The organism is Rhodospirillaceae bacterium (genome assembly GCA_018662005.1).
GTDB lineage: Bacteria > Pseudomonadota > Alphaproteobacteria > Rhodospirillales > JABHCV01 > JACNJU01.
On the sequence record JABJHA010000032.1, the window covers coordinates 115,344 to 169,855 of the forward strand.

Annotated in this window: 51 protein-coding genes, 1 tRNA gene and 1 other RNA gene (1 of these 53 only partly in view); 37 read left to right on the forward strand and 16 right to left on the reverse strand. The window is 54.3% G+C overall.

Annotated features, from left to right (window positions below; genetic code table 11):
* Positions 1 to 2,382, forward strand: the 3' portion of a protein-coding gene (locus HOL66_13260; protein MBT5245200.1) for an AsmA family protein. The gene continues 1,215 nt to the left of window position 1, outside the view; the window shows 2,382 of its 3,597 coding nt (coding positions 1,216-3,597); the start codon falls outside the window, past its left edge; its stop codon occupies positions 2,380 to 2,382.
* Here the strand turns inward: HOL66_13260 and HOL66_13265 are convergent.
* On the reverse strand, positions 2,351 to 2,584 hold the full coding sequence (locus HOL66_13265; GenBank protein MBT5245201.1) for a ribbon-helix-helix domain-containing protein: 234 nt from the start codon (positions 2,582 to 2,584) through the stop codon (positions 2,351 to 2,353). The two genes, HOL66_13260 and HOL66_13265, sit on opposite strands and share 32 nt — an antisense overlap.
* On the reverse strand, positions 2,581 to 3,204 hold the full coding sequence (locus tag HOL66_13270; protein MBT5245202.1) for an alpha/beta fold hydrolase: 624 nt from the start codon (positions 3,202 to 3,204) through the stop codon (positions 2,581 to 2,583). Before HOL66_13270 ends, HOL66_13265 begins: the two co-directional genes overlap by 4 nt.
* 144 nt (positions 3,205 to 3,348) lie before the next feature.
* Between HOL66_13270 and HOL66_13275 the strand changes: the two genes are divergently transcribed.
* Positions 3,349 to 4,830 (forward strand): PAS domain-containing sensor histidine kinase, encoded by a 1,482-nt coding sequence (locus HOL66_13275; GenBank protein ID MBT5245203.1) that lies wholly within the window; start codon positions 3,349 to 3,351, stop codon positions 4,828 to 4,830.
* An 8-nt stretch (positions 4,831 to 4,838) separates the two neighbouring features.
* Here the strand turns inward: HOL66_13275 and HOL66_13280 are convergent, their stop codons facing one another.
* From HOL66_13280 to ssrA, 3 genes are all read right to left on the reverse strand, one after another.
* Positions 4,839 to 6,452 (reverse strand): fumarate hydratase, encoded by a 1,614-nt coding sequence (locus HOL66_13280; GenBank protein ID MBT5245204.1) that lies wholly within the window; start codon positions 6,450 to 6,452, stop codon positions 4,839 to 4,841.
* A 17-nt stretch (positions 6,453 to 6,469) separates the two neighbouring features.
* On the reverse strand, positions 6,470 to 7,021 hold the full coding sequence (locus HOL66_13285) for a hypothetical protein (GenBank protein MBT5245205.1): 552 nt from the start codon (positions 7,019 to 7,021) through the stop codon (positions 6,470 to 6,472).
* A gap of 41 nt (positions 7,022 to 7,062) precedes the next feature.
* Positions 7,063 to 7,388: a transfer-messenger RNA gene (ssrA, locus tag HOL66_13290) on the reverse strand.
* Positions 7,389 to 7,437: 49 nt separating this feature from the next.
* On the opposite strand from ssrA, the gene HOL66_13295 reads away from it, so the two are divergent.
* Positions 7,438 to 8,232 (forward strand): thymidylate synthase, encoded by a 795-nt coding sequence (locus tag HOL66_13295; protein ID MBT5245206.1) that lies wholly within the window; start codon positions 7,438 to 7,440, stop codon positions 8,230 to 8,232.
* Positions 8,232 to 8,720, forward strand: a complete 489-nt coding sequence (locus HOL66_13300) for a dihydrofolate reductase (protein ID MBT5245207.1) — start codon at positions 8,232 to 8,234, stop codon at positions 8,718 to 8,720. The genes HOL66_13295 and HOL66_13300 overlap by 1 nt, the downstream gene beginning before the upstream one ends.
* Here the strand turns inward: HOL66_13300 and HOL66_13305 are convergent.
* Positions 8,717 to 11,047 carry a cadherin-like domain-containing protein gene (locus HOL66_13305; protein ID MBT5245208.1) on the reverse strand — a complete coding sequence of 777 codons (2,331 nt, stop codon included), beginning with the start codon at positions 11,045 to 11,047 and terminating at the stop codon, positions 8,717 to 8,719. The genes HOL66_13300 and HOL66_13305 overlap by 4 nt on opposite strands.
* A gap of 201 nt (positions 11,048 to 11,248) precedes the next feature.
* Here HOL66_13305 and HOL66_13310 point away from each other — a divergent pair, with 201 nt between their 5' ends.
* The 3 genes from HOL66_13310 to HOL66_13320 all read left to right on the forward strand — a co-directional run bounded on the left by HOL66_13310 (position 11,249) and on the right by HOL66_13320 (position 12,922).
* Positions 11,249 to 11,500 carry a hypothetical protein gene (locus HOL66_13310; protein MBT5245209.1) on the forward strand — a complete coding sequence of 84 codons (252 nt, stop codon included), beginning with the start codon at positions 11,249 to 11,251 and terminating at the stop codon, positions 11,498 to 11,500.
* A 94-nt stretch (positions 11,501 to 11,594) separates the two neighbouring features.
* Entirely contained in the window at positions 11,595 to 12,311 is a 717-nt protein-coding gene (locus tag HOL66_13315; GenBank protein ID MBT5245210.1) for a hypothetical protein, read from the forward strand.
* 92 nt (positions 12,312 to 12,403) lie between these two features.
* The gene (locus HOL66_13320; GenBank protein MBT5245211.1) at positions 12,404 to 12,922 is read left to right on the forward strand and encodes a response regulator; all 519 of its coding nucleotides are present in this window, start codon (positions 12,404 to 12,406) and stop codon (positions 12,920 to 12,922) included.
* A 60-nt stretch (positions 12,923 to 12,982) separates the two neighbouring features.
* Here the strand turns inward: HOL66_13320 and apbC are convergent, their stop codons facing one another.
* Entirely contained in the window at positions 12,983 to 14,119 is a 1,137-nt protein-coding gene (gene apbC / locus HOL66_13325; protein MBT5245212.1) for an iron-sulfur cluster carrier protein ApbC, read from the reverse strand.
* 170 nt (positions 14,120 to 14,289) lie between these two features.
* Here apbC and hflK point away from each other — a divergent pair, with 170 nt between their 5' ends.
* From hflK to ilvC, 15 genes are all read left to right on the forward strand, one after another.
* Positions 14,290 to 15,366 (forward strand): FtsH protease activity modulator HflK, encoded by a 1,077-nt coding sequence (hflK, locus tag HOL66_13330; protein ID MBT5245213.1) that lies wholly within the window; start codon positions 14,290 to 14,292, stop codon positions 15,364 to 15,366.
* Positions 15,366 to 16,241 carry a protease modulator HflC gene (locus tag HOL66_13335; protein ID MBT5245214.1) on the forward strand — a complete coding sequence of 292 codons (876 nt, stop codon included), beginning with the start codon at positions 15,366 to 15,368 and terminating at the stop codon, positions 16,239 to 16,241. The genes hflK and HOL66_13335 overlap by 1 nt, the downstream gene beginning before the upstream one ends.
* 47 nt (positions 16,242 to 16,288) lie before the next feature.
* Positions 16,289 to 16,480 carry a DUF2065 domain-containing protein gene (locus HOL66_13340; GenBank protein ID MBT5245215.1) on the forward strand — a complete coding sequence of 64 codons (192 nt, stop codon included), beginning with the start codon at positions 16,289 to 16,291 and terminating at the stop codon, positions 16,478 to 16,480.
* Between the two features lie 52 nt (positions 16,481 to 16,532).
* Positions 16,533 to 18,101, forward strand: a complete 1,569-nt coding sequence (locus HOL66_13345; protein ID MBT5245216.1) for a DegQ family serine endoprotease — start codon at positions 16,533 to 16,535, stop codon at positions 18,099 to 18,101.
* 76 nt (positions 18,102 to 18,177) lie between these two features.
* Entirely contained in the window at positions 18,178 to 19,767 is a 1,590-nt protein-coding gene (locus tag HOL66_13350; protein ID MBT5245217.1) for a peptidase U32, read from the forward strand.
* Between the two features lie 81 nt (positions 19,768 to 19,848).
* Positions 19,849 to 21,093, forward strand: a complete 1,245-nt coding sequence (locus HOL66_13355) for an MFS transporter (protein MBT5245218.1) — start codon at positions 19,849 to 19,851, stop codon at positions 21,091 to 21,093.
* Between the two features lie 13 nt (positions 21,094 to 21,106).
* A complete protein-coding gene (locus tag HOL66_13360) occupies positions 21,107 to 22,048 on the forward strand; it encodes an aldo/keto reductase (protein ID MBT5245219.1) in 942 nt (313 codons plus the stop codon).
* An 89-nt stretch (positions 22,049 to 22,137) separates the two neighbouring features.
* Positions 22,138 to 23,502, forward strand: a complete 1,365-nt coding sequence (locus HOL66_13365) for a TrpB-like pyridoxal phosphate-dependent enzyme (protein MBT5245220.1) — start codon at positions 22,138 to 22,140, stop codon at positions 23,500 to 23,502.
* 92 nt (positions 23,503 to 23,594) lie between these two features.
* Positions 23,595 to 24,770, forward strand: a complete 1,176-nt coding sequence (locus tag HOL66_13370; protein ID MBT5245221.1) for an MFS transporter — start codon at positions 23,595 to 23,597, stop codon at positions 24,768 to 24,770.
* Positions 24,771 to 24,883: 113 nt separating this feature from the next.
* Positions 24,884 to 25,477: a TetR family transcriptional regulator gene (locus HOL66_13375; protein MBT5245222.1), complete on the forward strand. Its 594-nt coding sequence runs from the start codon at positions 24,884 to 24,886 to the stop codon at positions 25,475 to 25,477.
* Between the two features lie 4 nt (positions 25,478 to 25,481).
* On the forward strand, positions 25,482 to 26,636 hold the full coding sequence (locus HOL66_13380) for a twin-arginine translocation pathway signal protein (protein ID MBT5245223.1): 1,155 nt from the start codon (positions 25,482 to 25,484) through the stop codon (positions 26,634 to 26,636).
* A 147-nt stretch (positions 26,637 to 26,783) separates the two neighbouring features.
* Complete coding sequence (miaA, locus tag HOL66_13385) at positions 26,784 to 27,728, forward strand: tRNA (adenosine(37)-N6)-dimethylallyltransferase MiaA (GenBank protein MBT5245224.1); 945 nt, start codon at positions 26,784 to 26,786, stop codon at positions 27,726 to 27,728.
* 122 nt (positions 27,729 to 27,850) lie between these two features.
* Positions 27,851 to 29,614: an acetolactate synthase 3 large subunit gene (locus tag HOL66_13390; protein ID MBT5245225.1), complete on the forward strand. Its 1,764-nt coding sequence runs from the start codon at positions 27,851 to 27,853 to the stop codon at positions 29,612 to 29,614.
* Between the two features lie 68 nt (positions 29,615 to 29,682).
* Positions 29,683 to 30,171 (forward strand): acetolactate synthase small subunit, encoded by a 489-nt coding sequence (gene ilvN / locus HOL66_13395; GenBank protein ID MBT5245226.1) that lies wholly within the window; start codon positions 29,683 to 29,685, stop codon positions 30,169 to 30,171.
* A gap of 140 nt (positions 30,172 to 30,311) precedes the next feature.
* A complete protein-coding gene (gene ilvC / locus HOL66_13400; protein ID MBT5245227.1) occupies positions 30,312 to 31,331 on the forward strand; it encodes a ketol-acid reductoisomerase in 1,020 nt (339 codons plus the stop codon).
* Between the two features lie 101 nt (positions 31,332 to 31,432).
* Here the strand turns inward: ilvC and HOL66_13405 are convergent, their stop codons facing one another.
* Entirely contained in the window at positions 31,433 to 32,443 is a 1,011-nt protein-coding gene (locus HOL66_13405; protein MBT5245228.1) for a hypothetical protein, read from the reverse strand.
* Positions 32,444 to 32,478: 35 nt separating this feature from the next.
* Positions 32,479 to 32,673 (reverse strand): hypothetical protein, encoded by a 195-nt coding sequence (locus HOL66_13410; protein MBT5245229.1) that lies wholly within the window; start codon positions 32,671 to 32,673, stop codon positions 32,479 to 32,481.
* A gap of 197 nt (positions 32,674 to 32,870) precedes the next feature.
* Here HOL66_13410 and HOL66_13415 point away from each other — a divergent pair, with 197 nt between their 5' ends.
* The 3 genes from HOL66_13415 to HOL66_13425 all read left to right on the forward strand — a co-directional run bounded on the left by HOL66_13415 (position 32,871) and on the right by HOL66_13425 (position 34,002).
* The gene (locus HOL66_13415; GenBank protein MBT5245230.1) at positions 32,871 to 33,089 is read left to right on the forward strand and encodes a hypothetical protein; all 219 of its coding nucleotides are present in this window, start codon (positions 32,871 to 32,873) and stop codon (positions 33,087 to 33,089) included.
* Positions 33,090 to 33,305: 216 nt separating this feature from the next.
* Positions 33,306 to 33,653 (forward strand): addiction module toxin RelE, encoded by a 348-nt coding sequence (locus tag HOL66_13420; GenBank protein MBT5245231.1) that lies wholly within the window; start codon positions 33,306 to 33,308, stop codon positions 33,651 to 33,653.
* Between the two features lie 16 nt (positions 33,654 to 33,669).
* Complete coding sequence (locus HOL66_13425) at positions 33,670 to 34,002, forward strand: helix-turn-helix transcriptional regulator (GenBank protein ID MBT5245232.1); 333 nt, start codon at positions 33,670 to 33,672, stop codon at positions 34,000 to 34,002.
* 12 nt (positions 34,003 to 34,014) lie between these two features.
* On the opposite strand, the gene HOL66_13430 is transcribed toward HOL66_13425, so the two are convergent.
* Positions 34,015 to 34,215 carry a hypothetical protein gene (locus HOL66_13430; protein ID MBT5245233.1) on the reverse strand — a complete coding sequence of 67 codons (201 nt, stop codon included), beginning with the start codon at positions 34,213 to 34,215 and terminating at the stop codon, positions 34,015 to 34,017.
* A 274-nt stretch (positions 34,216 to 34,489) separates the two neighbouring features.
* Between HOL66_13430 and HOL66_13435 the strand changes: the two genes are divergently transcribed.
* The 8 genes from HOL66_13435 to rodA all read left to right on the forward strand — a co-directional run bounded on the left by HOL66_13435 (position 34,490) and on the right by rodA (position 44,000).
* Positions 34,490 to 34,981 (forward strand): hypothetical protein, encoded by a 492-nt coding sequence (locus HOL66_13435; GenBank protein ID MBT5245234.1) that lies wholly within the window; start codon positions 34,490 to 34,492, stop codon positions 34,979 to 34,981.
* Between the two features lie 6 nt (positions 34,982 to 34,987).
* Positions 34,988 to 35,737 carry a YkgJ family cysteine cluster protein gene (locus HOL66_13440; protein MBT5245235.1) on the forward strand — a complete coding sequence of 250 codons (750 nt, stop codon included), beginning with the start codon at positions 34,988 to 34,990 and terminating at the stop codon, positions 35,735 to 35,737.
* 638 nt (positions 35,738 to 36,375) lie between these two features.
* A complete protein-coding gene (locus HOL66_13445) occupies positions 36,376 to 37,929 on the forward strand; it encodes a 2-isopropylmalate synthase (protein ID MBT5245236.1) in 1,554 nt (517 codons plus the stop codon).
* Between the two features lie 309 nt (positions 37,930 to 38,238).
* The gene (locus HOL66_13450; GenBank protein MBT5245237.1) at positions 38,239 to 39,279 is read left to right on the forward strand and encodes a rod shape-determining protein; all 1,041 of its coding nucleotides are present in this window, start codon (positions 38,239 to 38,241) and stop codon (positions 39,277 to 39,279) included.
* A gap of 258 nt (positions 39,280 to 39,537) precedes the next feature.
* Entirely contained in the window at positions 39,538 to 40,431 is an 894-nt protein-coding gene (gene mreC / locus HOL66_13455) for a rod shape-determining protein MreC (protein ID MBT5245238.1), read from the forward strand.
* A complete protein-coding gene (gene mreD / locus HOL66_13460) occupies positions 40,428 to 40,943 on the forward strand; it encodes a rod shape-determining protein MreD (protein ID MBT5245239.1) in 516 nt (171 codons plus the stop codon). The genes mreC and mreD overlap by 4 nt, the downstream gene beginning before the upstream one ends.
* A 10-nt stretch (positions 40,944 to 40,953) precedes the next feature.
* Positions 40,954 to 42,855: a penicillin-binding protein 2 gene (gene mrdA, locus HOL66_13465; GenBank protein MBT5245240.1), complete on the forward strand. Its 1,902-nt coding sequence runs from the start codon at positions 40,954 to 40,956 to the stop codon at positions 42,853 to 42,855.
* A complete protein-coding gene (gene rodA, locus HOL66_13470; GenBank protein ID MBT5245241.1) occupies positions 42,852 to 44,000 on the forward strand; it encodes a rod shape-determining protein RodA in 1,149 nt (382 codons plus the stop codon). The genes mrdA and rodA overlap by 4 nt, the downstream gene beginning before the upstream one ends.
* 13 nt (positions 44,001 to 44,013) lie before the next feature.
* Here rodA and HOL66_13475 read toward each other — a convergent pair whose 3' ends face one another.
* The 6 genes from HOL66_13475 to ugpB form a co-directional block, all read right to left on the reverse strand.
* Positions 44,014 to 44,850, reverse strand: coding sequence for a phosphodiesterase (locus tag HOL66_13475; protein ID MBT5245242.1), 837 nt, complete (start codon positions 44,848 to 44,850; stop codon positions 44,014 to 44,016).
* Positions 44,851 to 44,871: 21 nt separating this feature from the next.
* Positions 44,872 to 45,864: a glycerophosphodiester phosphodiesterase gene (locus tag HOL66_13480; protein ID MBT5245243.1), complete on the reverse strand. Its 993-nt coding sequence runs from the start codon at positions 45,862 to 45,864 to the stop codon at positions 44,872 to 44,874.
* A gap of 26 nt (positions 45,865 to 45,890) precedes the next feature.
* Positions 45,891 to 46,967, reverse strand: a complete 1,077-nt coding sequence (locus HOL66_13485) for a sn-glycerol-3-phosphate import ATP-binding protein UgpC (protein ID MBT5245244.1) — start codon at positions 46,965 to 46,967, stop codon at positions 45,891 to 45,893.
* 21 nt (positions 46,968 to 46,988) lie between these two features.
* Positions 46,989 to 47,837 carry a sn-glycerol-3-phosphate ABC transporter permease UgpE gene (ugpE, locus tag HOL66_13490; GenBank protein MBT5245245.1) on the reverse strand — a complete coding sequence of 283 codons (849 nt, stop codon included), beginning with the start codon at positions 47,835 to 47,837 and terminating at the stop codon, positions 46,989 to 46,991.
* Complete coding sequence (ugpA, locus tag HOL66_13495; protein MBT5245246.1) at positions 47,837 to 48,718, reverse strand: sn-glycerol-3-phosphate ABC transporter permease UgpA; 882 nt, start codon at positions 48,716 to 48,718, stop codon at positions 47,837 to 47,839. The genes ugpE and ugpA overlap by 1 nt, the downstream gene beginning before the upstream one ends.
* A gap of 81 nt (positions 48,719 to 48,799) precedes the next feature.
* Positions 48,800 to 50,113, reverse strand: a complete 1,314-nt coding sequence (gene ugpB / locus HOL66_13500; GenBank protein ID MBT5245247.1) for a sn-glycerol-3-phosphate ABC transporter substrate-binding protein UgpB — start codon at positions 50,111 to 50,113, stop codon at positions 48,800 to 48,802.
* A gap of 236 nt (positions 50,114 to 50,349) precedes the next feature.
* Here ugpB and HOL66_13505 point away from each other — a divergent pair, with 236 nt between their 5' ends.
* The 4 genes from HOL66_13505 to HOL66_13520 all read left to right on the forward strand — a co-directional run bounded on the left by HOL66_13505 (position 50,350) and on the right by HOL66_13520 (position 54,324).
* Complete coding sequence (locus tag HOL66_13505) at positions 50,350 to 51,243, forward strand: LysR family transcriptional regulator (GenBank protein ID MBT5245248.1); 894 nt, start codon at positions 50,350 to 50,352, stop codon at positions 51,241 to 51,243.
* Positions 51,244 to 51,252: 9 nt separating this feature from the next.
* On the forward strand, positions 51,253 to 52,791 hold the full coding sequence (glpD, locus tag HOL66_13510; GenBank protein MBT5245249.1) for a glycerol-3-phosphate dehydrogenase: 1,539 nt from the start codon (positions 51,253 to 51,255) through the stop codon (positions 52,789 to 52,791).
* The gene (locus HOL66_13515) at positions 52,778 to 54,181 is read left to right on the forward strand and encodes an amidase (GenBank protein ID MBT5245250.1); all 1,404 of its coding nucleotides are present in this window, start codon (positions 52,778 to 52,780) and stop codon (positions 54,179 to 54,181) included. The genes glpD and HOL66_13515 overlap by 14 nt, the downstream gene beginning before the upstream one ends.
* A gap of 67 nt (positions 54,182 to 54,248) precedes the next feature.
* A tRNA-Lys gene (locus HOL66_13520) sits at positions 54,249 to 54,324 on the forward strand.
* Positions 54,325 to 54,512: the final 188 nt, after the last annotated feature.

The window sequence follows — 54,512 nt, forward strand, 5'->3', positions numbered from 1 at the left end:
AATGCTGACTCCCTGACCCTAAAAGGGGGTCTGATAAGACAAGCCCGTCTTAGCGCCGAACTCAGCGGTGGCGAGATCGTCATTAACCAGATTTCCGCCCTGCTTCCGGGTAGCGCCGATGTTGCGTTGTTCGGTTTTGTCGTTGCAGATGAAGGCCAACCCCGCTTTGAAGGCGACCTTGAAGTGTCAGTCGGCGACTTGCGCGGGGTAACGGGATGGCTTGGCGCGCCGCCGCCGCCGGTGCCTTCTGACCGCCTTCGTAAAATGACTCTGGCTGCAAAACTGACGGCCAATGCAAAGGCCATTACGGCAAGCGATCTTGATGTTTTATTTGACAGTTCGCGTTTGACGGGCAAGGCGGTCATTCGTTTGGGCCAGCGCATGGGGATTGATACGGACCTGACTCTCGATCGCATCAATTTGGATGCCTACCTGGTTCCGGGCGCAGCGATAAGCACCCCGCCGCCACCGCCGAAAATTCCCGAAACGCCGACAGCGACAGCGGAAGCGAAAGCCAAAAAAGCCGAATCCATGGGCGGGATTGCAGCCATCAGCGCCTTAAATGAATTTGACGCTAACCTGAAAGGCCGTATCCAAACCCTTGTTTACGAAGGTGCCCAAATCAAGAATGTCAAACTGGACGGCTCGGTTCAGAACGGTGCGATCAATGTACGCAATATCAGTATCGACAAGCTGGCAGGTTCGACATTCAAGGCCAGCGGTCTGATCAAAAATCTCGATGGTATCCCGCAATTGGACAATGTTCGCCTTGATGCCAAGGCCGCCGACGTTTCGCGTCTGCTGCGTCTGGCCGGTATCGAATCACCGCTTGATTCCAGAAAACTGGGAATGCTGACATTCGCCGGGCAGGTCGACGGATCGGCACTGAACCCGGATATGGGTTTTAGCCTGAAAGGCGCCGGAACCAGCATTGCTCTGGTTGGCAAGGCGTCGTTTCTGCCTGTCGTCGGTGGTTTTGAAGGCAAGTTGAAAGTTGTCCACGGAAATATCGTCCAGATGTTACGCTCTTTGGGCGTCGATTACCGGCCGGGGGGAAAGCTCGGCGGATTGAATCTGGAAAGCCAAATTAAGGCTGATCTTTCGGGACTGACCTTAAATGAATTGGCTGGACAGGTGGGGCCGGTAAAGATGAACGGGGCCGCCAAGGTATCGATAAGCGGGCCGAGAACAAAAATTTCTGCCGATCTCAATACCGACAGGATCGTCGCGGATGTGTTTTTACCAGCCTCGAAAGGGGCCTTTCGGATTGACCCGGCCGGGCCCGTTGCTGCCGCCTTTATCGGTCCTCGCGCCCCTGCCGGCAAATCTGCTTTCAAACGGCTTGTCGCCTTTGCCACAAGCCGTTGGCCAACCGATCCCATAGATCTTTCGGTTTTGAAAAGTTTTGATGCTGACATCAAGGTCAAATCCAGGGCGCTGGTTTTTGGTAACTATCAACTCGATAACGCGGATGTGGCGGCAACGGTCGATGATGGCGTGTTGCAGTTGGAAAAGCTGAACGGTGGCCTGTTTGGCGGTGCTATCGCCGCCACCGCAAACATTCGCGCTGCTTCCCCGTCAACCGTTGAAACCGCCATTTCATTGAAAAATCTGGATGTGGCCAGGGGTCTGATGGCTGTTATCGGCGAAACTCCCGCCGGTGGCAGGGCCGGAATGGATGTCAATTTGAAGACAAGCGGCTTCACGGTTGCCGATCTGGTTGCGGCCCTTGGTGGCAGGGGGGCAATCGCCTTGAAGGGGCTGGACGTGGCCAAGACAGGGAAGGGCACGGCGCTTTCTTCCGTGCTTGGTCTGGTCGCCGGACTGAATAATCTTGGCGGTGTACTTTCAGGCAAAAAAGCCGGTGCAGGGTTGGCTGATGTCACGGGCTCTTTCAATATTAACAAGGGAATTGCAACATCGAACGATCTGGCGTTGCTGTCTTCCATGGGTACCGGACAGGCCAGGGGAAGCGTTGATCTGTCGCGTTGGCTGATTGATGTCGCAGGCCAGGTCGAAATGTCACAAAATTTTCTTGGCCTGATCCTTAACCAGGGACAAGCGACGCCGTCGCTGTTGCCGTTTTCCATCAAGGGCAATCTGGACGCCCCCAATGTCAAGCTGGATACCTCGAAATTGCAGGGGGCGGGGCTTCCCATTCCGGGACTGGACAAGGTGCTGAAGAAAAAGGGTCTTGGAAATATCCTGCAACAGATCATTCCGGGATTGGGTGGGTCAACCGGCAGTCAGCCAACGTCACCACCGCCGTCCACATCAACAGGCAACACCCCGCCACCGCCTCCGCCACCACCGTCATCGGAGCCACAGAAACTGAAACCCCAGGACTTGCTTAAGGGTCTGTTGAAGGGGCTGGGCGGTTAGCCAGGACATAAAGCCGGATGGCGCTGGACAGGTTGCCATCGCGGCCACCGTCGACCTGGGCGACAAGGTCGTTGATGGAAAGGCCCTTGTCTCGGGCGATCCGGCAAAAAGCATCCCAGAATGCATTCTCCAGCGACACGCTGGTTTGATGTCCGGCGATCAACACCGAATGCTTGCGGATGGCTGCGGGTTCGCTGCTCATTTCAGCGCCGTGACGAAACTGGCGAAAGCATCGATCGCCTGATCCCAGTTCTGTTGTTCGGTGCGTCCGGATTTCTTGCGGGGCTTGAAACCGTGTTCGCCATCTTCAAGCCAGGATACCTTGATCGCCGGTGACAGTGGATAGCTCGCGACATCCTGCTTGTTGCCAAGGCTGTCCCGCTCCCCTTGCAGGAAGAGGGCCGGGGTCGTCAATTCTTGCAGGTGATCAATGCGCAATTTGTCGGGCTTTCCTGGCGGGTGAAAAGGATATCCCAGGCATACCAGCCCTTTGACGTGCGATTGGTCGGCGACCATTGAGGCAATCCGCCCGCCCATGGATTTGCCACCGATAACAAGGTTTTTCGGGCCCAAATCCGCGATCACCGCCTCCCAGGTTTCAAGCAGCACCCTGGCCGGATTTGGCGGGCGTTTTTTGCCGTTCTCACGGCGTTCAACCATGTAGGGGAATTCAAAGCGCACGACCCTGAACCCGTGATTTCCCAGACCAACGGCAAAGGTTTCCATGAACGCCGTATCCATCGGCGCCCCGGCGCCGTGGGCGATGGCGATGGTGGTGTCGGCCTTTTCAGGACCATCAAACAAAAAATCTGTTTTAGGCATCGTCAGTTTTCACAGTTGATGAACATCAATTAACTTTCTCATTCTTATATATACGATCCACCGTATGATGCGAGCCTCAAGGATGGAGCAGCGCTGTATGTTGGCGAAATAATATCTTGAACAATGGGGGGAGTAGAATTTCAAGTGTCGCATAAAGTCATAAACACCTTGGCACAAAAAAATGAAAAGATTCTGCCGCCGGGCCTGGCTGTCGGCATTGCGGCCATGGGTCTGGTTTTTGATTTGAACATGCCCCTCGGTGTGGCCGGCGGCATTCCTTATGTCGCCTTGGTGATGCTGGGACTGTGGGCATCCCGGCGCGAGCAGGTCCTTTATCTTGCCATTTTCGCCACTATTCTGACCTTTGTCGGTTATTATTTGTCACCGCCCGGTGGTGTGGCGTGGGTTGTCTTCACCAATCGGATGTTGGCTTTGTTCGCCATCTGGGCAACGGCGATGGTGATCTATAATTACGCCAAGTTAATGGACAATCAACGCAAGATGGCAAGTGCAGTCGAGCAGAGTTCCGTCGGCATTATTATCACCGATACCAATGGGGTAATTGAATACGCCAACCCAAAAGTTTCCCACATATCAGGCTATTCACAAGCCGAAGTGGTCGGTCAGGGCCCGCGCATTTTCAAATCCGATCTGACGGCCGACGAAACGTACGAAAACCTGTGGGAAACGGTTCTTGCGGGTGATGAGTGGCAAGGCGAACTCATTAATAAAAATAAAGATGGCGACTATTACTGGGAAGAACTGCAGGTCTTTCCAATCAGGGGCAGGACCGGGCGAGTCAAAAACTTTGTCGCTATCATGGAGGATATCTCCGAACGCAAGAAAAACGAGGAGAAATTGATTGCGGCCATCCAGGTGGCCGAAAACGCCAATGAGGCGAAATCAAGTTTCCTGGCCAATATGAGCCATGAGTTCAGAACCCCTTTGAATGCTATTCTGGGCTTTTCTGAAACCATAAAAATGCAAATCCTTGGGCCTATGGGAAACGATAAATATACCCAATACATTGACCATATTCATGGGTCGGCGGTGCACCTGGGCAAACTGGTGGAGGAAATTCTCGACCTGTCCAAGATTGAGGCCGGTATACAGGAAATTGACGAGAAAGAAATTATTGTTACCGAACTGCTGCAAAGTTGTTTGGCGTTGGTCAATGAGCAGTCCAGAAGTGCGAAAATCAGGATCAATACCCATGTTGATCCGGCGCTACCGCTGCTCTTTGCCGATGAGCGCATGATCAAGCAAGTGATCTTAAATTTGCTGTCCAACGCCATCAAATTTTCAAAAAAAGGGAACGAGGTCATTTTGAAGAGCTTTTTATCCGAAGGCGGTCAGTTGATGATTGAGGTCAGCGATACCGGGATTGGCATTTCCAGGGATGATTACGAAAAAGTATTCGCCATTTTTGGTCAGGCTGAAAATATTTTTACCCGCTCACATGATGGCGCTGGCCTGGGTCTGCCCATTAGCCGCCGACTGGTCGAGTTGCATAGCGGTACGCTGGAACTCGAAAGTGAGTTCGGAGAGGGAACGACAGTTACCCTTGCCTTCCCGCCAGATCGAGCGGTCACCACTTCCCGGGAAGGTTTGCAGTCTGAGGGCTGAACTCGTCGTTAGAAAAATTCGGCGAAGAAATCGTTGCCTTTGTCATCGACGACGATGAAGGCGGGGAAGTTTTCGACCTCGATACGCCAGATCGCTTCCATGCCCAGTTCTTCGTATTCCTGGACTTCGACTTTTTTGATGCAGTCCAGTGCCAGCCGCGCCGCCGGCCCGCCGATAGAACCAAGGTAGAACCCGCCGTGAGCCTTGCAGGCATCTGTCACCTGTTTGGAGCGGTTGCCCTTGGCCAGCATGACCATGGAGCCGCCGGCGGCCTGGAAGGGTTCGATATAGGAATCCATGCGGCCCGCCGTGGTCGGCCCGAAGGATCCCGATGCGTAGCCTTCGGGCGTTTTGGCGGGGCCCGCATAATAGACGGGATGGTCCTTGAAGTATTGGGGCAGTTCTTGGCCTTTGTCGAGACGCTCTTTCAGTTCGGCGTGGGCGATATCGCGGGCGACAATAAGCGTGCCGCTTAGGGAAAGGCGGGTCTTGACCGGGTGTTTGGATAATTCCGCCCTGACCTGATCCATGGGTTGGTTCAAGTCGATGTTGACGACGGCGTCCGAAAGTTGGCCTTCGGAAACCTCTGGCAGGTACTTGGCCGGGTCACGTTCCAGGGCTTCGATGAAAACGCCTTCCGCAGTTATTTTGCCAAGACATTGGCGGTCGGCCGAGCATGAAACACCAATTCCAACCGGGCATGAGGCACCATGACGGGGCAGCCGGATGACGCGCACGTCGTGGCAAAAATACTTGCCGCCAAATTGCGCGCCGATGCCCATGCTCTGGGTCATTTTGTGAACCGCTGCTTCCATTTCCAGATCACGGAAAGCCTGGCCGTGCTCGTTGCCAGTGGTGGGCAGGGTATCAAGATAGCGGGTCGAGGCCAGCTTGACGGTTTTCAAATTGGCCTCCGCCGAAGTGCCGCCAATAACCACAGCCAGATGATACGGCGGGCAGGCCGCCGTTCCCAGGGTGCGGATTTTCTCGTCCAGAAACGTCATCAGGCTTTCCGGGTTGAGCAGCGCCTTGGTTTGTTGAAAAAGAAACGTCTTGTTGGCCGACCCACCACCCTTGGCCATGAACAGGAATTTGTATTCCTTGCCCTCGCTGGCGTAGATGTCGATCTGGGCAGGCAGATTGTTGCCGGTATTGGTTTCAGTAAACATGTCCAGCGGCGCTACCTGGGAATAGCGCAAGTTGCTTTCGGTGAAGGTTTTCAGAACCCCTTCGCTCAATGCGGCTTCGTCACCGCCACCGGTCCATACCTGCTGGCCCTTGTAGGCCATGACAATGGCGGTGCCGGTGTCCTGGCACATGGGCAGGATACCGCCTGCCGAAATGTTGGCGTTTTTCAACAGGTCGAGGGCAACGAAACGGTCATTGTCCGATGCCTCATCGTCATCCAGGATAGTGCGCAGTTGTTGCAGATGTCCGGGCCTGAGCAGATGGGAAATATCGACCATTGCTGCCGCGCACAAAATTTTCAGGGCTTCGGTGTCAACTTTTAGAACTTGCGTTCCTTCAAAGTCGGCCAGGCTGACATGATCCGTGGTTAAAAGACGCCACGGCGTTTCGGCCTGGGCAAGCGGGAACATGGTGTGATGGTCGTAGGCGCTCATTACTTTTTCCGAGCTCATTACTTTTTCCGAAATGTGTCGAGCGCGATGACTTCGCCCATCTTGTCGTCCTCATCTTCCTCTCGGACGTCGGGGGTCTCGTCATTGTCGTCCTCGCCTGTCGGACCAGGCTGGAATGGTGTTGTCTCGGCAACGGCAAGCGCTTCAGCCGCTGCGGGTGCAGGGCTGTCTTTTGTCTCTGCGTTGTCTTCGGGCATTGCCGTTTTCAATTGCAGGACAAAATTAACAGCCGGGTCGGCAAAGGCGGTGATCGCCGAAAACGGGATGGAAAGGAAGCAGGACCGCCCGCTAAAGCTCAGGTTGACGCTGAAACCATCATCGGTAACGGTCAGGTTCTGGAATTGATGTTGCAGGACGATGGTCATTTCTTCGGGATGTTCAAGGCGCAGGTGGGTCGGAATATCGACATCGTCGCGAGCGGTTAGGAAAGTAATGAAGAAATGATGATCGCCGGGAAGCCCCTCGACGACAGTTTGCTCAAGGGCGCGTTTGATAACGTTGCGCAGGGCTTCTTCGACCCACTTCTCGTAACTGAAAAATTCGTTGTCCATTTTTAAAGTGCCGTTTGCCCGGTTGATTTTTAACCTAATCGAGTGGGGGGCTTCTGTTGCCAGGTGCCCCCCGAACCCCGTAGTAAGAGCCGTTAGGCTGCTACTGCAAATGCCTCATTATCGTTGGCATTTCTCTGATTGGCCCGATAACGGTGGGTACCATGCCGAACGAAAGCCATGCCTTTACCACGTACGTCGATCCTGTTTCGCCCCCATTGCAAACCCTTGACCCAAGGGCTTGAAAAATTTGGTGGAGGCGCCGGGCACTGCCCCCGGGTCCGCAACGATTATTCCGCATAGTGTTTATCGTTATAGTCGGTTACCCGACCCACCATATATAAGCCTAATGAAAGGCTATTGGAAGAGCCGCAGATGAGGTATTTTGGGGCAATAGAATCGGCTTGGGGAATAACCCTGTGAAACAGTATCTCGACCTGATGGCTAAAATCCGTCATCACGGAACGCTAAAGGAAGATCGCACCGGCACCGGCACCCGTAGTCTTTTCGGGGCCCAGATGCGTTTTGACCTGGCCGACGGTTTCCCGGTCCTGACCACCAAGAAACTGCACCTGAAGTCGATTATCCATGAATTGTTGTGGTTTTTAAGCGGCGACACCAACATCGCCTACCTGCAGGAAAACGGTGTTAAAATCTGGGATGAATGGGCCGACGGCGATGGTAATCTGGGCCCGGTATACGGCTATCAGTGGCGCTCGTGGCCAACCCCGGATGGCCGTATCATTGATCAGATTTCAAATCTGCTTGACCAGATCAGAAGCAATCCGGACAGTCGTCGTCTCATTGTCAGCGCCTGGAATGTTGCCGATATTGAAAACATGGCCCTGCCGCCATGCCATTGTCTGTTTCAGTTCTACGTCGCCGATGGGAAACTGTCGTGCCAGCTTTATCAGCGCAGCGCCGATTTCTTTCTGGGCGTCCCCTTCAATATCGCCTCCTACGCCTTGCTAACCATGATGATGGCCCAGGTGACGGGCCTGAAAGCGGGTGACTTCGTTCATACCTTCGGCGATGTGCATCTGTATTCCAACCACATGGAGCAGACCGATTTGCAATTGAGCCGCGAGCCTAAGGCCCTGCCGACCATGCAAATCAACCCTGACGTGACGGATATTTTTTCCTTCACCTTTGATGATTTTGATCTTCTGGGGTACGAGAGCCATCCCCATATTGCGGCCCCGGTTTCTGTCTGATGATCGTCGCCCTGGTTGCAGCACTGGGTGAAAACCGTGTTATCGGCAAAGATGGCGGGCTGCCCTGGCATATTCCCGGTGATCTTAAACTGTTCAAACAAACGACCATGGGCAAACCGATCATCATGGGCCGCAAAACCTGGGAATCCCTGGGCCGACCGCTTCCGGGGCGAACCAACATCGTGATTACCCGCAAGCCCGCTTACCGGGCCGACGGGGCCGAAGTTGCCGGAGATCTTGCTCAGGCCCTGGCCGTCGCCGGTCAACAGGAAGGCGAAGAGGTGATGGTCATTGGTGGTGCTGAAATTTACCGCCTGGCGTTGCCGAAAGCCGACCGCCTGTACCTGACGGAAGTTGCGCTCAGCCCCCAGGGGGATGCCTTTTTCCCCGATTTTGATCAGGCCGACTGGCGCGAAATATCACGCCAGCCTTTCCCGGTCGAAGAAGAAATACCGGCCTACACCCTGGTTATTTACGAGCGGACCTAATCGACTTCGCCAAAGACCACAACAACGGCGTCGGGTTCCTGAGTGACGGTGTAGCTCATTTCGCTCAGGTCCATGTTGCTGAGGGTCACTTCAACATCATGGTTGCCGAAGGTGACAACAGCATGGTCACCGTCAGGGGCGACGCTAATGTCATTTTCGGAGAATTCGTTTCCTTCGAAACGTAACGTCTCGCCCTTATGGTAATCGACGATGGTGTCCGACCCCGAATCGGTGTTGAAGACGAAAGTATCGTCGCCGCCTTCACCTTTAAGGATGTCGTCGCCGGCGCCGCCGACCAGGAAGTCCTCGCCACCGCCGCCCCTCAGTTCATCGTCACCGGCGCCGCCGAACAGCACGTCTTCGCCGCCTTCACCTTTAAGGGTATCTGCACCGGCGCCGCCGTAAAGGGTATCCTCCCCGCCGCCGCCCTTGAGGCTGTCATCGCCGCCGCCGCCATAAAGGGTATCTTCGCCGGATCCGCCTTTAAGGGTGTCGTCACCGGCTTCGGAGCCACTATAGGTGACATTGATGGTCGCCGCTGTGCTGGCGGTATCCTCGGCAGCGGACTCGGTGGCCGTCGCCTGAACATCAAGCTGGAAGCTCTCGTCGTAGCCTTTGGGCAGGTTCATGCTCAGGTCATCAAGATCGTCGCTTTGCAGTGTCCAGACACCGTCGGTTTCCATTCCAGCCGACAGGCTCGCGCCCTCTGGCAGGCCGCTGAGTGTGATCGACAGGGATTCAGAGGTGTCCGTATCAGTCAGGGCTGCAGCAATATCAAGGGCAACCGTCGCTTCGCCGGTCGCGAAACCATCACCGTAAAGGATGTCGTCACCAGCCTTGCCATCGATGGTGTCGTTGCCACCGCCGCCATACAGGACATCGTCATCTTTTGTGCCTTTGATCTTGTCGTCACCGGGCAGGATGTCGGTTCCGAACGAGACATCGGCGACTTCAAGCGTCGGCTGGTCTGCGAGCGGTGTCACATTCAGCGTTACCGTGGCGGCGTCGACGCCGCCGCGACCATCGGAAACCGTGTAGGTGAAGGTGTCGGTACCGCTAAAGTTTTGATCCGGGACATAGGTGTAGGTGCCGCTGGCGTCCAGAACGACAAAACCATGTTCGGGTGCGCCATCCGGATCGAGGGTGAACGTCAGTTCGTCCTGATCGACATCGGTCGCTGACAATTGCCCGCTCAGGGTATTGTCCTCGCCGGTTGTGCCGGTCTCGTCAAAGGCGACGGGTTCCGTGTTGATTGGCTCCGGCTCGGACTCCGGTTCCGGCTCGAGTGCTGGTTGCGTTTCTGCGACAACCGGTTCGTCACGGCGCGTTTCTGTCGGGGCTGCCGGGATGGTGGGTGTTGTGGTCGTTTCACTTGCCGCAGGCGGGACAACACTTACGGCGGGGATTGCGGTCTCGCCCGTGGCGTAATCCTCCGCCACGACCTTGATGGTCTTGTCAGGGGTTTCTGCTTCGGGTTCACCCGCGGCCGTTTCGAAATCCGCAAGGGTTTCGGCCTCGTCTATCTCACTTTCTTCGGCTGCCGGCGTCTCCCCAACCATGACGTCTTCTTCCTGAATGTCTTCGGCAAAGGTCCCTTCGGCTAATTCTTCTTCGGCCAGTTCTTCTTCGGCAAAGGCCTCGACGGCGCTTGCCTCGACGCCATAAGGGTTGGCGTCGCCAATGTCGGGGAGGTATCCCAAAGTGGCGCCGAATTGATTGAGAATTTGTCCGGTCTCAAGGATGTAAACGGCACCAGGGGCGGCATTCAACCCGGCGACCACTGTTCCCTGATGAGCAGCGTTGAGAACCTGAACGCCGTGGCCATTGCGAATAACGGCCTCGCCGACAAATCCACCTTCCTCTTCCATCATCACCACGTTAAGGGTTTCACCGTCGGCGATATCAACACCCAACTGGGTGCCGCGAATGCCGATGGTGGCGACAGGGGTGTCGATAACCATCGCCTCGGGATCGGTCTTGGCGATCTCGCCGCTGATGAAGGTAAAGATGCCTTCACCAACTGAAAGGGCAATCGACCCTTCCTGGGATGCCGGTTCGTAGACCATTTCATCCAGGGTGATACGACCGTTTTCGGCCATGGAAAATGCCGTCTGATCTGCTAACACAAGGCCAACGGCACTGTCGGAGGCCGTCATGATTTCATCTCCCTGGAAGACCGGATGTCCGACTTCCAGTTCAACGGACATGCCATCAGCCCGGAAGACGCTAACGCTGCCCTCCAGCGTATCGACGTAGCCGATCGGTTCCATACCAAAAGCGGGTGTCTGGTTATGTAAGAATTCAGTGACAGGTGCTGTGTTCGCCATTTTCTTTACCCCCGTGGCTGGTGGTTGATCTGGGGAAAAGGCCAAGGAATGTCATTTCCTCTTGCTAACCTGTATTATACACTAAATTGCCGTAAAAAGGGGGTTTTTCGTGAAACCGGTCCCATTTTTGCCGGTTAGGGAAACGCTAACCTTTGGCATGGCTTAATAAGCAGTGGATTCGCGCAATTGGAGGGCATTGCGATGAAGAGAGAAAAACTGCAGGTTGCCCAATCGGTGGAGCTGGGGCCCAAGGATGTCGCCCTTGTTTGGAGCGATGAAGGGCTGATCAATGCCTATGTTTCCGATCAGGGTTTAAGCGAGGCCCCGCCTCAGCATGTGCTGCTGGCGCTGGCGGTGATGATGTCCATGGATGACAGCGAAATTGTCGGGCGTATGTGGGATACTTTTGAAAAAATGATGGACGATGACATACAGCGACAATCAAATGCCTGAAGGGGCCGGATATTGACCTGCCGGTGGCTAGCCTTTAAATGGTTGTATCGCGCATAGATAAAGCGTCAAAAAAATCACCTGGGGGGGTGGCAGCTTGAGTGGTCCTGTAAAATATCTTTTTTCTGCAGAACGCAAAATGATGGAACTGCGCGGCGAGGTCGTTCCTGAAAATTCCCCGCTTGCGACGGCCCCTGCTGCGTCCGCTGATCTTTCCCAGTTGCTGGCTGAAATCAGGGAACTGAAGGGCTTGATGAATGGCGGCGCAGCCAAGCACGAAGCCCAGGGCGAGCAGCCTGAAATCGCGGTGCTTCGTGAGCATCTGGTAGATCTTCGCAATCATATTGATGATACGAAAAAGGAAATCGCCTCGATCCGCCAGCCCGGTCAGGACGACGACCGCCTGACCAGCGCCGCCACGGAACTGGACGCCATTGTCGCGGAGACAGAAAAGGCGACCAACGAGATTCTCAATGCTTCCGAAGAAATTGGCGATCTTCTTGATAAACTGAAAGAACGCTCCGATGATCTGGGCGCCCATTCCATGATTGATGACGCCATGGGTAAAACCATTAACATCATGGAAGCCTGCAATTTTCAGGATCTCAGCGGTCAGCGCACGACGAAAGTCGTTAAAACCATTCAATATCTGGAAGAACGCATCCTCTCGATGATCGATATCTGGGGCGAAGAAGGCTTCAATGGTATCGAGGTCGATAATGAAGCCCTCGAAGGTGACGCCGCTCTGCTTAATGGCCCGCAAGATCAAGAAACCGCCATTGATCAGTCCGATATCGATGCTTTATTTGATTAAAATATAGCGTTCACAGTCAGTCAGCAAAAAAAGAGAATTTTTTTGCAACTTTTTATTGTAATTTTTTAGCCGCAACACCACGTGTAGTGACGATGGGGCAGAAAATACTAATTGTTGATGATGATATCGCGTTGCGCCAATACACGGCGCAACTCTTGATTGGGTGCGGCTATACAGTCAGCCAGCTGGGCGACGCCGACAATCTTGTCAACGAGGCGCGTCGGGAAGAGGTCGATTTAATCCTGCTCGATTTTCATCTTCCTGGTGTCGACGGGTTGATGGCGCTTCGTCAACTCAGAAGCAAACTGCTGACATTGCCGGTTATCGTGATGACTGCCGATACCAATCCGCAAGTGATTTTGCAGTGTTTTCGCGCTGGTGCTGATGACTTTATCGGCAAGCCCTTTGACGAAGTTTATCTTTCCGTTATTGTCGAGCGCACCCTTGATAGGGCCTCACTCAGCCTTAAAAATTCCGTCTTCCGCCTGTTGAAGTACGCAAGGCACATAGACGAATGCGAACAAAGCCCGGCAAAAGAGTGCATTTGCGGCCTGGAGGAAACCATCTGGGAGGCAACCCAGGCTACCCGCAGAGAAAAAGACATTAAATAAAAAACGACAACCCCGGAATTCAGGGTTGCCGCCTTTTTGAAACGCTTTTGGGCTCAGTCTTTACTGAACAACGATGCGTGGTGCTTCCGCTTCACCTTTTTCCAGCGCTTTGACGGTTTTACTCCAGACGTCCGCGGCAATGGCCCGGTACGCCTTGGCGTGTTCGCTGTCGGGTTGGGAAATGACAATCGGGTTACCGCTGTCCGATGTTTCACGGATATCGATGGCCAGGGGTATTTCGCCAAGGAAATCAGTGCTCAGTATTTCGGCTTCCGCCCTGGCTCCGCCATGGCTGAAAATGTCAGAACGCTCGCCACAGTGCGGGCAGGCGAAGTAGCTCATGTTTTCGATCACGCCGAAGACCGGAACATCGACTTTGCGAAACATGTTCAGGCCGCGTCTGGCGTCGGCAAGGGCAATATCCTGCGGGGTTGAAACGATAACCGCGCCGGTCAACGGAACCTGCTGGGCCATGGTCAACTGCACATCACCGGTGCCCGGCGGCATATCGACGACGAGAATATCAAGATCGCCCCAGTTGATGTCACGCATCATCTGTTGCAACGCCGTCTGGGCCATCGGTCCGCGCCAGATAACCGGGGTTTCTTCTTCAATCAAAAAGCCCATGGACATACATTTGATGCCGTGACCTTGCATGGGGTCGAGAGTTTTGCCATCGCTCGATGACGGCTCGCCCTGAACGCCCAGCATACGGGGGATTGAAGGACCGTAGATATCGGCGTCCAGAATGCCAACACTGTGGCCATCGGCGGCAAGCGCCAGCGCCAGATTGACTGATGTCGTCGATTTGCCGACCCCGCCCTTGCCCGAAGCAACGGCGACGATGGCTTTGACGCCGGGCATCATGATGGCGTCAGGACCGGTGCCAGCCGGATGGTGTTCGTGCGGGGCTTGCGGTTGCGGTTGGGGCTGGGTATTTCCGCCACCTTGTCCCGCTTCGGCGGTCAGGACGACAGTCGCCGACAGCACCCCGTCAAGGGCGTGAACAATCTTCTCGGCCTCCTTGCGCAGGGGCTCCATCTGGGCGCCCCGGGCCGGATCAACTTCAATGGCGAAAGCGACGTGACCGTCCTTGATTTGCAACCCACTAACCATTTTTTGGCTGACAATATCATTCTCGCCATCCTTGACCGCCCCCAGGGCGTCGAGAATAAGTTCTTCATTAATCGCCGACATACTTGAAATCTCCAAAATTTAAACCGATATCCTTCTCGTGCGCTGTCGCTGCAACGTTGCGCCGCCGCACTGGCTGTCCTATAAGGCAGTCAATAATTGCACTAGAAGTAACATTAGAATTACAAAATACAAGTCTGGCTTCGGACTTATTTTAAAAGGACCCTAGATTAATGGCATGGAATCAACAAGGCGGCGGCGGCGGTGGACAAGGCCCTTGGGGTCGTGGCCCCGGAACGCCCCCTCCCGACATTGAAGAACTGTTGCGCCGTTCACAAGACAAGTTCAAGAATCTCATTCCGGGTGGTTTCGGTTCATCGCGTGGTTTTATCCTGATTTTGCTGGGTGTGATCGCGATTTGGCTGTTCAGCGGTTTTTACCGGGTCCAGCCCGGCGAGCAGGGTGTTGAACTGTTGTTTGGCAAGTTCGTCAAAGTAACTGCACCCGGACTTAATTACTGGGCCCCGGCGCCGCTGGGACAGGTTTTCAAACCCAATGTCGAACATACCAACCAGATTACCATCGGCTACCGCACCAGCAGTGACGGCAGGAGCACAGGCGTCCGCGATGTGCCCCAGGAAAGTTTGATGCTGACCGGCGATCAGAATATCATTGATGTGGATTTCGTCGTTCAATGGCGTATCAAGAATGCCGCCAATTTCCTGTTTAATATTCGCAACCCTGAAGCGACTGTCAAAATCTCCGCTGAAAGCGCGATCCGTGAAGTGATCGGGCAAACCACTCTTGAAGATGCGTTGACCATCAAGCGTGGCGATGTTGAAGCACAGACAAAGGAATTGTTGCAGTCGATCCTCGACAGTTACGGGGCCGGCGTCTTTATCGTTGAGGTCAAGCAGCAGAAGGTTGATCCGCCATCCGAAGTGATTGACGCCTTCAATGACGTTCAGCGCGCCAAGCAGGATCAGGAACGCAGCGTCAACGAGGCCGACGCCTATCGTAATGGTATCGTGCCAAAGGCCAAGGGTGAAGCCGCCCGCCTGATACAGGATGCCCTGGCTTATAAGGAAAAAATTACCAGAGAGGCCGAAGGTGAGGCCGAACGTTTCCTGTCGGTCTACGAAGCCTATAAGTCTGGCAAGGAAGTGACCATTGAACGCTTGTACATCGAGCGTATGCAGGAAGTTCTGCAAAATTCAAACAAGGTCATTATCGATAATGAAGGTGGTTCTGGCGTCGTCCCCTACCTGCCGTTGCCTGAATTGCAAAAGAAAAACGCGGGGTCAAACTGATGAATAAGCTCTTTCTCGCCATCCTTGGCGTTGTCATCGTTGTCGGCGGCGTTGTCGCCTATGGCTCCCTGTTCACGGTCCATCAGGCAAGCCAGGCGCTGGTTCTGCAATTTGGTAACCCGATTCGTGTTGAACGCGACCCGGGCCTGAAATTCAAGGTGCCGTTCCTGCAAAACGTCGAATATTTCGACCGCCGTATCCTGGATCTTGATCCTAACCCGCAGGAAGTCATCCTGAAGGATCAGAAACGTGTCAATGTCGACAGCTTTGCCCGTTATCGCATCGTTGATCCGTTGGAGTTTCGCAAAAAAGTTTCAACCGATATTGAATTCCGCGCTGTTTTCGGCGGTCGTCTGAATTCTGCAGTACGTGCTGAAGTCGGTAAAGTTCTGCTCGGCGACATGTTGACGGCCAAGCGGGCCGAGGTCATGCACCTGATCAGTGAACAGTTGAAATCCCAGGGTGCGGATTTCGGTGTCGAGGTCATCGACGTTCGTATCGGTCGTACTGATTTGCCCGATACCACTTCACAGGCGGTGTATACCAGAATGCGCTCATCGCGTGTCGCCCAGGCCGCCGAACTGCGTGCCAAGGGTGAAGAGCAGAAGGCAAAAATTCAGGCTGGTGCCGACCGTGAACGCACGGTCATTCTGGCCAATGCCCAGAAAGAAGCTGAAATCGCCCGCGGTCAGGGTGAAGGGGCTCGGACGACGATTCTCAATAGCGCCTTTGGCCGTGACCCTGGGTTCTTCGGCTTTTACCGGACCATGGAAGCTTATGGAAAAGCCTTTGACAGCGACACCTCGCTGGTGCTTTCGCCAAACAGTGATTTCATGCGCTTCTTCGGCGCGGCTTCCGGTGACAAGCAGAGATGATCCTGTCTTCCAATCGATGGCGAGCAGGTCAGGCAGTGTTGTAAGTCATGCACTGGTCTGACCTGTTTGCCGCTTTCGGTCTGGCGTTGGTATTTGAAGGGGCGTCATACGCCCTGTTTCCCGACGCCATGCGGCGGATGATGGCGCAAGTTCTGGAACTGGGAACCTCGAACCTGCGTTTTGTCGGGCTTGCGGCTGCTGTTTTAGGGGTTGGTATCGTTTGGCTGGTCAGAAATTAATACCATAAAATCGTACTTTAATCGCCATAGTGTGACCACATTGTTTGTCACAATGGGCAACCTGAAACAGCTAACATGCCCCCGGACACCGCTTAAGGAGAACACCACCGTGAACAATAAATCAGTGACCAGACAATCGATCATTCCTGTGCAGTGGCAGATATCTGCCCTGGCTTTGCTGGCGATGATGTTCATGGCGGTCTCAAGTCCGGCTCATGCCCGCTCAGCACCGGACAGTTTTGCGGATATGGCTGAAAAATTACTCCCCGCCGTGGTTAATATTTCCACCACCCAGGTGATAGAGGGTCGCAGCAACCCGCAAATGCCACAATTGCCGCCGGGTTCGCCGTTTGAAGAATTTTTCAAGGAATTTCTCGAGCGTAACCAGCAGCAAAACCCCAACCGCCGCCAACGCAAGGCGACATCGCTGGGTTCCGGGTTCATCATTGATACCAAAAAGAATGGCGACGCATACGTGATTACCAATAATCACGTCATTGCCGACGCCGACGAAATTACCGTCATTCTGCATGACAATGACCGCCTGAAGGCGGAACTGATTGGCCGTGACGCGAAAACCGATCTGGCGGTTCTGAAAATCAAGTCGACCAAAAAAATGGCCTCCGTCGGTTTTGGAAATTCCGACGATGCCAGGGTTGGCGACTGGGTTGTCGCCATCGGCAATCCGTTTGGCCTTGGCGGTACTGTTACCGCCGGCATTATTTCGGCCCGTGGTCGCGATATCCAGTCCGGCCCCTATGACAACTTCATTCAGACCGATGCCTCCATCAACCGGGGGAATTCCGGTGGCCCGCTTTTCAATATGGATGGCAAGGTCATTGGCATCAATTCGGCAATCTATTCGCCTTCCGGCGGCAGCGTTGGTATCGGCTTTGCCATTCCCAGTTCCGGGGCCCAGCCGATTATCAATCAGTTGATCAACCACGGCGAAGTCCGGCGTGGCTGGCTTGGCGTCCATATTCAGGGCGTCACCGAGGAAATTGCTGAAACCCTTGGCCTGAAGAAGGCCGAAGGGGCGCTGGTCGCCAGCCTGATCAAGGGCGGCCCTGCGGAAAAATCCAACCTCAAGGCGGGCGATGTCATTCTTGAATTCGACGGCAAGCCGGTGCCGCAAATGCGCAAACTGCCGCGTATCGTCGCCGAAACCGAAGTCGACAAACCGGTTAAAGTGGTTGTTTGGCGTGACGGCAAGAAAATAACCGTCAAGGTGACTGTCGGCAGGCTCGATGAAACCGAAATGGCCGAAGCAGGTCCAGACGGTAGCAAAGATAATGACGACGCCGCTGGCGGCGACAAGATGGTCGATCCGCTGGGCCTGACCCTGGCTGAACTGACCCCGGCCCTGCGCGAGAAGTTCAAACTGGACGAGGAAGCCCGCGGCGTCATCGTTACCGAAGTCGCCGACGACGGTGTCGCCTTCGAGAAAGGTGTCCGCCCCGGCGACTTGATTGTCGAAGTCAGTCAGGAAGAAGTGACGTCGCCCGATCAGGTTATTGGCAAAATTGATGAAGCGCGCAAGGAAGGCAACAAGCGTATCCTGCTGCTCATTGAAGGCCAGTCGGGCTTGCGTTTTGTCGCCCTCAGCATTGAAAAGGAATAAGCTCTAAAGCCTTTTTAAAGTCTCTCTGAAACGGCCCTGCCTTGTGCGGGGCCGTTTTTGCGTTTAGTTATGCAAAATGACAACAACAAACGGACCACACCGCGCCGAACTGCTGATGCCTGCAGGTTCGCTCTCGAAGCTGAAAACGGCGATCCTTTATGGCGCCGACGCGGTTTACGCGGGAACCCCTGACCTGTCCTTGCGCACCCAGTCGGCTTTCACGCTTGAGGAACTGACCGAAGGGGTGCGCTTCGCCCATTCTCATGGCAAGCGTATCTACCTGACCCTTAATCTGTTTACCCATAATCGGGATATCGAAAAATTACCGAAGTTCGTCGAAACCGTTCGTAAAGTCGGTCCCGACGGGTTGATCGTGTCGGACCCGGGCGTCTTTCATTATTTGAAGGAAAACGCCCCGGAACTGGAATTGCATGTTTCGACCCAGGCCAACGCCTGTTCATGGCTGACCGTCAAAAGTTGGCAGGCCCAGGGGGCTTCGTTGTGTGTGATGGCCCGTGAGGTGAGCTTTGCCGAACTGGTAGAAATTCGCGAGAAATGCCCGGACATCAAGCTCGAGGCCTTTGTCCACGGGGCCATGTGCATGACCTATTCCGGGCGCTGCTTGCTGTCCAATTTCCTCGCCGAACGCGGCGCCAATCAGGGCAACTGCGCGCAAAGTTGTCGCTGGAACTATAAAGTTCTGGCCCGCACCAAGGACGGACTCGATGTCGAAATCACACCGGACAACAAAGACGATTATGACTTCTTTCTGGAAGAGCAATACCGGCCCGGCGAACTGATGAAGATCGAAGAGGACGAGCGCGGTTCCTACATCATGAACGCCAAGGATTTGTGCCTGATGCCAAAGCTGGATGATTATCTGGCGCTCGGCATCGACTCACTTAAAATCGAAGGCCGCAACAAAAGCGAATACTACGCCGCCATGACGGCCAGGGCCTATCGGCACGCCATCGACGCCTGGTACGCCGACCCCAAAAGCTGGAAGCCCGACGTCTATCTTCGCGAGCTCTACACCCTGCAAAGCCGCGGTTACTCTCTGGGCTTTCATGAAGGACGCCTGACAAATCTTGCCCATAACTATGATCGCACCGATACGGTCGGCGGTTGGCTTTACGCCGGGGCGATCACCCAGTGGGACGGCGATGATATGATTTTCCTGATCCGCAATCCGCTGCGCGCCGGTTGCGTGCTTGAATTATTAAGCCCCGGTCGCATGGAACCGGTGCGCCTGCGTCTCTATGAATTTGAAAACGCCAAAACCGGTGAAGTCACCGAAAAGGTTGCGCCGGGGCAGGGGCGCTCGGTCCGCATTTCAGCCACTGTCTTCCATAACGAAGAGCAGGATGATTTAAAGACATTGCTGCCGGTCATGAGTGTTGCGCGCATGGAAACCGAACTGTCCGAAGACCGGCAGACGCTGCTCGAAGGTAACTTGATCAGTCTGGATATGGAAAGCGGCCTGCGCGACAACTCTGATGCACGCCCAACCGTCAAGGGCAAGGCCCACGCGGGCAAGGCCCCGACCCTGGGCCTGGATAGTTGCTGCGGGCTGGGTTGTAACGGTTGCCTGATGTTCTGGAACGACCCCAAATACGCCAAGGCCCGCGAAACCCTGAAAACCCGCAAAATCGGCGAGATGCTCTGACCTCTTTCAAGAGGCGGAAATTAGCGGCTATGATCGGGTTCCATACAGGGAGGATTTCCATTGGGCGCATGGCTTGAACGACTGTTGGAGCGAGCCGCGGATGTCCGCAGGGCAGAGGTCCGCGCCCTGCTGCTGGCCTTTGCCTATTTCTTTTGTCTGCTCACCGCCTATTACCTGCTAAGGCCTGTGCGTGATGAAATGGGGATCGCCGGTGGGGTTCGGCAATTACAGTGGTTGTTTACCGGCACTTTCGTCGTCATGCTGCTGGCCGTGCCGTTGTTTGGTGCTTTGGTCGCGAAGGTTCCCCGGCGGCGTTTCCTGCCAGCCGTGTATGGGTTTTTCATCGCCAATCTGTTGATTTTCTATGTCCTGTTCGGCGAACCTGATATCCGGGTTTATGTGGGCCGCGCCTTTTTTATCTGGGTCAGCGTCTTCAACCTGTTTGTTATTTCCGTGTTCTGGAGCTTTATGGCTGATCTGTTCAGCAATGAGCAGGGCAAGCGGCTGTTCGGTTTTATCGCCGCCGGGGGTTCCCTGGGCGCGATCACCGGCCCCACCATCGCCGCCGAAATTGCGGTCCCGTTCGGGCCTGACAATCTGTTGTTGATCTCGTCGTTGTTTTTAATGCTGGCGGTGGCATGCATTCGCGCCCTTCTGAAAACAACGCCGCAGGAAATGCCGGACCAGCAAGCCCCCATCGGCGGCGGCATTCTGTCCGGCGCGTCGGCGGTTTTTAAATCGCCGTATCTGCTCGGCATCTGTCTGTATCTGTTTCTCTATACCGCCAGTTCGACGTTTTTGTATTTTCTGCAAGCCGATATCGTCTCGGCGGCCTCAAGCGATCCGTCGGAACGGGTGCGCATATTCGCCCGTATCGATCAGGCGGTCGGTCTGGCGACGATCCTCATCCAGTGCTTCATCACTGGCCGTTTCATGCGCTGGTTCGGGGTCGGGCTGGCGGCGGCCTTGCTGCCGGTTGTCACTATTGCCGGGTTTGCGGCGTTGGCGGTGGCTCCGGGTGTGTTGATGGTGACCGGCATCCAGACTCTGCGCCGGGCCGTTAATTTCGGTATTTCCCGTCCGGCTCGCGAAGTCCTGTTTACTGTCCTGAGCCGTGAACAAAAGTACAAATCGAAGAATTTTATCGATACCGTTATTTACCGGGGCGGCGACGCCATCAGTGGTTGGGCGATCCGGTTTTTAGGGTTAGAGGGCGGTTTGATCGCCTTGGTCGCGGCCCCCGCCGCCCTTTTGTGGATTGTGGTTGCCATGATGCTCGGTAAAAATCAGGACAGGATGGCCAGCCAGCCTTCCGCTGCTGAATAAAAGGAGAATCCGCATGAAACTGACGCGTAAAGAATTTTTGAAACTCTCCGCAAGTGCAGGGGCTGCTCTGGCCATGGGGGCCATGGGGGCCATGGGGTCGACAGACCCCGCGAACGCCGCCCAACCTATGGCGCGGCGCGCCATTCCCAAAAGCGGCGAGATGCTGCCCGTTGTTGGTCTTGGCACGTCCCGTGTCTTTGATGTTGCGGGCGAGCCTGAAGAGATGGCCGAGCGCCGTAAGGTTATGCAAACGCTTTTTGACGGCGGTGGCAGTGTGATCGATTCGGCACCCACCTATGGCAATTCAGAAACCATTGCCGGTCGCCTGCTCGATCAGATGGGGGCCCGTGATAAAACGTTCATCGCCACCAAGATCAGCACCTGGGGGGATCGGGAAGACGGCCTTAATCAGATGAAGGGCTCGATGGGGCGTTGGCATACCGGCAAAATCGATCTGATGCAGGTCCATAACCTAAAGGGTACGGACATGCATCTTGAAAGCATACGACAGTGGCGTGACGCCGGGCGCATTCGCTATGTCGGCATCACCCATTATCGTGATGACTCTCATGAAGACCTTGAAATGGTGTTGCAGTCGGAAGTTCTGGATTTCGTCCAGCTCAATTACTCGGTCCTTAACCGCAATGCTGAAAAAATTCTGCTGCCGTTGGCAGCCGAGAAGGGGGTCGCGGTACTGGTCAATGTACCATTCGGGCGGGGCGGATTGTTCAGGATGGTCCGTGGAAAAGAAATACCTGACTGGGCAGCGGAATTCGGGGCTTCGAGCTGGGGACAGATTTTCCTGAAATACATTTTGGCAAACCCGGCGGTGACCTGCGTCATCCCCGGCACCAGTAAGGCAAAGCATATGATCGATAACGTCGGGGCCGGTCAGGGGCTTTTGCCGGACGCAAGGCAACGCCGGAAAATCCTCGATTTAATGGAAAATCTTTAACCGGGTTTTTCGCTTGGGCAGCCCTGCCCCTTGCGCGGCCCTGCCTGAATTGATTAGGTTACCTGAACTTTAAATCTGGGGAGGCCATCATGGGCGATTACAAATATACTTTATCCGAAGATCGTATTCCGAAGCACTGGTACAATATTGCTGCCGATTTACCCGAGCCACTGGCCCCGGTCCTGCACCCGGGAACCGGCCAGCCGATTGGCCCTGACGATCTGGCTCCGTTGTTCCCGATGGCTTGCATTATGCAGGAAGTGACGCAGGAACGTGAAATCGAAATCCCCGAACCGGTCCGCGAAGTCTACCGTCTGTGGCGTCCGGCGCCACTGTATCGGGCTCGCCGTCTGGAGCAGGTCCTGGATACCCCGGCCAAGATTTACTACAAGTACGAAGGCGTCAGCCCGTCGGGCAGTCACAAGCCCAACACCGCCGTCGCCCAGGCCTTTTACAACAAGGAAGAAGGCGTCAAGAAACTGTCGACGGAAACCGGTGCCGGTCAGTGGGGCTCGTCGCTGGCCTTTGCCGGCAATTTGTTCGGTCTTGAAGTCAATGTCTTCATGGTCAAGGTCAGCTTTGAGCAGAAGCCTTACCGCCGCGCCCTGATGGAAACCTACGGGGCGCGCTGTGTCGCCAGCCCCAGCATGGAAACCGAGTCCGGCAAGGCGATCCTCGCCGAACATCCGGATTCCACAGGCTCCCTTGGCATCGCGATTTCCGAAGCCGTCGAAGTGGCGGCCCAGAATGACGACACCAAGTATTCACTGGGCAGCGTTCTCAACCACGTGCTTCTGCATCAGACCATCATCGGTCAGGAAGCCATGGAGCAGATGGAGATGGCCGGTGATGATCCGGATATCATCATTGGTTGCGCCGGTGGCGGTTCCAACTTTGCAGGTCTTGCTTTCCCGTTTTTAGGTCAGCAAATGCGCGGTGGCAAAAAACGTCAGGTCATCGCCGTTGAACCGGCGGCCTGTCCGACCCTGACCCGCGGCACCTTCGCCTATGATTTTGGCGATACCGCCCACTTAACCCCACTGGTCAAGATGCATACTCTTGGCTCAACCTTTATTCCTTCGGGTATTCACGCCGGTGGATTGCGTTACCACGGCATGTCGCCGCTGGTCAGCCATTTGGTCGCTCTGGGGATTGTCGATCCGGTTGCCTATCACCAGACCGGCTGTTTCGACGCCGGTGTCCAGTTCGCCCGCGCCGAAGGCATCGTGCCCGCGCCGGAATCGACCCACGCCGTCAAGGCCGCCGTCGATCAGGCCTTAAAGTGCAAGGAAGAGGGAACGTCGAAGACGATCCTGTTCAACCTGTCAGGCCACGGTCACTTCGACATGCAGGCCTACACCGACTACTTCGCGGGCAAGCTGAAAGACGAAGACTACGATCACGCCGCCCTCGATAAGGCGATGTCGGACTTGCCGCAGGTAGCGGCGGAGTAGTTGGGAATTCGATGCTCTTTATGCTAATTTAAAAACGGGTCTTTCGGGGCCCGTTTTTTCTCTGTGAACATGCTCCAGCATCCCGGGCCCCAATGAAAACCAGCCTCTTCATCCCCTTTTCCATAGGCCATTGCGCTAACGATCTGGTGCCCATTGGGATGTACCTGCTGATCCCTGCGTTCGGTTTGGCCCTGGGCCTGTCGCCGACGGAGATCGGCTTATTGTTTATGATCCATAGCCTAGGCGCTTCCCTGGCCTATTTTCCGGCGGGGCTTTTGGCCGATCATGTGGCAAATCGGGGGATTTTGCTGACCGCAACATTTTTCTGGGTCGGCTTCGGCTATCTTGCAGCCTCGTTTTCCGATGGCTTCTGGTCCTTTGCCATCCTGATCGCCGTTGCCGGAATGGGCGATGCGGCCTGGCACCCCATTGCAACGGGCGTGCTGACCCAGATGCATAAAGCACGTCGCGCCTATGCCCTGGGAATGCATGCCATTGGCGGCCATATTTCAGAGGTTATTGCGCTTCCCGCCGTTGGTCTGTTGTTGTCGATGGCGGATTGGCGCACGGCCATACAGGTGATGGTCATCCCGACATTGCTTATGGGATGCGCCTTTTTCTTTATCGCTGCGAAGGTGCCCCGTCATGTCAACTCCAGGCCGACGCGCGCTGATTTTACGGATATCTGGCGGGTCTGGTCGACCGGGGCGGGCGTTCGCGTCATTGTGCTGTTTATCTCGTACAATATGGGCATGTTCGCGATCATCACCATGGCCCCACTTTACCTGAGGGAAAATCATGACCTTGGCTGGTTGGCCACGGCCATGGCCATGGCGGCGATGATGTTGCCTGGCGCGTTGATGCAGCCATGGATGGGCAAGATATCCGACAGCCTTGGGCGGCGACCGCTGATTATTATCGGCAATGGGGTAGCCGCCGTGGCGGCGTTTGTGGCGTGGCTACCATCCCCATTCGCACTTTCCCTGATTGCCCTTGGGATCGCGCTTACAGCGCTGGTGGCTATCCGGGCGGTGCTGCTGGCCTCGGCAATCGACCATTCAGGTGGCCGCGAAGGGACAAGCCTGGGCCTGACCTTCGCCTTTATGGACGGCTTTGCCGCGTCTGGTGCGGTGCTTGCCGGAATCGTGGCGGAGAGCAATATTGCCAATGCTTTCCTGCTGGCCAGCGGGTTCTCTGTGGTCGCGGTTTTGCTCGCCGTTGCCCAGCCGAAATCCGCTCGCGCAACAACAGACCCGGCGCTTCCATAAACTCAAGATGGTCTTCAACGGTCGTTGGAACCTCCGCGGTAGATTTTGCTCTTGACATTTAAAGTATTTACTCTAATTTAGAGTAATAACTTAAATACAAGGAACATCCGACAATGAAACGCGCCTCAACCAGGCAAGCCATCCTGACCACCGCCATAGAGCTTTTCAATGAAAAGGGGACGGCGGCTGTATCGACCAACCATATCGCCGAGGCGATGGCGATCAGTCCGGGCAATCTGTATTACCACTTTGCCAACAAGGAAGAGATCATCCGCCACATTCATCAGCAGATGGTGGACGATATGGATACGGTCTGGCAGACAGGTGAGGATCGGCTGCCTGCTTTGGAGAAATTCTTCGAGGCAATGACGGCCCTGCAAGGAATGCTCGTCAATTATCGATTTTTCCAGAAAGAGCTGTCGGTCCTGCTGCTCAATGACACGCAACTGGCGAAGGCCTACAAAAAGGTTCGCAAAGCCCGCTTGAAAGAGATCGAAGCTTTCTTCGAGTACTTGATTGAAAACGGCGTTATGCGCAGGCCACAAGACAACAAGACCTTGCCCCGCTTAATTCGCATCGGCTGGCTAATCGGCGATTACTGGCTTGATTTTTTGAGCATTGAGGATCAACCGCTCAATGACAAAAATATTGGTGAGGGTGTTGATCTGATCCGCGAAATCATCCGTCCCTATCTGATTGAAGGATAACATCATGCACAGACGAGACTTTATCAAAGTAATGGCGGCGGGTTCCGGTGTGGTGTTGCTGCCCAGCGTCCTCAGCGGCTGCGGCGAAACCGCTGAAACCGGGCTTGAGGGCTGGAATGGCCCCATGCCCGGTGAAACGGATATCCGCCGGATTGTTTTGTCCTACGCCATTCTGGCGCCCAACCCGCATAACAAGCAGCCGTGGATCGTCGATCTGACAGGCCCTGACAGCTTTGATCTGTATGTGGATCAATCGCGTTTGCTGCCTGAAACAGACCCGCCGTTTCGTCAGGTTCATATCGGTCAGGGCACCTTCCTTGAGAACGCCGCACTGGCGGCAGGGAGCCTGGGCTATGCCGTGGACGTCGTCTATTTCCCGGCAGGCCAGTACGGCAATACGAAAGTAGCCGACAAACCCGTCGCCTCGGTCACCCTGACAAAGGACGGCAGTGCCCGTGTTGACCCCTTGTTTGCGCAGATCACCAAAAGGCAATCGAACAAACGGGTTTATGATGACACCCCTGTGAGTGCGGCCCAGCTTGCCGAACTGGCTGGTTCCATCAATCATCCGGGTCTTGGCCTGACCAATGAGGCGGGCAAGCGTGGCAAGCTGGCCGACATCGCCCGTCTGGCAATGGAGATTGAAACCGCCGACAAGGCTCGCGACGCCGAAACCATCGCCATGTTCCGCTTTAACGATGAAGAACGCGCCCGCTTCCGCGACGGCTTCGGGGTCGCCCAGTCGGGCATGAGTGGCTTAATGAAGATGGTTGCCGAAACATTTTTCCTGGACCGGCGGGAGACCGAAGCCGACAGTACGGACTTCGGTGCCCAGGCCGTCAAGATAACAACCGATCAGGCCAACTCAGCGGCCGCCTTTGGCTGGATCACGACGCCGACAAATAACCGTCTCGATCAGCTGCTGACGGGCCGGGCCTACGAGCGGCTCAACCTGAAGGCGACTGAACTGGGTCTGGCCATGCATCCCATGAGTCAGGTTCTGCAAGAGTACACCGATATGACCACCCTGCAGGGTCAGTTTCTGGGTCTTTTAGATGTTGCCGAAGGGCACACTGTGCAGATGCTGTTCCGCCTGGGGATCGCCGAACCGGTCAGCCATTCGGCGCGTCGTCGTTTAACCGATATCATGCGTGGATAAAGGAGTTTTTAGAAAATGAAGATCAGGGAATTTATTGAAAAGGCAGAGTTGCCGGAATGGGGATGGTGGATTTTGCTTGTGCTGGTCGCGATATAGCTAGGCCTATGCTAGATTTTATCCGCTTCGTGAATTCGTAAGGATCATTTCTTGCAACAACGGGTGATTATTATTGCCGGGCCGACGGCCAGTGGAAAATCGGCACTGGCGATTGATCTGGCGCGGGAATTTTCCGGCGTCATCATCAATGCGGACTCCATGCAGGTCTACCGCGAGCTCGATGTGCTCAGCGCCCGCCCGCCTGCGTCCGATCTTAAGCAGGCCCCGCATCGACTTTACGGGGTTCTGGCCGCTGATGATCCGTGTTCGGTTGGCCGTTGGCTGACCATGGCGGTTGATGAAATCAAGGCCGCCTGGGCGGATGAAAAAGTGCCGTTGGTTGTCGGCGGTACCGGTCTGTATCTTAAGGCATTGATGGAAGGGCTGGCCCCGATCCCCGACGTTGATCCATCTTTCCGGGCTAAGGCGACTGCTCTCCACGGGCAACTTGGGCCCGCGGCTTTTCGCGATGCACTGGCCGCCCTTGACCCGGAAGCGGCGGCCCGCATACCCGCCGGAGATACGCAACGCCTGATCCGCGCCTATGAAGTGGCGCTGGCCACCGGCAGGCCGCTCAGCGACTGGCAAAAGGATCATCCAGCTGAAGCACCCCTTGACGCCGCTTTCGCGGTTATTGTCCTGAGCCCGGATCGGGAAATCCTTTATCAAGGCGTCAATCAGCGTTTCGCCTGGATGATGGACAATGGCGCTCTTGATGAGGTCCGCGCCCTTGATGACTTGTCTCTCGACCCGGCCCTGCCAGCCATGAAGGCGGTCGGGGTGCCGGAACTCAGACGCTATCTGGCCGGTCAAACGGACCTGGAAACCGCGGCCCATGACGCCAAACAAGCGACCCGCCAGTTCGCCAAACGCCAGATGACCTGGCTGCGCAACCAACTTTCAGCTGATTTACCACTATTTGCGCAATATTCGGAAAGTTTGAAGCCTGAAATCTTTTCATTTATTCGTCAATTTATGTTGACCCCGCCGTCATGAAAGACTAGTTTGCGCGTTCAGTTTAGCGGGATTGCTGGGAATCCAAGGACAATCCACGCCAAAATGATGACCAAGGCCGCCCAGTGGCGGCCCAAACTTTGTTTAAGGTAAAGGCCAGGACGATGTCGAAAAACCACATGAGCGGCGCACAAATACTCCTGAAAGCATTGGCTGATCAGGGCGTAGACGTTGTCTTTGGCTATCCGGGGGGCGCTGTCCTGCCGATTTATGACGAATTTTTCAAGCAGAACAAGATCCGCCACGTTCTTGTGCGACAGGAAGGGGGCGCGGTCCATGCGGCGGAAGGCTACGCCCGTTCCACCGGCAAGGTCGGCGTTGTCCTGGTGACATCCGGCCCCGGCGCCACCAACGCGGTGACAGGCTTGCTCGATGCGATGATGGACAGCGTGCCGATCGTTTGCATTTGCGGTCAGGTGCCAACCCACCTGATCGGTAACGACGCCTTTCAGGAAGCCGACACCACCGGCATCACCCGGCCCTGCACCAAGCACAACTATCTGGTCAAGAATGTCGACAATCTGGCGCGCCGTATTCACGAAGCCTTTCTGGTCGCCAAAAGCGGTCGCCCCGGCCCGGTCGTCATTGACTTCCCCAAGGACGTGATGATGGCCCAGGCCGATTACGTGCCGCCGGCCAAGGTCGTCCATAAAAGCTACAAGCCGCAGGTCAAGGGTGACCTTACCAAGATCGAACAAGCCGTTAAAATCATGGCTGGCGCCAAGAAGCCGCTGATCTATGCCGGTGGCGGGGTCATTAATTCAGGCCCCGGCGCCTCGCAGCTTTTGACCCAGCTTGTCCATGCGACGGATTTCCCGTGCACCCTGACGCTGATGGGACTGGGGGCGCTGGCCGCCTCTGACAAACATTTCGTCGGTATGCTGGGTATGCACGGAACCTACGAGGCCAACATGGCCATGCATGATTGCGATGTGATGGTTTGTGTTGGTGCGCGCTTTGATGACCGGGTGACCGGCAGGCTCGATGCGTTTTCGCCAGATTCCGTGAAAATCCATATTGATATTGATCCCTCCTCGATCAACAAGAACGTCCATGTTGACCTGGGCATCGTCGGCGATGTCGGCCACGTGCTGGAAGACATGATCAAGATTTGGAAATCAGGACAGAACCGGGCCGATGAAAAGGCTATGAAGTCCTGGTGGAAGACGATCAACAAGTGGCGCGAACGTAAAAGCCTCGACTACGACCGCGCCTCGAAGATCATCAAGCCGCAGTACGCCATCGAGCGCCTGTACGAGCTGACCAAAAAACAGAACGAGGTCTACATCACCACCGAGGTCGGCCAGCATCAGATGTGGGCGGCCCAGCATTTCCATTTTGAGCGCCCCAACCGCTGGATGACATCGGGTGGACTTGGCACCATGGGTTACGGTCTTCCCGCCGCCATGGGTGTGCAGATGGCGCATCCCAAAGCGTTGGTTATTGATATTGCGGGGGAGGCCTCGATCCTGATGAATATTCAGGAAATGTCGACCCTGGTGCAGTATAATCTGCCGGTGAAGGTGTTTATCCTCAACAACGAATACATGGGCATGGTCCGCCAGTGGCAGGAACTGCTGCACGGTGGCCGCTACGCCGAAAGCCACATGCAGGCCTTGCCTGATTTCGTTAAACTGGCCGAAGCCTTTGGCGGCGTTGGCCTTAGGGCCGAGAAAAAAGAACAACTGGACGACGTCATCGGCGAGATGATCGAATGCGACCGTCCGGTGATCGCCGACATCGCCGTCGACAAGTTGGAAAACTGCTACCCGATGATACCCTCGGGTGCGGCCCATAACGAGATGATTTTCGGCCCCGAAAACGAGACCGACGACCAGGTCTCAGAAGACGGCATGGTGCTGGTTTAGAAATTAACCCGAAAACGGGGACTTAGAAGACAGTGACACCGATTAACGAATTACAAAATACCCATACCATGTCCGTGCTCGTCGATAACGAGCCGGGGGTGCTGGCCCGCGTTATCGGCCTGTTTTCCGGCCGTGGTTACAACATTGAAAGCCTGACCGTCGCCGAAGTTGATATCGAGGAAAACCTGTCGCGGATCACCATCGTCACCTCGGGAACGCCGATGGTGATTGAACAGATCAAGGCCCAGCTGGAACGGCTGGTGCCGATCCACGGGGTCAACGATTTGACCATCGAAGGCCCGCATGTTGAACGCGAACTGGCGCTGGTCAAGGTTCTAGGGGTAGGCGAGAAACGGGTCGAGGCGCTGCGTATCGCCGATATTTTCCGGGCTCGCGCCGTTGACAGCACCAATGACTCGTTCATTTTTGAAATCGTCGGTGACACCGGCAAGCTCAACGCTTTTATCGAACTGATGGTGCCGCTTGGCCTCATCGATGTTTCCAGAACCGGCGTCGCCGCCATTGCCCGTGGCACGGTGGTTATGGACCACGACTGAATTTTTTGAACCTTTACTCAAAGCTCATTGAGCAACCTGCGCTCAAATGAACGCAGATAAGTTGCTCAAATTTATAAAATCGATCAAATTATCTGCATTAAATCTTTTAATGCAGTTTGATCTAACTAAGGAAGACCACCATGCGTGTTTATTATGATCGTGATGCCGACGTTAACCTGATCAAATCGAAAAAAGTCGCCATTATTGGTTACGGCAGCCAGGGCCACGCCCATGCTCTCAATCTGCGCGATAGCGGCATCAAGGATGTCTGCGTCGCCCTGCGCGCGGGCTCCGCCAGCGCCAAGAAGGCCGAAAACGAGGGCCTTAAGGTGATGACCGTCGCCGAGGCCACAGCCTGGGCCGATGTCATCATGATGCTCTGCCCTGACGAGCTTCAGGCCGACATCTACTACGCCGAGATCCACGCCAACATGAAAGAGGGTGCTGCCCTGGCTTTCGCCCACGGCCTTAACATCCACTTCAACCTGATTGAAGCCCGTAGCGACATCGACGTCTTCATGATTGCCCCCAAAGGCCCCGGCCATACGGTGCGCGGCGAATACCAGAATGGTGGCGGGGTTCCGTGCCTGGTCGCTGTTGATCAGGACTCAACGGGCAACGCCCTGGAAGTGGCCCTGTCCTACGCCTCAGGCATTGGCGGCGGACGCTCCGGCATCATCGAAACCACATTCAAGGAAGAATGCGAAACCGACCTGTTCGGCGAGCAGGTCGTCCTCTGCGGCGGCCTGATGGAGCTCATCAAGAACGGTTTTGAAACCCTTGTCGAAGCCGGTTACGCCCCGGAAATGGCCTATTTTGAATGCCTGCACGAGGTCAAGCTGATCGTCGACCTGATGTACGAAGGCGGCATGGCCAACATGCGCTACTCGATCTCAAACACCGCCGAATACGGCGATTACACCCGCGGCCCGCGGATCATCACGAGCGAGACCAAGGCCGAAATGAAGAAGGTTCTGGACGACATCCAGTCCGGTCGCTTCACCCGCGACTGGATGTTGGAGTGCAAGGCCGGTCAGCCGTCCTTCAAGGCGACCCGCCGCCGCAACGCCGAGCACCAGATCGAAGAAGTAGGCGAAAAACTCCGCGCCATGATGCCCTGGATCGCCAAGAATCAGCTGGTCGATAAGGAAAAGAACTAAAGTTCCTCCACCACGTCATTCCCGCGAAGGCGGGAATCCAGTTCTTCAAGAAAAGGCGGGGTCGAAAGGCTTCGCCTTTTTTTGTGCCGGAATAGCCCTGGTTATCGTTCACGGTTTAGCCAATTCACGAGGCATACGCGCGCGACGCGGCTCAATTGCCCAAGCTCCCACCAATCCCGAGTTTCGTCGCTCGGTGATACGACTTGGCCCGCTATATCCCCGGCCAGCAATTTACCTTGGTGGCCGATGCCAGATCGGCGGCTATAGAGGCGGTCTGCAAATTTCCTGAAGCTTTCATCGTTCGACCCGTAGGTTGACATGAAATCAAGAAATTTCTTTCGGATCTTGTACGTTGGCTGCCCACAATTTGGGCAATGGTTCGTCTTTGCACTCCTATGGTCAAATTCGATTAAGGCCTCCAGGCTAGATACGATGCCAATATATGTAAGGCTATCCGAGACCGACCAAGCTTCTAGCGCCTGAGAGAACAAAACGCTTGCGGAGAGGAACGCAATTTTTTCTTCGTCGCCCAATTCAAAATATTTTTCTAAAAGTGGAACTGTAGCATCCGAAAGATCGAGAAGCTTTCCTGTAACCCCAAATTCGCCATAGTACGTATTTGAATCAATAAAAGTGATTTCGGGCGAGAATGGAGTCGAAAACCATTCCCCAAGCTCGCCGAACCCTTTCCAATAATAACCAGTTTGAGCAAATTTCCCCGTTAGAACGTCGCCTTCAGTATCAAGAATCCAACGGTGTTGTGTCGTCTCTTTTTTGATTAGATGCCGGGTTATCACGGACAAAACACTAAGAATTTCCTGTTGCTTGCACCAGTGGTGTTCGGTCTTTAGAAAATTATCAGGTGGGGTATCTGACGACGGGGACAAACCAGCTGTCCGCACCTCCCGTAATTCAGCGATATCCATTTCCTCAAATGAATATTCAATGACGAAAGGGTGATCAGCGTATGAATGCTCAGGTTTTGGCGCATCGTCAGGGAGTGAAAAAATTTGAAGTACATCATTAAAGCGAAAACAGCCTTCGACGGGTTCTGGGGAGTAAGCGATAAATCGAATCAGCCCCTTCCCATCACGGTGATAACTTCTCATCATTTTACTTCCCTGTTCCTAATCTTGTTTCAAAGCATCTAGTTGAACGTCCCTATAAACTGCATAACGAATCCCCCGACCACCAACAGCGCACCAGCTACCATCAACCACCATGCCCTGTTCCAAACCGTGGGATGGAAAGGTATCCCAGTTTTTTTCCAATTCAGGCGTGGAAGAAGGAGCATGACACCAACAATGTCGGCCAGTAATCCGAATTGAGTAAATGTCATCATGGTTGCTTTCCTCTCATTTCCTTTGCGTCCGAAACCCCATACCTTTTTAGAACACCAGTTTTGGAACACGAATGGAACACTTTTGCCTATTACGCATCTGAGCCCGCTCCATCTTTTCCAGCCGGAGCAATCGGAACACTTTTGGCATCCGGTGCTGCGAGCTTGAGGCAGGCGCAATTTCTGCGTATCCTGCGATTATGAAAAAAGAAGATGCCAAAAAGCTTATTCTGACCGAGTTCCCTAGATGGTGGGGGCGAACTCGTGGGGAACGGGAAGAGGCGACGGGTGATAACGCCATAGTGTTCTGTGGTTACCTGCAACAAGAGAAGCCGCACTTGCTTAACTTCCGGGCGGTCTCCAGCAAGGAGAAGCTCATCCATGGCTGGCTTTTGCATGCGCGGCTTGTGACTGACTAAACCGGATTTTCTCATTTCAATGTGTTCCGTTTATCGGAGGAGAAAGAACTGGATTCCCGATCAGGTCGGGAATGACGTGGGGACTTGGGGTGTTGTTTGTTATTATCCGTTAAAAGAAAGTTCCCGCCTCAAAACCCCTGCATCAAAAAATCTACCGCGTTGATGATTTAAAGATGCTCTTGAATGCATACGCCCTTGGAGGCATACTGAATGAAGATGTGGAAAGTTCTTTACTGCGAGGAATTCGATGATGAGTTTTCAGGCTTGTCCGAAGTCGTTCAGGATGAACTGGCTGCCATGGTGCTTCTGCTTAAGGCGTTCGGGCCGGAACTTCGTCGCCCTCATGCGGATACCCTCAATGGATCGAAGCACGCCAACATGAAAGAACTTCGATTCACTGCGGATGAGGGTGTTTGGCGCGTGGCGTTTGCGTTTGATCCTGAGCGCAAAGCCATCTTGTTGATTGCCGGTGATAAAAGCGGCGGTTCTGAAAAGCGGTTTTACCGGCAACTGATCAAGAAGGCTGATAAACGTTATGACGATCACTTGCAGAGCTTGAAATAGGAAAGGGCCTTTGGCTATGGCGAAAGATTTTGACGATATTCTCAAAAAAATGCCGCCCAAACGGCGCAAGAAAATCGCGGCGCGTGGTCAGCAACTGATCGCCGAGCACCTTGCCCTGATCGAACTGCGGGCCGCTATGAACAAAACCCAGGTCAAGGTGGCCAGGGAGTTGGGCGTTCAGCAAACGACAGTCTCACGCATGGAAAAGCGCTCCGACATGCTGATCTCGACCTTGCGCCAGTACATCGAAGCCATGGGCGGCGACCTTGACATCGTGGCGCGGTTTCCCGACAGGCCGGATGTTCATATTGAAGGATTGCAGGAAATAACAAAGGTTAAATCGGCTTAGATATTCCTGCCCTTACTTCTCCGCCGTCAGCACCACCCTTGCGCAGACCATGCGCCGCAGGGCCTGGGCCAGTAATTCGGCGCTTGCGTGGTCCAGGTCTTCAACTTGAAAATCCACATGCAGTTCCCCCTCGCCGTGCCGGAAGCGGGTGGCGATCATACGCTCCGGGATCAGGTGGCGCTTGGCCAGGGCGGCGGTGACGTTTGGCAGCACCGAGATGTCGTTGTCCGCGTGGACGGAAAAGCAGAAAGTGGCTAATTGGGCGCGGGTACGCGCCTGATGTGCGGGAAACATGAAACTAAACTCCAAAGCTGAATAAAGAAGGCGAGAATCGCTAAAGCCCGGCCCTTAAAGGAAGGCCGGGAAAATAATTCGCCGTTCAATCAACTGTGCGGAGTTGGCTTTCATAATGACCGAGGGTATGTCAATTTGACGGCCCACGTCAATGCACAGTGGGGTATTAAGAACGGACAATGTCTAGCAAGGTATTCATTCCATGACGCTATGCATCTGCGGCACCGGTAAGGATTTCGACGCCTGTTGCGGGCCGCTTATTGAAGGCGCTGCTGCGACGACGGCCGAGGCCCTGTTGCGCTCGCGTTATACCGCCTTCGCCATGGGTAAGACGGATTATCTGGTCGATACCCTGACCCCGGAGCTTCGGGACAGCTTCGATCTGGTCGAGGCCGAAAGCACCGCCGCGGGTGCCCAGTGGCAGGGGTTGGAGGTACGCTCCGTCGTTGCCGGCGGGCCGGATGACGAGACCGGCGAGATCGAATTCGTCGCCAGTTTTCGCCTTCGCGACGAGGCCCGCGTTCACCATGAATTGTCACAATTCCGCCGTGAAGACGGGCGCTGGTTGTGCGCCGGCGGCCAAACCAACCCCAAGGGCGGGCCCCGCGAAGTGGTTAAAGTGGGCCGCAATGAGCCTTGCCCCTGTGGGTCGGGCAAAAAATTCAAAAAATGTTGTGGCGCCTGATCTGACATGGAAAAGCATTTCCATTGCACGGCGTGTGGCAAGTGTTGCAATGGCTGGCTGCCGCTGACCCTGGATGACGCCCTTGCCGGTGCCGGTCGCTTCCCCCTGGCCATGGTCCTGACGACGGTCCGCCAAAGTGCCCGGGCTTACAGTATCACCGCCCGCCACGGCACCATCCTGCAATTGTCGAAGAACAAGCGGGTGGCGGTGCAAATCAGCCCCATGTCTTACCTGCCGCCGACCCTTTCCTGCCCAGCCCTGGCCGACGATGGCCGCTGCACCATTCATGGGCAGAAGCCGACCCGCTGTCGGACGATGCCGTTTTCCGGCTACCGCAATGAAAGCGATCAGGGACCGCTGCTTAACCCCAAGGATGGCTGGTTGTGCGACACATCCAGCGCAGCGCCCGTGGTTTACCGGGATAAACAAATCATTGAGCGTGCTGACTTCGAGCGCGAGGCCCGTCAGTTAAACGACGAGGCCGCCATCTTGCGCCCTTACATTGATACCCTGATCGCCAGCGCCCCCAATGTGGCGGCGGGACTGGAAAGTGCGGCCCAAAAAGCCCAAGGCGGCACCGTCGTGCTCAACTTCACAACCGTGCTGCCCAGATTAAAAGACGTCGATACGGCCAGCTTCGCAGGGCAACAACTGCCGGTCCTGAAAGCCTTCGCAAATAAGACGGCGGGGGACAAAAAACTGGCCGACTATCACCAGTACTACGCCCAGAATATCAAGGGCCTGGAAAGGTTTTAGGGAGGTATATATATAAATCGCCCCTCAAGCGCCGGGCGGGATCTCCGATCCCTTGGCTCGCATAAGGATCAAGCCCCTCAATCGCCGGGCGCTCACTCCGTTCGCTTGGCTTAGGCCTCTGGAAGTCAAGTTTCAAATGGCAACAGGAGCCTTATCCATAAAGGCTGAACTCACACACTTTCTTCAAGTCCGCGACTGCGGGCCGCCGCTTATGCGGCGAGCCAAGGGTTCGGAGAACCCGCCCGGCGCTTGAGGGGCTTGTCCTCTTTAACGAGGGGACATCAAATCTTGTTGACAACCCACCCTCTCTCGTTGTCTTTATTCATGGTTAACGTTTCGGGGATAGTGTGGAAGCGGGTAATAACCGGTTCCCGAGTTTTGGTCTTTTATGACCACGAGGCTTATTTGATGAAGATGTCGATGCCAGTTTTTGATTTGATTTCGCACCGTCTGCGCTCCTGCGCCGCCGGGCGTCTTCTGCTGGCTGACCTTCTTGCCCCCCTTGGGAACCTACGACTTAGGTGCCCCTGAGATTCGGTCGTCGTTTTTAATAAACGCACACGTGACCGGCGTTCAGGGGAAGCGAACTCCATTTAATTTTGTACGCACACCTATAGACACGTAAGGACACCAGTCCCATGAGTAGTAAACAGACAAACAATATAGTAATTTTCGACACCACCTTGCGCGATGGCGAGCAGTCGCCGGGCGCTTCCATGAATCTGGATGAAAAGTTACGCATCGCCCAAGTTCTCGAAGCGATGGGCGTTGATGTCATCGAAGCCGGTTTCCCGATTGCATCGGAAGGCGACTTCGAGGCGGTCAGCGAAATTTCCAAGATCATCAAGGACTCGACGGTTTGCGGCCTGGCCCGCGCCACCCGCGGTGATATCGAACGCTGCGCCGAAGCCATCAAGGACGCCCCGCGTGGCCGTATCCACACCTTCCTCTCAACCTCGCCACTGCATATGGAATACAAGTTGCAGATGGAGCCCGAGGCGGTCTTCGAGAAGGTCAAGGAAAGTGTCACGATCGCCCGCAACCTGTGTGACGATGTGGAATGGTCGGCCGAAGACGGCTCGCGCACGGATCATGACTTCCTGTGTCGTTGCGTCGAGGCGGCAATCGATTGCGGCGCCAGCACCGTCAACATCCCCGATACCGTCGGCTACGCCATGCCCGATGAATATGCGGCCCTGATTACGATGCTGTTCAACCGGGTTCCGAACATCGACAAGGCGATCATTTCCGTTCATTGCCACAATGACCTGGGGCTGGCCGTTGCCAATTCGCTGGCCGCCGTTCAGGTCGGCGCCCGGCAGGTCGAATGCACCATCAATGGTCTGGGCGAGCGGGCCGGCAACGCGGCCATGGAAGAAATCGTCATGGCCCTGAAGACGCGTGCCGATCATGTGCCGTTCAGCACCGGTATCGAGACGTCGCATTTCATCAAGGCCTCGAAACTGGTCTCGACCATTACCGGCTTCAATGTTCAGCCAAACAAGGCAATTGTCGGCGCTAACGCCTTCGCCCACGAGTCAGGCATTCATCAGGACGGTATGCTCAAACATGCCGGAACCTATGAAATCATGACCCCTGAATCGGTCGGTTTGGGGATGTCCAAACTGGTGTTGGGCAAGCATTCGGGCAAACACGCTTTTTCGGAAAAATTGAAAGCCCTGGGTTACGATCTGGGTGACAACGCCGTCAAGGACGCCTTCATGCGGTTCAAGAATCTGGCCGATTTGAAAAAGGAGGTCTTCGACGAGGACATCGTCGCCCTGGTCGATGACGAGGTCGTGCGGGCCAATGATCACATTCGCCTGGTGTCCCTGGAAATTAACTGTGGCACCGTCCACCGCCCGCCTAAGGCGAGCCTGGAAATGGAAATCGATGGCGACAGCAGGACCTGCACCTCAACCGGGGACGGTCCCGTTGATGCGGCTTTTAATGCGATCAAGGAGTTGTTCCCGCACACCGCTGATTTGCAACTCTATCAGGTTCACGCGGTCACACATGGCACCGATGCCCAGGCAGAGGTTACGGTCCGCCTGGGAGAGGATGGCAAGACCGTCAATGGACAAAGTGCGGACACGGACACCATGGTGGCTTCGGTAAAAGCCTATATTAACGCTTTGAACAAGCTGTTGGTGAAACGTGAGAAAACTGCACCTTCCGCACTTTCCGCCTAGAGCCGATCACACTTAAACGGAATCATTATTTGATTCAGTTTAAGTGTGTGAATCGGCTCGCTCTTTAAAAAATCGATCAGTTCACGTTTAGTTTGAACACAACGTGTTCAAACTAAACGTGAACTGATCTAGATTGGAAAAACCAAGCAAAAATGGCCCTAACATTTTGAAATCGATCAAATTATCAGCACTTAAATGTTTGTGTTTAAATGCAGTTTGATCTGGTATTGAGGGCAATGCTTTTTTATAACAGTGGTGCCGGGGATTCGTCTCCGGCACCGATTTTTTAAATAATGGATATGTGAGAAGATGTTTTCCAGACTTTTCGGCTTCCTGTCGGCAGATATGGCCATCGATTTGGGAACGGCCAATACCCTGGTCTATGTAAAGGGTAGGGGGATTGTTCTGAACGAGCCTTCGGTTGTCGCCATTGTCGAGATCAAGGGCAAGAAGCAGGTTCTCGCCGTTGGTGAGGAAGCCAAGCGTATGCTTGGTCGCACACCGGGAAATATCCGCGCTATCCGGCCGCTTCGTGACGGTGTGATCGCCGACTTTGAAGTCGCCGAAGAAATGATCAAGTATTTCATTCGCAAGGTACACAACCGGCGCAGCTTCGCCAGTCCGCTGGTCATCGTTTGTGTCCCCTCGGGTTCAACCGCCGTTGAACGCCGGGCCATTCAGGAATCAGCTGAAAGCGCCGGCGCCCGTAAAGTTCTGTTGATTGAAGAACCGATGGCCGCGGCCATTGGCGCCGGCTTGCCGGTTACCGAACCGACAGGTTCCATGGTTGTCGATATTGGCGGTGGCACGACCGAGGTCGCGGTGCTGTCCCTTGGCGGTATTGTTTACGCGCGTTCGGTGCGTGTCGGCGGCGACAAGATGGACGAGGCGATCATCGGCTATATCCGTCGCAACCATAATCTGCTGGTTGGTGAAAGCAGCGCCTCGCGGATCAAGGAAGAAATCGGCTCCGCCTGTCCGCCTGATGAAGGCGACGGCCGGACCATGGAAATCAAGGGCCGTGATCTGATGAACGGGGTTCCCAAGGAACTGATTATTTCCGAACGGCAAATCGCCGAAAGTCTGGCCGAACCGGTCGGCGCTATTATCGAGGCGGTCAAAGTGGCGCTCGAACATACCGAACCGGAACTGGCCGCCGATATCGTCGATAAAGGCATCGTCCTGACCGGCGGCGGCGGCTTGCTGAGCAATCTGGATTTCGTGCTTCGCCACGCTACCGGCCTGCCGGTTTCACTGGCCGATGATCCGCTATCTTGTGTGGTTCTTGGCACCGGTCGCGCACTGGAAGAAATGAAGCGTCTGAAAGACGTTCTGACAAGCATGTACTAGATCAGTTCACGTTTCGTTTGAACACGTTGTGTTCGAACGAAACGTGAAAAACTGATCGATTTTTAAAGAGCGAACCGATTCACACGCTTAAACGGAATCAAGTAATGATTCTGTTTAAGCGTGATCGGCTCTAGGTTTTTTAGAGAGACCTCTTCCCCCCATTCCCACGAAAGCATATATTAAGAATTGAGTGATAAGCCTTAATGGCTTAAGCACTTATTTCGCCTGGGTTATTGACAGTTTTTAAAGGGAGCAGACGTGAAAGAACGTTCACGTTTTACGCACCGTGTTTCGGCCCCGATCCGGGGCTTTGGCCAGCGGTTTGTCTTTTTGGCGCTGGTTGTAGCGGCGTTCGCGCTGATGCTGGTGGGCAAGGCCGATGTCACCATGATGGAACGTTTCCGGGCCCAGGTGACGGACGCCGTCGCCCCCATTCTTGATGTCATGTCACGGCCCGTCGCCACCGCCAACGAAGTCATCGCCGAAGTACGGGTGCTGGGCGTTATCGCCGAAGAAAACAGGAACCTGCGCCTCGACAAGGAACGCCTGCTGCACTGGCAAGTTGTTGCCCGCAAACTGGAGGCGGAAAACAAGGCCCTTCGCGCGCAACTGAAATATATTCCGGCGCCCGAGGCAAGTTACGTAACAGCCCGGGTGATTGCCGACACCGGCGGCTCTTTCGCGCATTCCCTTCTTCTTAACATTGGCGTCCAACCCGGTATCAACAAGGGACAGGCTGTGGTGACTGGTGATGGTCTCGTCGGCCGGATTGCCGGTGTCGGTGATCGTTCCACCCGGGTCCTGCTGATTACGGATTTGAACTCGCGCATTCCGGTGCTGATTGAAGCAACCCGCACCCGCGCCATTCTTGCCGGTAATAACACCAACAGGCTGCGGCTCATTCATTTACCGCCCGGTGCCACTGTTTCACCCGGCGACCGGGTCGTTACCTCCGGTCATGGCGGCGCTTTTCCTGTCGGTTTGCCCGTCGGCCTTGTCGATGGGGTCAGTGATGCCGGTATATCCGTGCAACCGTTTGTGACCCGCGACAGGCTCGAATATGTGCGCGTTCTTGATTATGGCCTGAAGGGAATCATCGACGACCCGAAGTCTTCGGATAAATCCGCGGAGGGCGGAAAGGGCAAGCCATGAAACCGGTATTCTGGTCACGCCTGGATCTGGCGGCTCGACGCTTTACCCCCTTCGGATTGACGGTTCTGCTGGTCCTCCTCAACACCTTACCTTTGAAGGTGCCCGGTTTGACCCAGGTGATGCCATTGTTGCCGTTGATGTCGATCTATCTTTGGGCCGTCCATCAACCCGACCTGATGCCCCTCTACGCAGTCTTTCTGGTTGGCATTTTGCAGGATACCTTAAGTGGCGTCCCGCTTGGCGTTTACGGCCTGACCAACCTGATCGTCTATGCCACCATTCTTTGGCAGCGCCGTTTTCTGGCCGGCAAACCTTTTGCCGTCATATGGGTCGGCTTCACCGTCGTCGCCGCAGGGGCGGTGATCATTGGCTGGATTTTGATATCGTCACTCAACACAACGTTAATTGAGCCAGGCGCGATGGCTTTTCAGTATTTGATTTCGCTGGGCGTCTTTCCGCTGCTGGCGTGGTTATTCATGCGCTGGCAACGGGCTTTTCTTGATCATGTATAGATGACCTGCCATGCATAGAGACAGTGAACGTCATAAACAGTTTTCCCGCCGCACGGCCATACTCGCCGGTGGCAAGGCGGTACTGCTGTCAGCCCTTGTCGGGCGCATGTATTATTTGCAAGTGGTCGAGGCCGACCGCTACAAAACCCTGGCCGAAGATAACCGCATCAGCTTCCGGCTACTGGCGCCGCCGCGTGGGCGCATCGTTGATCGTTTCGGGGTGCCTATTGCCGACAATCAACAGAACTACCGTGTCGTGCTTGTGCCTGAGCAAACCGATGATGTAGAGGAAACCCTGATCAGGCTGGGCCGTATTATTCCGATCCGTCAGGGAGAGAAGAAACGCATTCTGCGTGATGTTGGCCGCAGCCGTGGTTTTGTGCCGGTGACCCTGCGTGAAAATCTGAGCTGGGAAGACGTCGCCCATATCGAGGTCAACACGCCCGACCTTCCCGGTGTGATGATTGATGTTGGGCAAAGCCGCTTTTACCCCTTCGCAAGGGAGATGGCCCATATTCTGGGTTATGTGGCGGCGGTGTCCGAAGGTGAAACAGGAAGCAACCCGTTGCTTGAATTGCCGGGTTTCCGCATTGGCAAGTCGGGCATCGAAAAAGTATACGATCTGGCGCTCAGGGGTGCTGGCGGTAGCTCACAAGTCGAAGTCAACGCCTTCGGGCGGGTTATCCGCGAGCTAAAACGCAGTGAAGGCCAGCCGGGCACCCGCCTGCAACTGACCATAGATTCAGGTCTTCAGCAGATGACCTCCAAACGCCTTGGCGAGAAAAGCGGCTCGGTGGTTGTCATGGATGTCCATTCCGGCGATGTACTGGCGATGGTGTCGACCCCCGGCTTTGACCCCAACGCCTTTAACAAGGGCCTCAGCACCGAACAATGGAACGCGCTTATCTCTAACGACAGGGCACCGCTGACCAACAAGTCGATCGCCGGCAATTACGCACCGGGCTCAACCTTCAAGATGATTGTCGCCCTGGCGGCATTGGAGAAGGGGGTTATCTCTGCCGAAAGCGAGGTCTTCTGTACAGGCAAAACCAAACTGGGCAACGCCACGTTCCATTGCTGGAAGAAGGGCGGTCATGGTGTCGTCAACCTGAACAAGGGGATATCCCAGTCCTGCGATGTTTATTTTTATGATGTTGCCCGCCGCACCGGTATCGAGCGGATTGCCGAAATGGCGCGCCGTTTTGGGCTTGGCGAGCAACTGGGTCTTGATCTTCCCGGCGAGCGGGCAGGACTTATCCCAAGTGACGAATGGAAAAGGGGCGTCATCGGCGCACCCTGGCAAAAGGGTGAAACATTACTGGCCGGAATCGGTCAGGGCTACGTCCTGACAACCCCCTTGCAACTGGCCGTCATGACGGCAAGGCTGGCCAATGGCGGGGTCGTGGTGAACCCGCATCTGACCCGAAATATCGTCACCGCTGACGGTGTTGCCCCCAGGCAGGCAAAAGAGCCTATGGATATCGGTCTCGTTCCCGGTCATTTGGCGCTGGTTCGCGAGGCCATGGAAACCGTCGTCAATCAACCCACCGGCACCGCTTTCCGCTCCCGTATCAGGGCCCCGGAATTCCGCATGGCCGGTAAAACCGGGACGGCCCAGGTCCGTCGAATCAGTAAACTGGAAAGGGAAAACCGGGTCCTCAAAAATGACGAGTTGCCGTGGAAAGAACGCGATCATGCCTTATTCGTCGGTTATGCACCCATCGCGGCCCCGCGTTATGCCGTTTCGGTTGTTATTGAACATGGTGGCGGTGGCTCCAGGGTGGCCGCACCCATTGCCCGGGATGTTCTGGAAGAAGCCCAGCGCCGGGATGCGGCGCGTCCGGGTGAGGAAATCTCCATCGAGAAAGCCTCAGGCGGGCAGGGCACTTCGACATCGAGTGTTAAATTATGATTGGTGATATTCTCAATAAATCCAACCTGACCTTAGGGCAACGTCTCTGGCGATTGCACTGGCTATTTGTGCTGGTGTTGATCATCACCGCGACAGTCGGCTTTATCATGCTTTATTCGGCCGCCAACGGTTCGCTTGAGCCATGGGCCGGACGGCAGATGGGGCGTTTCGGGATTGGCCTTCTCGCCATGCTGGTTGTCGCCATGACCAACCTCAGGTTATGGCTCAAATATTCTTACGCTTTCTACGGGGTGACCCTGCTTCTGCTAGGGGCGGTTGAGTTCGGTGGCACCATCGGCATGGGGGCGCAACGCTGGATTGATCTTGGCGTTTTCAACCTGCAGCCCTCGGAATTGATGAAAATCGCTCTGGTTCTTGCCCTCGCCCGTTATTTCCACAGCGGCAACATGGAAGATATCGGCAGGCCCACATACCTGATCGTTCCGCTGCTTCTGGTTGCCGCCCCGACCGCCCTGGTCCTGCGCCAGCCGGATTTGGGAACCGCCCTGATGCTGGTCATCGGTGGCGGGGCTATCTTTTTCGTCGCCGGGATCAGGATATGGAAATTCGCCCTGGTCTTTCTGGCCGCACTGATTTCGGCTCCCATTGGCTGGCAGTTTCTTCGTGAATACCAGAAGCAACGGGTGCTGACGTTCCTGAACCCGGAATCCGATCCATTGGGTGCCGGCTATCATATCATTCAGTCGAAAATTGCGCTCGGCTCCGGTGGCCTGTTCGGCAAGGGTTTCATGCAGGGCTCGCAAAGCCATCTCAGTTTTCTGCCTGAAAAACAAACCGATTTCATCTTCACCATGCTGGCCGAGGAATTCGGTCTGGTTGGCGGGCTTGGGTTGCTGGGGCTTTACGTTTTGATTTTGGCTTACTGCTTCACGATATCGCTCAATTGCCGCAATCACTTCGGGCGGTTGGTCGGCATGGGGGTGACGACGACATTTTTCCTCTACGTTTTCATCAATATCGCCATGGTTATGGGACTGATACCGGTGGTCGGCATTCCGTTGCCGCTGATCTCCTACGGCGGTACGGCGATGATGACCCTGTTGCTCGGTTTCGGCCTGTTGATGTCCGTCCACATCAATCGCGACGAGGCCATTGGCAGACGCGGCGCCGCCGATGATTTTTAGGCAAGCCTGAGTGCTAACAGCCAGCCACAACATATTCGCCGGTGCGTTCAAATATCCATCGTCCCTTATCATCAAGAACCATCTTCGTTTCATCAAGGAAATCGTGAAGATGAACCAACACATTTCCATCCTCAATAAAAATGACTGCGTAGGCAGGTGGTTCGTAGCTTTTGGGAACGTAGCCGGGGGCAGTAAAATCAAAGGCGACCCCGTGATTGGTGCCTCTTAATGCTGAAAAAGGAATTCCCTGCCAACTCCCCGAAATGGGTCTATGAACATGACCGAAAAACAAATGGCGAATGTTATCGTGTCGGTAAAGTACTTCCGCAAACGCTTCCTTGTCCTGAAGCCCAAGTGCATCAAGGCTGGGCAAACCGACATCGAACGGCGGATGATGCATGAATAAAAAAACAGGTCGTCCCTGTGCCTTTTCCAGTTGATCGGTTAGCCAATGCCGCCGTTTTTCACAATAAAGGCCCAGGTGAGAACCCTGGTCGACGGTATCGAGAAAGATGAAATCTCCCTCGTCGTTTCTTTGAGTGCTTTGCACAAAACCATTGTTATCTTTTTCAAGTTCGGGAAACGCCGCGCTCAGGTTTTGCCGATTGTCATGATTGCCCATCATCAAAATAGCCGGTGGGGTAAGGGCGTTAATTATTTCCCTAAACGCCTGATATGCTTCGGGCTTTCCGGCATCGGTCAAATCGCCACTGAAGACGCAAAAGTCCGCATCAGAATGATTTGATTCAATATCAGCTACGCAGGTTTGCAGTCGTACTATGGGTGAAAGACAGCTGATCATCTCATCGGGTGCACCAAGATGAGTATCAGTAATTTGAATGATTTTCATATCACTACCTGTCAATTTTACTTAGGGAGAAACGGGCGTCTGTTTTGGAAGGGGCATGCCGCGTTTCTCAAGGACACCGCGTAGGCGGTCAGGATAATCGGTAATAATACCATCGACCCCCATATCGATAAGGGCCTCCATACGATCTGTGTCGTTGACGGTCCAGACTTTGACCTTTAGCCCCAGGTCATGTGCCTGTTTGACCTTTTCGGCAGTCATTTCCGGATGGAATGCCGACCAGATTTGCCCCCCGGCCTTCTTCACCATTTCCGGTACATTACCCGCGTAATTGTCAATGTCGTGTCCGGCTGTCCATGGGGAAGGGCCAGGTTTTCCCATGAGTAGGTTATCGTACCAATCCTGTTGAACGGTCAGGTAAGACGTAGGAATATTTGGCGCCTGGCGTTGTGTTTCCTGCAACGTGCGCCAGTCGAAGGACTGAATTGTCACACGAACGGAAAATCCCTGTTGGTGAATAATTTTCAAAAGGGATGAAACGAATTCCCTCGGCTCCAGGAAAAGCTCCGGTTCCGTCGGTCGAAGTTTGGTTTCTATATTGAGTCGCACGTTTTCATTCCCGGATCGTCGGATAAGGTGCAAAACCTCTTCCAGTGTTGGAATGCGGGCTCCATCAACAGCGGTTTGATCTGAGAAGCGTTCGTGATAACGGGTTCCTGGTTTTACACGCCCGACATCAAATGACTTCAATTCCTTTAAAGTCAGGGATCGTATTCCCGGACCAGTTTCATCTAACCATTGACCGTCTTGATTGCGCGTAGTCTCCGGTTCAAGTCTGGGATTATGGGTAACGACGATCGCCCCATCGCTCGTCGCGCCGACATCGAGCTCGAGCGTATTGACGCCAATCGACAAGGCCTTGGCGAAGGATGCAAGAGTATTCTCCGGCATTAACCCCCGCGCACCACGATGGCCCTGAGAATCAAACCCGTTTGCCAAATCGGTCATGCCGAAAAATCCCAGTGCCATAAGTGTGGAAGAAAGTAACCAACGCATATTTCCTGTTCACCTTCTTGACGGTGTTATTCCACGCGCCTGTCATTGTCGGAGTCAAATACATGGATGTTTTTCGGATCAATCATCAAAGGTAGAACTTCACCCGGATCGACACTTCGCACGCCTTCCAGGCGAACGATCAAGTCCGAACTATCATTACCAAACGTCCCATGGACCAGCGTATCCGCACCCAGGTGCTCCACGACCTGTACCGTATATGACATCGTGTGATTTCCACTATCATCGACAATCAGGTGTTCCGGGCGCATGCCGAAGGTAACCTGCTTGCCGGCATGGTTGTGAAAGGCATGGACAAGTTCATGGGATCCACCGCCGGGAAATTCGGCATTTTTTCCATCAGCACTAATCATACCATCGAGAAAATTCATTGAGGGAGAGCCAATAAACCCGGCCACAAATTTTGTAGCTGGATGCTCGTATAGTTCAATGGGTGTCCCCAACTGTTCAACATTGCCACCATTGAGCACCATAAGGCGGTGCCCCAGGGTCATTGCCTCGACCTGATCATGGGTCACATAAACGCTGGTGATACCCAGGCGCTCCTGAAGTTTCTTTATTTCAAGGCGCATTTGCACACGCAGTTTGGCATCCAGATTGGATAAGGGTTCATCGAATAAAAAGACGCTGGGTTCGCGAACAATGGCGCGCCCCATGGCGACACGCTGGCGCTGACCGCCACTAAGTTGTCGGGGAGAGCGGTTCAGATAATCACCTATTTCAAGAATTTCGGCAGCCTTATTGACCCGTTGCTCTATCACATCCTTTGGATGACCTGCGATTTTCAGGCCGTACGCCATGTTGTTAAAAACCGACATGTGCGGATAAAGTGCGTAATTTTGAAACACCATGGCAATGTCGCGCTGGGCAGGTTCCAAATCGTTAACGATACGATCACCAATGGAAATATTGCCACCGGTTACACTTTCCAGGCCCGCAATCATCCTTAGCAGGGTCGATTTCCCGCAGCCACTGGGGCCGACAATGACAACGAATTCACCATCACGGATATGCCAGTCGACACCGTGGATAACCTCCGTTTCGTCGTAGGATTTACACACTTTTTCAAGCAGGATTTCGCTCATGGTTAAAGTTCCATTCTCGGTTTATTTCTCGGTTTCGGTCAGGCCTTTAACAAACAGGCGCTGCATGAATACGACGACGGCTATCGGCGGCAACATGGCCAAAAGGGATGTCATCATGATCAGGTGCCAGTCCGGGGACCGTTCGGCCGTCTGCAGCATTTGCTTGATGCCGATGACAATGGTGTACATGTCCTGATCCGTGGTTATCAAAAGCGGCCACAGGTACTGGTTCCAGCCATAGATGAACAAGATGACGAACAAAGCCGCGATGTTGGTGCGCGACAGCGGCAGCAGAATGTCTATGAAGAAACGCATAGGCCCTGCGCCGTCGATGCGTGCGGCTTCCAGCAATTCATCGGGAATGGTCAGGAACACCTGACGGAACATGAAAGTTGCGGTCGCCGAGGCGATCAACGGAATGCTTAGTCCCCAGTAGGTATTGAGCATGCCAAGATTGGCGACAACCTCAAAGGTCGGAAGGATACGCACCTCGACCGGCAGCATCAGGGTGATGAAAATCATCCAGAAGAAACCCATACGGAAGGGAAATTTGAAATAAACGATGGCGAACGCCGATAAAAGTGAAATGGCGATCTTTCCCAGTGAGATCATCAACGCCATAATCAGGCTGTTGACCAGCATGAAACCCACCGGCGGCAGGCCTGCGCCCTCAACCCCGCCCAACAGGGTCGTCTTCAAATTAATAAAGAATTGATCTCCCGGCAGAAGAGGCAACGGAATTTGAACCATGCGCAAGGCATCGTGTGTGGATGCAACAAAGGTTATCCAGATCGGAAACGCGATAATCGCGACGCCAAAGATTAAAACGAGGTGAGAAATAAAGGTGACAAAGGGACGATGCTCGATCATCAGTACGCAACCCTCTTTTCAACGTAGCGGAACTGAATCACGGTCAGGACAATAACAATCGCCATAAGAATGACCGATTGGGCCGCCGAACCACCGAGATCAAGGCCGATAAAGCCGTCATTAAAGACCTTGTAGATCAATATCTCGGTGGCCTTGGCTGGCCCCCCCCGGGTAACGACGTGGATAATGCCGAAGGTCTCGAAAAACGCATAGACGATGTTCATGACCAACAAGAAGAAGGTTGTCGGTGAAATCAGCGGGAAAATAATAGTAAAGAATCGTCGTACCGGGCCTGCCCCGTCGATGGCTGCGGCCTCGATCAGGGATTTCGGAATGGACTGCATAGCGGCCAGGAAAAACAGGAAATTATAGGCCACCTGTTTCCATGCCGATGCAATGATCACCAGAAACATTGCTTCCGTACCATTGAGCTTGTGATTCCATTCATAGCCAAAGGCGCCCAGCATATAAGTGAAGATGCCGAGTGTCGGGTCGAACATGAAAACCCACAATGCGCCGGAAAGGACAGGAGCAACGGCGTAGGGCCAAATCAGTAAGGTGCGGTAAGTCGTCGCCCCCTTGATCACCCGATCCGCCATCGCCGCCAGAACAAGTGCGAAAGACATCGACAGGAAGGCTACAGAAAATGAAAAGAAGATCGTTCGCTTGAAAGTATCCAGATAGAGTTCATCATCAAAAAGTTCGATGAAGTTATCAAACCAGACAAATTCAGTACTGAGCCCAAAGGCATCTTCAACCAAAAGCGACTGGTATAATGCCTGACTTGCCGGCCATATGAAAAAAACCACCGTAATGATTATTTGTGGCGCAACGAGTAAGAACGGCAATACTGATGGTCCAAAATGGACACGTTTAAGCATGTCTATAAAGCCCTGTATCCGTCAACACCCCCCGGTTTCCATACTATTGGAAAACCGGAGGGATGCTAACTTGGGGAGATATTAATTGTTGGCTTTTTCAAATTTACGAAGCAGCTTGTTGCCCCGTTCAGCGGCATCGTCAAGACCTTGACTCGCCGTTTTGGATCCATTCCAGATCGCTTCCATCTCTTCGTTGATGATGTCCCTGATCTGAACAAAGCTGCCAAAACGCAATCCACGGGAATTGGCCGTAGGAGCATTCAGGCTAAGCTGCTTGATGGCCGTGTCTGTGCCAGGGTTGCTGTTATAGAAGCCCTGCTTTTTTGAAAGCTCGTAGGCCGCCTTGGTAATTGGCACGTATCCCGTTTCCTGATGCCACCAGGCTTGAACTTCGGGCGAGGACAAATAAGTCATGAACTTGGCGACGCCTTTGTAATCGCCTTTGTCGTGACCTTTAAGGACCCACAGGGTTGCACCACCGATGATCGAGTTCTGCGGTTTGCTTGCGGCTTTTGTATCAAGGGGCAACATGCTCTGGCCGAAGGCAAACTTGGCCTGTTTTTTAATGCTGCCATAATAGGCCGATGAATTCATCCACATGCCGCACTCGCCATTAGCATACATGGGAAGGCTGTCGCCACGCGGTCCACCGTAAGTGAACAACTTGTCCTTGGACCAACTGGCAACGTCGCCAATTATATTTTTGACCTTGTCATTATTAAACGTGAATTCGGTATCCAGGCCGCCAAAGCCGTTCTCATTGGTGCCGATTGGCAGGTTATGCCAGGTGCTGTAGTTCTCAATCATGACCCAGGACTGATAGCCAAACGAGAAACCGCATTTGTAACCGGCCGCGACGAGTTTCTCCGAAGCGCTTTTCATGTCGCTCCAGGTTTTGGGAACTGACGTGACCCCCGCCTTTTTGAAAGCGTCCTTGTTGTACCACAACACAGGAGTTGAACTGTTAAATGGCATGGAAAGAAGATCGCCATTGGGTGTCTGATAATAACTGATCACTGCTGGCAGATAGTCAGATTTATCAAATGGTTCGCCGGCGTCCTTCATGACCTGTTCGACCGGATAGACGGCGCCCTTGGCGGCCATCATGGTCGCGGTGCCGACTTCAAACACCTGTACGATGTGGGGCTGCTGTTTGGCCCTGAAGGCAGCGACGGCGGCGGTCATGGTTTCGGTGTAATTGCCCTTGTAGGCGGGCAGGACCTTGTATTCGGATTGGGTTGCATTGAAATCATTGGCAATTTTGTTGACGCGTTCACCGTTGACACCGCCCATAGCGTGCCACCATTGGATTTCTGTAGCGGCGAATGCTGAAGCCGATACGCTGACGCCGACGATGGCTGTAAGCACACCAAGAATTTTCTTTTTAAAAGTCATGAAACATCTCCCTGCAAATAGAAGGCTGCGGATATATAAGCCCCCGGATTAGATTGTTTGTTGTTCGAATGAGCTTAGGCCCAGGCACCTTGGGCTCCCAGAGAAATATGGCTTCACCATCCGAACAGAAAATATTCTAATGAAAACATATCATAATGCAAAGTAAAAAACTGTGGATTAAATATAACAGTATATTATGATACGTATTATCCCATACATTTTGGAATTGCCAAATCATGCCTCTGCCATTACGCCAACTTGAAGCATTCCATGCGGTGGTCGCCAACGGCAACATGACCAAAGCGGCTAAATTCCTTGAAATTTCCCAACCGGCGGTCAGTCGGCTTGTCGCCACACTGGAAGAAAGTCTCGGTTTCCCGCTGTTCCAGCGACTGTCCGGCAGGTTGCGCCCGACACCGGAAGCCCGGGTCATTTTTGACGAGGTCGAAAAGGCACTTGCAAACCTGAATCATATTTCCCGACTGACGGAAAATATTCAGGATAAAAAGACCGGCCACTTGCGGGTCGCCTGTTTGCCGGGCTTTGCAACGTCGCTGCTGCCAAGGGTGTTGGCGCGCTTTTTGAACGAAAGGCCCGGACTGACTCTGACTTTGGAACCCCGGGCGCCAGAAAGGATTCAGGAGTGGATATCGGCGCAACAATTTGATGTCGGTATTTCGGAACAATTTGAGGACAATCCGTCTATTGAGTCCGAAGCGATTCAGATACGAACCGTCTTTGTTGCACCCGAAGGCCATCCGTTGGCAAAGAAGAAATTTGTCACGCCGAAGGATCTCGATGGGTTGCCAATGATTCATAATAATCGGGACCATGCCATTTTTGGTGCTTTGCAACAGGCTTTTAATTCAGCGGGTGCGGAACTAAATGGGGTGGTGGAAAGCAGGCAGTTTGCCCCGGCCTGCATAATGGTTGTTGAAGGTTACGGGGTATCCGTCGTTAGTGAGATTGATGCCCGTGAGTATGAGAATGAAGGATTGGTCATCCGGCCCTTCAAGCCAAACATCCCGTTTCAGATCAATATTCTTTACCCGGCTTTCATGCCACGCTCATTGGCGACAATTGAATTTGTCGAGGCTTTCAAGAAAAGCCTTGAGCCGTTTCGTCTGTAATTTTCAGCCATGATATCGAATCCCCAACCCTTTGATCTCCTTGTTATCGGTGGCGGCATTAATGGTGCTGGCATCGCCTGCGACGCGGCCGGAAGAGGCCTGTCAGTCTGTTTGTGCGAACAAAATGATCTGGCCAGCGCGACATCTTCTGCCAGTAGCAAATTGATCCATGGCGGGCTGCGTTATTTGGAACACTATGAGTTTCGATTGGTTCGCGAAGCCTTGGGCGAACGCGAAGTTATGCTGTCGAAAGCCCCCCATATCATCAAGCCCATGCGTTTTGTACTACCCCATCACAATCAGGTCAGGCCTGCCTGGTTAGTGCGTTTGGGACTCTTCCTGTACGATCATCTGGCGGCCCACCCCCGGCTTCCAAATTGCAGCAGCATTGATCTTTCCCACAATCCCGCTGGTGCCCCATTACGTGACAACATTCGCAAGGGCCATGTTTATTCAGATTGCTGGGTTGACGATGCCCGTCTGGTCGTTCTCAACGCCATGCAGGCTGCTGAAAAAGGCGCCATCATCCAGCCCCGGACAAAACTGACAAAGGCCCAACGCAAAGGGGACCTGTGGGAAGCCCGACTTACCGATACGACAACCGGAGAGGAAAAGACAGTCGTGGCACGTTGTCTGGTCAATGCTGCCGGCCCTTGGGTTCAGGATGTCCTTGATCACGCTCTGGGAATATCAGGCGATGGCGGTATCCAACTCATTAAGGGAAGTCACATCGTCGTCCCCAAGATTCACGACGGAAACCATGCCTATATTCTTCAGAATGAGGACCGCAGGGTCATTTTCGTCATTCCCTATGAAGGCGATTTCTCGCTCATTGGCACGACGGATATCCCTGTTGAAGACGGTCCGGCCAAGCCGAGCGTGGACGACGAGGAAGTCACCTACTTATGCGAAAGCGTCAACGCCTACTTTGACAAAACGATTTCTCCCGACGACGTGGTGTGGACCTATTCCGGCATACGCCCGCTTTACGACGACAATCAGAAAAATCCCTCCAGGGTGACGCGTGAATACGTCCTTGATTTAAATGCCCAAAATGGAGAAGCACCGTTGTTGTCCGTCTTCGGGGGGAAAATCACTACGTACCGCCGCTTGGCCGAACAGGTAATGGAAAAACTGGCCCCATATTTTCCCGGGATGGGAAAGCCCTGGACGGAAGCTTTGCCCCTCCCGGGGGGTGGTATCCCCGAAGGTGATTTTGAGACTTTCGTGTCGACTGTTTACAATAAATATCCCATGCTTGAGGGCGAATTTCTGCGCCGAATGGGGCGTCGTCATGGCGCAATGATTTTCACGGTTCTTGGCAACGCCACGACTCCCGAAGACCTTGGTGAAGACTTTGGTGGTGGATTATGTCAACGAGAGGTAGATTATCTGATCGCCAATGAATGGGCGCAAACGACGGATGACGTATTGTGGCGTCGAACAAAATGCGGCCTGCACATGAGTGAAAATGATCGTCAGAAGGTTGACGAATACGTGATGGAAAAATCGATAAAACAGAAACCAAAAAAACATGACTGCACCTGATAATCTTCATTTTCTGTCCGCCAAAGAATTAACGCATCACTATGCCAGTGGTGAATTATCCCCCGTTGACGTAACCAAAGCAGTGTTTGAGCGGATTGAAAGCGATGGCGCGAATTACAATGCTTTTTGCCTGATCGATCCTGAAAGTGCTTTGGCATCGGCGCGACAGTCCGAACAACGGTGGCACCGGGGAGAACCATGTGGTCTGGTCGATGGCATCCCGACAACAATAAAAGATTTGGTGCTGACCAAGGGTTGGCCGACACTAAGGGGCAGCCGAACAACGGATCCTTCCGGGCCATGGGAAGAAGACGCCCCATCGGTCGATAAATTGCGCAAACACGGGGCTGTCATTCTTGGCAAGACGACAACTCCCGAATTTGGTTCCAAAGGCGTCACCGAAAATCTCCTTACAGGCTCGACCAAGAACGCCTGGAATACATTGCGGACCTCTGGCGGTAGCAGCGGTGGAGCCGGTACGGCGGCAGCCCGCGGTTACGGCGTGCTTCACATTGGCACCGATGGCGCGGGCTCCGTGCGAATTCCGGCATCCTTCGGCGGCGTTTTTGGGTTGAAGCCAACCTTCGGCCGGGTCCCCGTTTTCCCTCCCAGTCCACTGGGAACAGTTTCGCATGTTGGTCCCGTGACGCGCTCAGTTGATGATGCCGCGCGTATGATGAGCGTCATGACAGAACCCGATGAGCGTGATTGGCACGCACTTCCCTACAATGCTTGCGCCTACCACGAAGAACTTGAAAAATCACTGGACGGAATAACCATCGCCTATTCCAAAGACCTGGGTTTCGCCGATGTAGACCCGCAAGTCGCCAGCGCTTGTCAAAAGGCCGTCAAACGGTTTGAAGAAGTCGGCGCACAGGTTGAGGAAATCGACGGTCCCCTTGATGAAGACCCTGTCTGGATAACAGACCGACTGTGGTTCGCCGCATTCTTGAGAATCACCGAAACCCTGAATGAGGATCAAATTGCGCTCATGGATCCGCTGCTCATCGATATGCTTGAGCGGGCGAGGGCGATGAATGTTTTTGAATTGTTGGATGCGCACAGGGCGAGAGAAGACATGGCATTGAAGTTGTGCAACGTGCACAGGAAATACGACCTGCTGGTCACGCCGACAATGCCGATAACTGCTTTCGAGGCGGGTCCATACAATCCGTGGAATAGCCATAAACCCGAGGACTGGATCAGGTGGTCCTCCTTCACCTATCCGTTCAACCTTTCGCAACAACCCGCATCAAGCTGCCCCTGCGGTTTCGATGATGATGGCCTGCCTGTCGGGCTGCAAATCGTTGGTCCCAAGTACGCCGATCATCTTGTATTGCAAGGGTCAAAGGCATTTGAAAAGCTGGCGCCTTTTCAACTTCCTCCTTGATGACGATGACATATCGACAAAGGGCAGTGGCTCTGCTATATCGCTGCCTCCCCTCAATGGGAGCAGGGGGCGCTTAGCTCAGTTGGTAGAGCAGCTGACTCTTAATCAGCGGGTCGTGGGTTCGAATCCCTCAGCGCCTACCAAATAAACCCTTGATTTCATTAGTGAAATCAGGGGTTTTCTTTTTGTTCTTTCCGAATTTATTGCGGCGGTTTGCAGCCGGTTTGCAAAAACCGTTCATTTTGTGTTCTCTTAGCGAAGGATTTTTAGGGGTTGATAGCGTTGAGACATGAGTATTTCACTATGAAATGAGGTTGAAATACGGATGTCC

Excerpts from the sequence above, each read along its gene's own strand:
- HOL66_13450 (MBT5245237.1), top strand. The coding sequence starts at position 38,239 with ATGTTTTCCAGACTTTTCGGCTTCCTGTCGGCAGATATGGCCATCGAT.
- ilvC (MBT5245227.1), top strand. The coding sequence starts at position 30,312 with ATGCGTGTTTATTATGATCGTGATGCCGACGTTAACCTGATCAAATCG.
- rodA (MBT5245241.1), top strand. The coding sequence starts at position 42,852 with ATGATTGGTGATATTCTCAATAAATCCAACCTGACCTTAGGGCAACGT.
- ilvN (MBT5245226.1), top strand. The coding sequence starts at position 29,683 with ATGTCCGTGCTCGTCGATAACGAGCCGGGGGTGCTGGCCCGCGTTATC.
- HOL66_13380 (MBT5245223.1), top strand. The coding sequence starts at position 25,482 with ATGCACAGACGAGACTTTATCAAAGTAATGGCGGCGGGTTCCGGTGTG.
- apbC (MBT5245212.1), bottom strand. The coding sequence starts at position 14,119 with ATGTCGGCGATTAATGAAGAACTTATTCTCGACGCCCTGGGGGCGGTC.
- HOL66_13420 (MBT5245231.1), top strand. The coding sequence starts at position 33,306 with ATGTGGAAAGTTCTTTACTGCGAGGAATTCGATGATGAGTTTTCAGGC.
- HOL66_13335 (MBT5245214.1), top strand. The coding sequence starts at position 15,366 with ATGAATAAGCTCTTTCTCGCCATCCTTGGCGTTGTCATCGTTGTCGGC.
- HOL66_13440 (MBT5245235.1), top strand. The coding sequence starts at position 34,988 with ATGGAAAAGCATTTCCATTGCACGGCGTGTGGCAAGTGTTGCAATGGC.
- HOL66_13310 (MBT5245209.1), top strand. The coding sequence starts at position 11,249 with ATGAAGAGAGAAAAACTGCAGGTTGCCCAATCGGTGGAGCTGGGGCCC.
- ugpA (MBT5245246.1), bottom strand. The coding sequence starts at position 48,718 with ATGCTTAAACGTGTCCATTTTGGACCATCAGTATTGCCGTTCTTACTC.
- mreD (MBT5245239.1), top strand. The coding sequence starts at position 40,428 with ATGAAACCGGTATTCTGGTCACGCCTGGATCTGGCGGCTCGACGCTTT.
- HOL66_13425 (MBT5245232.1), top strand. The coding sequence starts at position 33,670 with ATGGCGAAAGATTTTGACGATATTCTCAAAAAAATGCCGCCCAAACGG.
- HOL66_13285 (MBT5245205.1), bottom strand. The coding sequence starts at position 7,021 with ATGGACAACGAATTTTTCAGTTACGAGAAGTGGGTCGAAGAAGCCCTG.
- HOL66_13280 (MBT5245204.1), bottom strand. The coding sequence starts at position 6,452 with ATGAGCGCCTACGACCATCACACCATGTTCCCGCTTGCCCAGGCCGAA.
- HOL66_13265 (MBT5245201.1), bottom strand. The coding sequence starts at position 2,584 with ATGAGCAGCGAACCCGCAGCCATCCGCAAGCATTCGGTGTTGATCGCC.
- HOL66_13375 (MBT5245222.1), top strand. The coding sequence starts at position 24,884 with ATGAAACGCGCCTCAACCAGGCAAGCCATCCTGACCACCGCCATAGAG.
- HOL66_13445 (MBT5245236.1), top strand. The coding sequence starts at position 36,376 with ATGAGTAGTAAACAGACAAACAATATAGTAATTTTCGACACCACCTTG.
- hflK (MBT5245213.1), top strand. The coding sequence starts at position 14,290 with ATGGCATGGAATCAACAAGGCGGCGGCGGCGGTGGACAAGGCCCTTGG.
- HOL66_13390 (MBT5245225.1), top strand. The coding sequence starts at position 27,851 with ATGTCGAAAAACCACATGAGCGGCGCACAAATACTCCTGAAAGCATTG.
- mrdA (MBT5245240.1), top strand. The coding sequence starts at position 40,954 with ATGCATAGAGACAGTGAACGTCATAAACAGTTTTCCCGCCGCACGGCC.
- ugpE (MBT5245245.1), bottom strand. The coding sequence starts at position 47,837 with ATGATCGAGCATCGTCCCTTTGTCACCTTTATTTCTCACCTCGTTTTA.
- HOL66_13370 (MBT5245221.1), top strand. The coding sequence starts at position 23,595 with ATGAAAACCAGCCTCTTCATCCCCTTTTCCATAGGCCATTGCGCTAAC.
- HOL66_13410 (MBT5245229.1), bottom strand. The coding sequence starts at position 32,673 with ATGATGACATTTACTCAATTCGGATTACTGGCCGACATTGTTGGTGTC.
- HOL66_13405 (MBT5245228.1), bottom strand. The coding sequence starts at position 32,443 with ATGATGAGAAGTTATCACCGTGATGGGAAGGGGCTGATTCGATTTATC.
- HOL66_13320 (MBT5245211.1), top strand. The coding sequence starts at position 12,404 with ATGGGGCAGAAAATACTAATTGTTGATGATGATATCGCGTTGCGCCAA.
- HOL66_13505 (MBT5245248.1), top strand. The coding sequence starts at position 50,350 with ATGCCTCTGCCATTACGCCAACTTGAAGCATTCCATGCGGTGGTCGCC.
- HOL66_13480 (MBT5245243.1), bottom strand. The coding sequence starts at position 45,864 with ATGCGTTGGTTACTTTCTTCCACACTTATGGCACTGGGATTTTTCGGC.
- HOL66_13270 (MBT5245202.1), bottom strand. The coding sequence starts at position 3,204 with ATGCCTAAAACAGATTTTTTGTTTGATGGTCCTGAAAAGGCCGACACC.
- HOL66_13515 (MBT5245250.1), top strand. The coding sequence starts at position 52,778 with ATGACTGCACCTGATAATCTTCATTTTCTGTCCGCCAAAGAATTAACG.
- HOL66_13365 (MBT5245220.1), top strand. The coding sequence starts at position 22,138 with ATGGGCGATTACAAATATACTTTATCCGAAGATCGTATTCCGAAGCAC.
- HOL66_13300 (MBT5245207.1), top strand. The coding sequence starts at position 8,232 with ATGATCGTCGCCCTGGTTGCAGCACTGGGTGAAAACCGTGTTATCGGC.
- HOL66_13475 (MBT5245242.1), bottom strand. The coding sequence starts at position 44,850 with ATGAAAATCATTCAAATTACTGATACTCATCTTGGTGCACCCGATGAG.
- HOL66_13360 (MBT5245219.1), top strand. The coding sequence starts at position 21,107 with ATGAAACTGACGCGTAAAGAATTTTTGAAACTCTCCGCAAGTGCAGGG.
- ugpB (MBT5245247.1), bottom strand. The coding sequence starts at position 50,113 with ATGACTTTTAAAAAGAAAATTCTTGGTGTGCTTACAGCCATCGTCGGC.
- glpD (MBT5245249.1), top strand. The coding sequence starts at position 51,253 with ATGATATCGAATCCCCAACCCTTTGATCTCCTTGTTATCGGTGGCGGC.
- HOL66_13350 (MBT5245217.1), top strand. The coding sequence starts at position 18,178 with ATGACAACAACAAACGGACCACACCGCGCCGAACTGCTGATGCCTGCA.
- HOL66_13340 (MBT5245215.1), top strand. The coding sequence starts at position 16,289 with ATGCACTGGTCTGACCTGTTTGCCGCTTTCGGTCTGGCGTTGGTATTT.
- HOL66_13345 (MBT5245216.1), top strand. The coding sequence starts at position 16,533 with ATGGGCAACCTGAAACAGCTAACATGCCCCCGGACACCGCTTAAGGAG.
- HOL66_13485 (MBT5245244.1), bottom strand. The coding sequence starts at position 46,967 with ATGAGCGAAATCCTGCTTGAAAAAGTGTGTAAATCCTACGACGAAACG.
- HOL66_13415 (MBT5245230.1), top strand. The coding sequence starts at position 32,871 with ATGAAAAAAGAAGATGCCAAAAAGCTTATTCTGACCGAGTTCCCTAGA.
- HOL66_13305 (MBT5245208.1), bottom strand. The coding sequence starts at position 11,047 with ATGGCGAACACAGCACCTGTCACTGAATTCTTACATAACCAGACACCC.